This is a genomic window from Thioclava sp. F28-4 (genome assembly GCF_002020045.1).
GTDB classification, from domain to species: Bacteria; Pseudomonadota; Alphaproteobacteria; order Rhodobacterales; family Rhodobacteraceae; genus Thioclava; species Thioclava sediminum.
In genome coordinates this window covers 1-56,337 of record NZ_MPZQ01000008.1, presented here as the reverse complement: position 1 = coordinate 56,337, position 56,337 = coordinate 1, and the positions used below count along the sequence as shown (strand labels likewise).

The 56,337-nt window shown below is 62.2% G+C and carries 56 protein-coding genes and 2 tRNA genes (1 of these 58 only partly in view); 35 read left to right on the top strand and 23 right to left on the bottom strand.

The features are described from left to right. A protein-coding gene (locus BMI87_RS16385; protein ID WP_078522692.1) for a flagellar basal body P-ring protein FlgI crosses the window boundary here: on the top strand, positions 1-857 show its 3' portion. It extends 241 nt beyond the left edge of the window; 857 of the gene's 1,098 nt are visible here — the last part of the coding sequence; its start codon lies off the left edge, out of view; its stop codon occupies positions 855-857. 82 nt (positions 858-939) lie between these two features. Here BMI87_RS16385 and BMI87_RS16380 read toward each other — a convergent pair. From BMI87_RS16380 to BMI87_RS16370, 3 genes are all read right to left on the bottom strand, one after another. Further along, positions 940-1,015, bottom strand: a tRNA-Thr gene (locus BMI87_RS16380). Positions 1,016-1,067: 52 nt separating this feature from the next. After that, positions 1,068-2,585, bottom strand: coding sequence for a heme biosynthesis protein HemY (locus BMI87_RS16375; RefSeq protein ID WP_078522691.1), 1,518 nt, complete (start codon positions 2,583-2,585; stop codon positions 1,068-1,070). Positions 2,586-2,595: 10 nt separating this feature from the next. Continuing rightward, positions 2,596-3,483: a COG4223 family protein gene (locus BMI87_RS16370; RefSeq protein ID WP_146681644.1), complete on the bottom strand. Its 888-nt coding sequence runs from the start codon at positions 3,481-3,483 to the stop codon at positions 2,596-2,598. On the opposite strand from BMI87_RS16370, the gene BMI87_RS22210 reads away from it, so the two are divergent. Continuing rightward, on the top strand, positions 3,446-4,102 hold the full coding sequence (locus BMI87_RS22210) for a hypothetical protein (RefSeq protein WP_146681643.1): 657 nt from the start codon (positions 3,446-3,448) through the stop codon (positions 4,100-4,102). The two genes, BMI87_RS16370 and BMI87_RS22210, sit on opposite strands and share 38 nt — an antisense overlap. 61 nt (positions 4,103-4,163) lie before the next feature. Here BMI87_RS22210 and BMI87_RS16360 read toward each other — a convergent pair whose 3' ends face one another. Further along, a complete protein-coding gene (locus BMI87_RS16360) occupies positions 4,164-4,889 on the bottom strand; it encodes a uroporphyrinogen-III synthase (RefSeq protein WP_078522688.1) in 726 nt (241 codons plus the stop codon). A 73-nt stretch (positions 4,890-4,962) separates the two neighbouring features. Here BMI87_RS16360 and tsaD point away from each other — a divergent pair, with 73 nt between their 5' ends. The 11 genes from tsaD to phoB all read left to right on the top strand — a co-directional run bounded on the left by tsaD (position 4,963) and on the right by phoB (position 14,944). Further along, positions 4,963-6,057: a tRNA (adenosine(37)-N6)-threonylcarbamoyltransferase complex transferase subunit TsaD gene (gene tsaD / locus BMI87_RS16355; protein WP_078522687.1), complete on the top strand. Its 1,095-nt coding sequence runs from the start codon at positions 4,963-4,965 to the stop codon at positions 6,055-6,057. After that, positions 6,054-7,010 carry an NAD(P)H-dependent glycerol-3-phosphate dehydrogenase gene (locus BMI87_RS16350; RefSeq protein ID WP_078522686.1) on the top strand — a complete coding sequence of 319 codons (957 nt, stop codon included), beginning with the start codon at positions 6,054-6,056 and terminating at the stop codon, positions 7,008-7,010. Before tsaD ends, BMI87_RS16350 begins: the two co-directional genes overlap by 4 nt. Position 7,011: 1 nt before the next feature. Next, a complete protein-coding gene (locus BMI87_RS16345; protein ID WP_078522685.1) occupies positions 7,012-7,281 on the top strand; it encodes a YciI family protein in 270 nt (89 codons plus the stop codon). Further along, a complete protein-coding gene (locus tag BMI87_RS16340) occupies positions 7,281-7,703 on the top strand; it encodes an EVE domain-containing protein (RefSeq protein WP_078522684.1) in 423 nt (140 codons plus the stop codon). The genes BMI87_RS16345 and BMI87_RS16340 overlap by 1 nt, the downstream gene beginning before the upstream one ends. 321 nt (positions 7,704-8,024) lie before the next feature. Beyond that, positions 8,025-8,636, top strand: a complete 612-nt coding sequence (locus BMI87_RS16335; RefSeq protein ID WP_168175227.1) for a CbiX/SirB N-terminal domain-containing protein — start codon at positions 8,025-8,027, stop codon at positions 8,634-8,636. A 131-nt stretch (positions 8,637-8,767) separates the two neighbouring features. Then, positions 8,768-9,808 carry a PstS family phosphate ABC transporter substrate-binding protein gene (locus BMI87_RS16330; protein ID WP_078522682.1) on the top strand — a complete coding sequence of 347 codons (1,041 nt, stop codon included), beginning with the start codon at positions 8,768-8,770 and terminating at the stop codon, positions 9,806-9,808. Positions 9,809-9,889: 81 nt separating this feature from the next. Continuing rightward, positions 9,890-11,371 carry a phosphate ABC transporter permease subunit PstC gene (pstC, locus tag BMI87_RS16325; RefSeq protein ID WP_078522681.1) on the top strand — a complete coding sequence of 494 codons (1,482 nt, stop codon included), beginning with the start codon at positions 9,890-9,892 and terminating at the stop codon, positions 11,369-11,371. Further along, the gene (gene pstA, locus BMI87_RS16320) at positions 11,368-12,720 is read left to right on the top strand and encodes a phosphate ABC transporter permease PstA (protein ID WP_078522680.1); all 1,353 of its coding nucleotides are present in this window, start codon (positions 11,368-11,370) and stop codon (positions 12,718-12,720) included. Before pstC ends, pstA begins: the two co-directional genes overlap by 4 nt. Positions 12,721-12,735: 15 nt before the next feature. Next, complete coding sequence (pstB, locus tag BMI87_RS16315) at positions 12,736-13,533, top strand: phosphate ABC transporter ATP-binding protein PstB (RefSeq protein ID WP_078522679.1); 798 nt, start codon at positions 12,736-12,738, stop codon at positions 13,531-13,533. Between the two features lie 14 nt (positions 13,534-13,547). Further along, entirely contained in the window at positions 13,548-14,237 is a 690-nt protein-coding gene (phoU, locus tag BMI87_RS16310) for a phosphate signaling complex protein PhoU (RefSeq protein ID WP_210402485.1), read from the top strand. Positions 14,238-14,251: 14 nt separating this feature from the next. Then, on the top strand, positions 14,252-14,944 hold the full coding sequence (gene phoB / locus BMI87_RS16305) for a phosphate regulon transcriptional regulator PhoB (protein ID WP_078522678.1): 693 nt from the start codon (positions 14,252-14,254) through the stop codon (positions 14,942-14,944). 39 nt (positions 14,945-14,983) lie between these two features. Here the strand turns inward: phoB and BMI87_RS16300 are convergent, their stop codons facing one another. Beyond that, positions 14,984-17,251, bottom strand: a complete 2,268-nt coding sequence (locus tag BMI87_RS16300) for an NADP-dependent malic enzyme (RefSeq protein WP_078522677.1) — start codon at positions 17,249-17,251, stop codon at positions 14,984-14,986. 119 nt (positions 17,252-17,370) lie between these two features. Between BMI87_RS16300 and mutS the strand changes: the two genes are divergently transcribed. Then, a complete protein-coding gene (gene mutS / locus BMI87_RS16295) occupies positions 17,371-20,016 on the top strand; it encodes a DNA mismatch repair protein MutS (protein WP_078522676.1) in 2,646 nt (881 codons plus the stop codon). Positions 20,017-20,074: 58 nt separating this feature from the next. Here the strand turns inward: mutS and BMI87_RS16290 are convergent, their stop codons facing one another. Beyond that, positions 20,075-20,623: a nucleotide exchange factor GrpE gene (locus tag BMI87_RS16290; RefSeq protein ID WP_078522675.1), complete on the bottom strand. Its 549-nt coding sequence runs from the start codon at positions 20,621-20,623 to the stop codon at positions 20,075-20,077. A 5-nt stretch (positions 20,624-20,628) separates the two neighbouring features. Beyond that, entirely contained in the window at positions 20,629-21,690 is a 1,062-nt protein-coding gene (hrcA, locus tag BMI87_RS16285) for a heat-inducible transcriptional repressor HrcA (protein ID WP_078522674.1), read from the bottom strand. 118 nt (positions 21,691-21,808) lie between these two features. Between hrcA and rph the strand changes: the two genes are divergently transcribed. The 4 genes from rph to BMI87_RS16265 are packed head-to-tail and all read left to right on the top strand — an operon-like array spanning position 21,809 to position 24,637. Beyond that, positions 21,809-22,522: a ribonuclease PH gene (gene rph, locus BMI87_RS16280; protein WP_078522673.1), complete on the top strand. Its 714-nt coding sequence runs from the start codon at positions 21,809-21,811 to the stop codon at positions 22,520-22,522. Next, positions 22,519-23,130 (top strand): RdgB/HAM1 family non-canonical purine NTP pyrophosphatase, encoded by a 612-nt coding sequence (gene rdgB / locus BMI87_RS16275; RefSeq protein WP_078522672.1) that lies wholly within the window; start codon positions 22,519-22,521, stop codon positions 23,128-23,130. Before rph ends, rdgB begins: the two co-directional genes overlap by 4 nt. Beyond that, positions 23,127-24,284, top strand: coding sequence for a radical SAM family heme chaperone HemW (hemW, locus tag BMI87_RS16270; RefSeq protein ID WP_078522671.1), 1,158 nt, complete (start codon positions 23,127-23,129; stop codon positions 24,282-24,284). The genes rdgB and hemW overlap by 4 nt, the downstream gene beginning before the upstream one ends. Continuing rightward, positions 24,284-24,637: a YbaN family protein gene (locus BMI87_RS16265; RefSeq protein ID WP_078522670.1), complete on the top strand. Its 354-nt coding sequence runs from the start codon at positions 24,284-24,286 to the stop codon at positions 24,635-24,637. Before hemW ends, BMI87_RS16265 begins: the two co-directional genes overlap by 1 nt. Here BMI87_RS16265 and BMI87_RS16260 read toward each other — a convergent pair whose 3' ends face one another. The 7 genes from BMI87_RS16260 to BMI87_RS16230 form a co-directional block, all read right to left on the bottom strand. Further along, positions 24,638-25,519 carry a ParB/RepB/Spo0J family partition protein gene (locus tag BMI87_RS16260; protein WP_078522669.1) on the bottom strand — a complete coding sequence of 294 codons (882 nt, stop codon included), beginning with the start codon at positions 25,517-25,519 and terminating at the stop codon, positions 24,638-24,640. A 2-nt stretch (positions 25,520-25,521) separates the two neighbouring features. After that, the gene (locus BMI87_RS16255; protein WP_078522668.1) at positions 25,522-26,334 is read right to left on the bottom strand and encodes a ParA family protein; all 813 of its coding nucleotides are present in this window, start codon (positions 26,332-26,334) and stop codon (positions 25,522-25,524) included. After that, positions 26,327-26,956, bottom strand: a complete 630-nt coding sequence (gene rsmG, locus BMI87_RS16250; protein WP_078522667.1) for a 16S rRNA (guanine(527)-N(7))-methyltransferase RsmG — start codon at positions 26,954-26,956, stop codon at positions 26,327-26,329. The genes BMI87_RS16255 and rsmG overlap by 8 nt, the downstream gene beginning before the upstream one ends. After that, the gene (mnmG, locus tag BMI87_RS16245; protein WP_078522784.1) at positions 26,953-28,815 is read right to left on the bottom strand and encodes a tRNA uridine-5-carboxymethylaminomethyl(34) synthesis enzyme MnmG; all 1,863 of its coding nucleotides are present in this window, start codon (positions 28,813-28,815) and stop codon (positions 26,953-26,955) included. The genes rsmG and mnmG overlap by 4 nt, the downstream gene beginning before the upstream one ends. 12 nt (positions 28,816-28,827) lie before the next feature. Beyond that, positions 28,828-30,111 (bottom strand): tRNA uridine-5-carboxymethylaminomethyl(34) synthesis GTPase MnmE, encoded by a 1,284-nt coding sequence (gene mnmE, locus BMI87_RS16240; RefSeq protein ID WP_078522666.1) that lies wholly within the window; start codon positions 30,109-30,111, stop codon positions 28,828-28,830. 34 nt (positions 30,112-30,145) lie between these two features. Continuing rightward, the gene (gene rho / locus BMI87_RS16235) at positions 30,146-31,417 is read right to left on the bottom strand and encodes a transcription termination factor Rho (RefSeq protein WP_078522665.1); all 1,272 of its coding nucleotides are present in this window, start codon (positions 31,415-31,417) and stop codon (positions 30,146-30,148) included. Positions 31,418-31,551: 134 nt separating this feature from the next. Then, positions 31,552-32,016, bottom strand: coding sequence for a CopD family protein (locus BMI87_RS16230; RefSeq protein ID WP_078522664.1), 465 nt, complete (start codon positions 32,014-32,016; stop codon positions 31,552-31,554). A 356-nt stretch (positions 32,017-32,372) separates the two neighbouring features. On the opposite strand from BMI87_RS16230, the gene BMI87_RS16225 reads away from it, so the two are divergent. From BMI87_RS16225 to nadC, 7 genes are all read left to right on the top strand, one after another. Then, complete coding sequence (locus BMI87_RS16225) at positions 32,373-33,014, top strand: nucleoside triphosphate pyrophosphatase (protein ID WP_246832724.1); 642 nt, start codon at positions 32,373-32,375, stop codon at positions 33,012-33,014. Further along, a complete protein-coding gene (locus BMI87_RS16220; RefSeq protein WP_078522662.1) occupies positions 33,011-33,850 on the top strand; it encodes a shikimate dehydrogenase in 840 nt (279 codons plus the stop codon). The genes BMI87_RS16225 and BMI87_RS16220 overlap by 4 nt, the downstream gene beginning before the upstream one ends. Continuing rightward, on the top strand, positions 33,847-34,446 hold the full coding sequence (coaE, locus tag BMI87_RS16215) for a dephospho-CoA kinase (protein WP_078522661.1): 600 nt from the start codon (positions 33,847-33,849) through the stop codon (positions 34,444-34,446). The genes BMI87_RS16220 and coaE overlap by 4 nt, the downstream gene beginning before the upstream one ends. Next, complete coding sequence (gene dnaQ / locus BMI87_RS16210; RefSeq protein ID WP_078522660.1) at positions 34,439-35,137, top strand: DNA polymerase III subunit epsilon; 699 nt, start codon at positions 34,439-34,441, stop codon at positions 35,135-35,137. Before coaE ends, dnaQ begins: the two co-directional genes overlap by 8 nt. A gap of 102 nt (positions 35,138-35,239) precedes the next feature. Next, positions 35,240-36,292, top strand: a complete 1,053-nt coding sequence (gene nadA / locus BMI87_RS16205) for a quinolinate synthase NadA (protein ID WP_078522659.1) — start codon at positions 35,240-35,242, stop codon at positions 36,290-36,292. Continuing rightward, a complete protein-coding gene (locus tag BMI87_RS16200; RefSeq protein ID WP_078522658.1) occupies positions 36,289-37,839 on the top strand; it encodes an L-aspartate oxidase in 1,551 nt (516 codons plus the stop codon). Before nadA ends, BMI87_RS16200 begins: the two co-directional genes overlap by 4 nt. 1 nt (position 37,840) lies before the next feature. Continuing rightward, complete coding sequence (gene nadC / locus BMI87_RS16195; RefSeq protein WP_078522657.1) at positions 37,841-38,677, top strand: carboxylating nicotinate-nucleotide diphosphorylase; 837 nt, start codon at positions 37,841-37,843, stop codon at positions 38,675-38,677. A 4-nt stretch (positions 38,678-38,681) separates the two neighbouring features. Here nadC and BMI87_RS16190 read toward each other — a convergent pair whose 3' ends face one another. The 8 genes from BMI87_RS16190 to BMI87_RS16155 form a co-directional block, all read right to left on the bottom strand. Beyond that, positions 38,682-39,167 (bottom strand): RNA pyrophosphohydrolase, encoded by a 486-nt coding sequence (locus tag BMI87_RS16190; RefSeq protein WP_078522656.1) that lies wholly within the window; start codon positions 39,165-39,167, stop codon positions 38,682-38,684. A gap of 29 nt (positions 39,168-39,196) precedes the next feature. Next, on the bottom strand, positions 39,197-40,609 hold the full coding sequence (locus BMI87_RS16185) for a S41 family peptidase (protein ID WP_078522655.1): 1,413 nt from the start codon (positions 40,607-40,609) through the stop codon (positions 39,197-39,199). 2 nt (positions 40,610-40,611) lie between these two features. Next, positions 40,612-41,757 carry a murein hydrolase activator EnvC gene (locus BMI87_RS16180; RefSeq protein WP_078522654.1) on the bottom strand — a complete coding sequence of 382 codons (1,146 nt, stop codon included), beginning with the start codon at positions 41,755-41,757 and terminating at the stop codon, positions 40,612-40,614. Further along, positions 41,754-43,277: a 2,3-bisphosphoglycerate-independent phosphoglycerate mutase gene (gene gpmI / locus BMI87_RS16175; RefSeq protein ID WP_078522653.1), complete on the bottom strand. Its 1,524-nt coding sequence runs from the start codon at positions 43,275-43,277 to the stop codon at positions 41,754-41,756. Before gpmI ends, BMI87_RS16180 begins: the two co-directional genes overlap by 4 nt. Positions 43,278-43,347: 70 nt before the next feature. Beyond that, the gene (locus tag BMI87_RS16170) at positions 43,348-44,067 is read right to left on the bottom strand and encodes a class I SAM-dependent methyltransferase (protein WP_078522652.1); all 720 of its coding nucleotides are present in this window, start codon (positions 44,065-44,067) and stop codon (positions 43,348-43,350) included. Positions 44,068-44,164: 97 nt separating this feature from the next. Beyond that, positions 44,165-44,632 carry a 23S rRNA (pseudouridine(1915)-N(3))-methyltransferase RlmH gene (gene rlmH, locus BMI87_RS16165; protein ID WP_078522651.1) on the bottom strand — a complete coding sequence of 156 codons (468 nt, stop codon included), beginning with the start codon at positions 44,630-44,632 and terminating at the stop codon, positions 44,165-44,167. A gap of 10 nt (positions 44,633-44,642) precedes the next feature. Then, complete coding sequence (rsfS, locus tag BMI87_RS16160) at positions 44,643-45,005, bottom strand: ribosome silencing factor (protein WP_075776745.1); 363 nt, start codon at positions 45,003-45,005, stop codon at positions 44,643-44,645. A 132-nt stretch (positions 45,006-45,137) separates the two neighbouring features. Then, positions 45,138-46,493 carry a mechanosensitive ion channel family protein gene (locus tag BMI87_RS16155; protein WP_078522650.1) on the bottom strand — a complete coding sequence of 452 codons (1,356 nt, stop codon included), beginning with the start codon at positions 46,491-46,493 and terminating at the stop codon, positions 45,138-45,140. A 266-nt stretch (positions 46,494-46,759) separates the two neighbouring features. On the opposite strand from BMI87_RS16155, the gene leuC reads away from it, so the two are divergent. The 5 genes from leuC (at position 46,760) to BMI87_RS16130 (ending at position 51,571) form a co-directional block, all read left to right on the top strand. Further along, positions 46,760-48,181, top strand: a complete 1,422-nt coding sequence (leuC, locus tag BMI87_RS16150) for a 3-isopropylmalate dehydratase large subunit (RefSeq protein WP_078522649.1) — start codon at positions 46,760-46,762, stop codon at positions 48,179-48,181. A gap of 12 nt (positions 48,182-48,193) precedes the next feature. After that, entirely contained in the window at positions 48,194-48,799 is a 606-nt protein-coding gene (gene leuD / locus BMI87_RS16145; RefSeq protein ID WP_078522648.1) for a 3-isopropylmalate dehydratase small subunit, read from the top strand. Between the two features lie 125 nt (positions 48,800-48,924). Beyond that, positions 48,925-49,437, top strand: coding sequence for an HdeD family acid-resistance protein (locus tag BMI87_RS16140; protein ID WP_078522647.1), 513 nt, complete (start codon positions 48,925-48,927; stop codon positions 49,435-49,437). Between the two features lie 272 nt (positions 49,438-49,709). Then, complete coding sequence (locus BMI87_RS16135; protein ID WP_133052000.1) at positions 49,710-50,537, top strand: hypothetical protein; 828 nt, start codon at positions 49,710-49,712, stop codon at positions 50,535-50,537. Between the two features lie 11 nt (positions 50,538-50,548). Continuing rightward, a complete protein-coding gene (locus tag BMI87_RS16130) occupies positions 50,549-51,571 on the top strand; it encodes an endonuclease/exonuclease/phosphatase family protein (RefSeq protein ID WP_246832723.1) in 1,023 nt (340 codons plus the stop codon). Here BMI87_RS16130 and BMI87_RS16125 read toward each other — a convergent pair. Then, entirely contained in the window at positions 51,535-52,344 is an 810-nt protein-coding gene (locus BMI87_RS16125; RefSeq protein ID WP_246832722.1) for an epimerase, read from the bottom strand. The genes BMI87_RS16130 and BMI87_RS16125 overlap by 37 nt on opposite strands. A 327-nt stretch (positions 52,345-52,671) precedes the next feature. Between BMI87_RS16125 and leuB the strand changes: the two genes are divergently transcribed. The 5 genes from leuB to BMI87_RS16100 all read left to right on the top strand — a co-directional run. Next, entirely contained in the window at positions 52,672-53,775 is a 1,104-nt protein-coding gene (gene leuB, locus BMI87_RS16120) for a 3-isopropylmalate dehydrogenase (protein ID WP_078522644.1), read from the top strand. Between the two features lie 116 nt (positions 53,776-53,891). Continuing rightward, the gene (locus BMI87_RS16115; protein ID WP_078522643.1) at positions 53,892-54,869 is read left to right on the top strand and encodes a DMT family transporter; all 978 of its coding nucleotides are present in this window, start codon (positions 53,892-53,894) and stop codon (positions 54,867-54,869) included. A gap of 52 nt (positions 54,870-54,921) precedes the next feature. Next, positions 54,922-54,998: transfer RNA gene (locus BMI87_RS16110), tRNA-Pro, on the top strand. A 99-nt stretch (positions 54,999-55,097) separates the two neighbouring features. Beyond that, a complete protein-coding gene (gene rfbC, locus BMI87_RS16105) occupies positions 55,098-55,670 on the top strand; it encodes a dTDP-4-dehydrorhamnose 3,5-epimerase (protein WP_078522642.1) in 573 nt (190 codons plus the stop codon). After that, a partial coding sequence (locus BMI87_RS16100; protein ID WP_146681642.1) for a dTDP-glucose 4,6-dehydratase occupies positions 55,667-56,337 on the top strand: 671 nt, incomplete at its 3' end. The genes rfbC and BMI87_RS16100, both read left to right, overlap by 4 nt.

The window sequence follows — 56,337 nt, the reverse complement described above, 5'->3', positions numbered from 1 at the left end:
CGAAGAACGTCGCCGCCGTGATGATCACGGCGAGCCTGCCACCCTTCGCGCGCGCCGGAAGCCAAATCGACATCACCGTCTCCGCGATTGGTGACGCCAAGAGCCTTCTTGGCGGCACCCTCGTGATGACCCCTTTGAAAGCGGCAGATGGCGAAATCTATGCGGTCGCGCAAGGAGCGATCATTGCCGGCGGCGCTGTGGCACAAGGTAACGCCGCTTCGGTGACTCAAGGCGTACCAACCTCAGGAAACATTCCATCCGGCGCGCGCGTCGAGCGCGAAATCGCCTTCGAGATTAACGACCTCAATACGGTGCGCCTCGCGCTGCGCACGCCCGACTTCACCACTGCAAGCCGAATTGAAACCGCCATTAACCGCGAATACGGTCGGCGCGTCGCGGAAATGCTCGACGGCGGTACAGTTGCTTTGAACATTCGTGAGACCCGCGCGCGCTCGGTCGCGCATGCGATCGGCCGGGTAGAGAATCTCAGTGTCGAACCAGAACAGCGCGCCCGGGTCGTGGTCGACCAGCGTTCGGGTACGATCGTCATGGGGGAAGACGTGCGGATTTCACGCGTTGCCGTCAGTCAGGGAAATCTGACCCTCAAAGTGGAGGAAAGTCCCCTTGTGGTGCAACCTAACCCGTTTTCGCAAGGAGATACGGTCGTCGTCCCCAGATCGCAGGCGACTCTCACAGAAGAGCCAGGCATTCGCATGGCCGAAGTCCCACAGGGCAGCTCGCTATCGGAATTGGTCGCGGGGCTCAACGCGCTCGGCGTTAGCCCGCGCGATATGATCGACATCCTCAAGAGCATCAATGCCGCGGGCGCATTGCATGCCGAATTTGTCGTGAATTGACCTGAAGCCTCGAGAACGACTGCCCTGAAACAAGCGAAGCGGAACCTTGCGGTTCCGCCTCTGCGCCTGAACTTTCAGGAAGTGGTGCCGGTGATAGGACTCGAACCTACGACCCCATCATTACGAATGACGTGCTCTACCAGCTGAGCTACACCGGCACTGTGGCGGGCGATTACCATGCTCTTTCGGGGATGTGTAGCCCCAAAATGATCAAGCTGTCGCAGTTCCGCTTTGCGTCTCCTTCGATGCGCTTGCAGCCTCGCCTTCGTCCTTCGGTGGATCGACGATTTCCGCGTCCTGAATGGGGGCGTCTTCGGCTTCATCCTCTTTCTTGGGCGAGGGTTCGGCACTCGGCTTGCCCACAATCAAGGGCAGCATCTCAGCGCCATGCGGCAGCGGCGACTGCGCCTGTTGCGGCTCGCGCCAGCTGAGCGTGTCGAAGCCACCGCAATTGTCGCAGATCGGCGTCCATTCGGACTGAATGTTTTGACATTTGTCGCAGCACCATTGCGGACCGCGGGGCGCAGTCAGGGCTCGGGCCAACCACCCGCGCACGACGACATCCTCCGCCCCTTCGCCACGCTCGACCGCCGCCATGATCGTCAGCGACCGGGCCGTCGGATGGGTTTCGACGAGATCGCCCAGCGCCCGGCGCGCCGCCGGGAAGTCTTCGGCCGCGATGTTCAGTTCCGCTTTCAGAAGGCGGGTTTCCTCATGATCGGGACGGCTCGAAAGCAGCTTCGAGAATCGCTTCAGCCGTGCTTCCGGCGTCTCATCCGGGGTAATCTCCGCGAAAGCGGTCGCAAGATCCGGATGCGGCCGCACTTCCCAAGCCTTGCGCAGGATGCGTTCCGCCGCGCCTTTCTTGCCCTTGTCGATATAGGCGCGCGCCGCCATCACGACGGCAGGCACCAGATCGGGCGACGCTTTGGCAGCCGAAATCGCGGCTTCGCGCGCCTCGACGCTCGCGCCTTCCTGCCAGACGCCCTTGGCCTCTTGCAGCGCGAGGACCGCATCGCGGCGCTTATGGACGTCGCGCGGCAATTCGCCCTGCCGCATCTTCGCCTGCAAAATCTCCCGCGCGCCTTTCCAGTCGCCCGTTTCGGTCTGCAGACCCAGAAGGGTATCCTGAACTTCGCGGTGACGCGGCTTGATCGCGTAGGCTTTCTGCGCGAGCTTCAGCGCCGTTTCGGTATCGCCCTCTTCGAGCTTCTGGCGCAGCAGCCCGCGAATCCCCACGAACCGCGTGCGGTCATCGGCGAGGAGCCGTTTGTATACTTCGGTCGCTTTCTTCGAGTCGCCCGAGGCTTCCGCCGCCTGCGCGGTGAGAAGGTTGGTCAGCTCCGGACGTTGCAGATAGCGCTCGGCCTTCGCCGCTTTCGACATGGCGAGCTTGCCCTCGCCGGACGCCGCCGCGAGCAGCCCTTCGGACAGAGCCTGATAGCCTTTGCGTTCGCGATGCCGGTCGAAATAGCGGGTTATCGCGGTTTCGTCGCCGGCGAGGAAGCGCAGGAAGGCGACCACCAGACCGACGACCCGGATCACGATCCAGATCGCGATAAAGAGGATGATCGCCGCGATCACCGCCTGCAGCGGGCCCAAGGTGAATTCCATGCCGAGCGTCGTGATCCGCAGACCGCCCGTCATCTCGGCGAGATGCGCGAGGCCCAGGGTCGCCGCGGCGACGACAATCAGAAACAGCGCGATTTTGATGAATGACCAGATCATGTCTGTCTCCTTATTGCGTCGCGCCAAGCTGGTTGGCCGCGTCGAGCGCAGCCACCCGTGCTTTCGCCTGGTTCACCCAGTCGGACATCGCCTCCTGCGCGGGGTCGGGCAGTTTCGCGATCTCGTCGAGCGCCTCGGACAAGGCCCCCCGGTCGACATCGGCCTGCGCCCGCGACAGGACCGCATCTGCACTATCGCCCTCTTTCGGCGCGACCGAGCGCGCCCCGGTCTGGGCCAGAAGGAAAGCGCCAACGCGATCGCCGATCGAGCTGCCCGTCTCGGTACGGCGCGCCGCCTGAAGCGCGGCCCGCGCGGCATCCGGGAAGCTCGATTGCAGCGACTGAAGGCTCGGAATGTCGCCACTGAGCGCCGCCGGGATTTCGACACCCGCGTCACGCAGATCGGCCAGCGGTGCATCGAGCGAGGTGCCCGCATCCAGCGCCGCTTTCACGCGCGCCGCCGCAGCCTGCGTCATCGCCGCCTTGGCGGCCGCTTCGCTTTGCGACTTCAGGCTCTGCGCCTGCGCTTCGGCTTCTTTGATCCGGGCTTCGGCGGCTTTCGCGGCCGCTTCGATCTCGGCTTGCGCCGCGCTGCCGCCAGTGTCGGTTTGCAGTGACGCGACCTGAGATTTCAGATCCTCCAGCGCGGATTTGTTCGCCCGGATATCCGCGTTAACCTGATCGAGCGCGCCTTGAACGCCCGACAGATCCGGCGCGGGCGGCTGCGACGATTTCAGGGTCGCAATCTCTTCGGAGAGTTGGCCGATTTGCTTCGATTGGTCATCGAGCTTGGCTTGAATGGCCGCCTCGTCCACCGGGGCCGGTGCGGTCGGCAGCCATCCGGAAAGTTGCGGCGGCAGATTGGGGATCGCCCAGATCGCGACGCCCGCCCCGATCACAGCCGCAATCACACCGCCCAGGAAAGCGGACCCGAACCCGCCGCGCTTCTCGATCACCGGCTGGGGCGAGGTGCTCGCCTTTGCCGTATCGCTTTTCGGCGGGGTCTTGTCGGTGGTCGTGGTGCTGCTGGTCGTCGCCGCGCTCGCAGGCTTCGCGGCATGCGCTTTATCTTCCGAGGCGCCGCTAGCGGCCGTTTTCTTCGGCTCAGCCTCCGGTTTGGCACTGGTCGTGGCCGGGGTCGAGGTCGTCTCAGCCTTCGCAGTCGCAGAACCGGACTTCGTCTCCACCGCCGATTTCGCAGGCGTCTCCGCTTTGGTTGCCGGCGTGGAGGTCGGCTTGGAGGTTCCGCTCGTGCTCTTGGACGTATCCGCCTTGGTCGCAGGCGTAGACGTAGAGGACGATTTCGCAGGCGTGCTCGATTTCGATGCCGTAGCGGGCTTGCTGGTCGCAGCCGCGCTCGACTTATCCGTCGCCTCGGGAGTCGTGGCGGCCTTGCTATCCTTCGGGGTTTGCGAAGAGGTTGCGTCAGATTTGGTCTCGGACTCGGTCGTCGATTTCGCGTCTTCCGGCTTGCTCGTATCGGAAGATTTCCCGGTTGTCCGTTTCGCCATCGTCTAAGCCCTCCACTGCCGCACCAAATTGCGCGTTCACATCAACTTAGAAGTCAGTCCGCGACTGCTCAACCCGCCTTTTGCCTTTGCAGCAAGACGGCAAGCGCATCGAGCATCCCTTGCGCATCGGGATGCGGGGCAACTTCCAGATGGCACAAGCTAGCGCTTTTGAGGCGAGACGCCACTGCCTCGCTCATGGCTGCGACAAAGAGCGGCGGCTTAGGCGCGTCGGGCATAGATTTTAGGAAGCGATCCACCGCGTTTGGCGAGAAAATCGGCACCAATACAGGGCGCGATGCGCGCAGTGCCGCCTGCGCCTCACCGCTCAACGGGCGGGAGACCTGGCGGTAAATGATCGCAGATTCAGTCTCTATTCCGGCGGAATTCAGCCGATTTTCGAGATCGAAGGCGACCTGCTCTCCCCGAAGGAAGAGCAGTTTTCCGCCGAGCTCACGCTGCGCGATCATTTCGCTCAACGCCTCCGCATCGCCCGGCCCGGCGATCGCATCGAACCCGGCCTCGCGTGCCGCCTGCGCCGTACGCTGCCCCACGCAATAGGCCCGGCGGCCCTGTCCCTGAGCCAGTCGCCGGAACGCGGCCACGGCATTTTGCGAGGTGAAGATTGCGGTCTGAAACTCGGGTATCGGCGTGTCTAAAGGCTCGATCTCCGTGAGCGGAGAGACGATGACAGGCCAATCATGCCCAAACCTGTTGCGGAATGCCTCTTCGAATCCCCCTGCCGCGACGGCGGGTCGCGTGACGAGGAGAATCGGTCTCTCAGGCTGGCTGTCCATCCACCGCCCCGGGATTGTGCGAACGCTTCCCCGGTGTTACCTGCGTTGGATAACCCACGCAACAGGCGCCCCGATGACCGATACGCTGACCTTTCTCGGGCTGGAATCGAGCTGCGACGATACGGCAGCGGCGATCGTGCGCCTGACGGATGGCCAGCCGGAGATCCTCTCGAGCGTCGTCGCCGGGCAGACCGATCTGCATGCGGCCTTCGGCGGCGTGGTCCCCGAAATCGCCGCGCGCGCTCATGCCGAGAAGCTCGATCTCTGCGTCGAAGAGGCGCTGGAAGAGGCCGGGCTTGGGCTCGACGCGCTGGATGGCATCGCGGTGACGGCGGGTCCGGGGCTGATCGGCGGGGTGATGTCGGGCGTGATGTGCGCCAAGGGTCTCGCCGCCGGGGCGGGTCTGCCGCTGGTTGGCGTGAACCACTTGGCGGGCCATGCGCTGACCCCGCGCCTGACCGATGGGCTCGCTTTTCCCTATCTAATGCTGCTGGTCTCCGGCGGGCATTGTCAGTTCCTGATCGCGAAAGGGCCGGAAGAGTTCTCGCGGCTCGGCGGCACGATCGACGACGCGCCGGGCGAGGCCTTCGACAAGGCGGCGAAGCTGATGGCTCTGCCCCAACCCGGCGGACCCTCCGTCGAGGCCGAGGCGCGCAAGGGCAATCCCAAGGCATTCGCCTTTCCGCGGCCGCTTCTGGATCGGCCGGGCTGCGATATGTCCTTTTCTGGGCTGAAGACCGCGCTGCTGCGCGCCCGCGATCAGGTGGTGGCGGAGCATGGCGGCCTGCCGCGCCAGATCCGTGCCGATCTTTGCGCGGGTTTCCAGCAGGCGATTGCCGATGTGCTTGTCGAGAAATCACGGCGCGCCTTGGCGGAATACCTCAAACTCGCCCCCGCCAACCCCGGCTTCGCGGTCGCAGGCGGTGTCGCGGCAAATCAGGCCATTCGAGCTGGATTAGAGACTGTTTCACGTGAAATGGGCGCCGAATTCGTAGCCCCGCCCTTGAAGCTTTGCACCGATAACGCCGCGATGATCGCATGGGCCGGGATCGAGCGGTTCCGCAGCGGCGCGCAAGACGGGATGGACCTGACCGCCCGCCCCCGCTGGCCACTGGATCGTAGCGCCGCACCGCTTCTTGGGTCGGGAAAGAAGGGGGCCAAGGCATGAGTATTTCGGTCCTGGGCGCGGGCGCTTTCGGCACGGCGATGGCGGTGACGCTGTCGCAAAACGGGCCGGTGACCCTTTGGGCGCGCGATACCGAGCATGTGCAGGCCATGCGCGAGAGCGGTGAAAACGCGCGCCGCCTTCCGGGTGTCAAACTACCCGAAAACGTCACTGTTTCAGCGGAAATCGCGGATGCGCTGCAAGCCGAGACGCTGCTTCTCGCTATGCCGATGCAAAAGATGGCCGGGTTTCTCGACACCCATTCCGACACGCTTGCGGGCAAGACCCTCGTCTCCTGCTCCAAGGGGATCGACCTGTCCACCGGCCAGGGGCCGACGGCCCTGATCCGCGCGAAAGTGCCGGGCGCGCGGGCTGCCGTGCTGACCGGGCCGAGCTTTGCCGGAGATATCGCGCGCGGCCTTCCCACCGCGCTAACGCTTGCCTGCACCGATCATTCCGAGGAGCTGCAGGCCGAGCTGTCGACGCCGACGCTGCGGCTGTATCGCACGACCGACACGACCGGGGCGGAACTCGGCGGCGCGCTGAAGAATGTCTACGCAATCGCTGCGGGCACCGTGATTGGCGCGGGGCTTGGCGATTCCGCGCGCGCCGCGCTGATGACCCGCGGTTTCGCCGAAATGTTGCGGATTGCAACGGAGCTGGGAGCCCGGCCCGAGACGCTGTCGGGCCTGTCGGGCTTCGGCGATCTGGTTCTCACCTGCACCTCGACGCAATCGCGCAATTTCCGGTTCGGCTGCGCGATCGGCTCGGGCGAAGTCTTCGATCCTTCGATTACCGTCGAGGGGGCCGCGACCGCGCAGGCCCTGAACAAGCTGGCCCATGCGCGCGGTCTGGAAATTCCGGTGGCCGCGATGGTTATGGCGCTTACCGAACAGTCAATCAGCGTGGATGAGGCGATGCAGGCTCTGCTCGCCCGCCCCTTGAAGGAGGAATGAGATGTATTTTGCCGTGATCTGCCGCGACAAACCCGGCGCTCTGCAAACCCGGATGGACAACCGCGAGAAGCACCTCGCCTATATCGAAGAGACTGGCGTGGTCTTCATGGCGGGCCCGTTTATCGAGAATGACCAGATGGTCGGCTCGCTCGTGATCTTGGAGGTCGACAGCCTCGAGGCGGCACAGGACTGGGCGGCGAACGATCCCTATGCCAAGGCGGGGCTGTTCGAGGATGTGCAGGTCAAGGCGTGGAAAAAGGTGATCGGCTGATGCGGTACTGGCTGTTCAAATCGGAACCCAACAAGTTTTCCTGGGACGATCTGGTCGCCAAGGGCGACGCGGGCGAGGAATGGGACGGCATTCGCAACTATCTCGCGCGAAACAACATGCGCGAGATGAAGATCGGCGATCGCGGCCTGTTCTACCATTCGAATATCGGCAAGGAGGTCGTCGGGATCTGCGAAGTCGTGGCCGAGAGCCATCCGGATTCCACGACCGACGATCCGCGCTGGGATTGCGTGGACCTCAAGGCGGTGCGGCCCTTCACCAAGCCGGTCACACTGGCCGATGTGAAAGGCGAGCCGCGTCTGTCGGAGATGTCGCTTGTGACCTCGATGCGGCTGTCGGTTCAGCCTGTCACCGAAGAGGAATGGAAGATCGTCTGCGAGATGGGCGAGACCGATCCGACCTGAACCGGATAAAACAGGAGGGTTCCGGCACCCCAGCCAGAACCCTCCTTCACCCACGTGCACCCCTACGCACCACACGTGAAACTAAATCTCGGGTCTGGCCATCCTGGCCTCTGCATTATGCGTATATGCAAAGATGCGGTCGCGCAAATGGCTTCTACGGACAATATTATTAAAATTCAGAGCGTTAACCGAAAACTTACGCCGAAAACGCGTGATTGCCATAGGGCGCTGCCGCGCTAATCTAGGGGCATGCAGCCGGTCATTCTCGTCGCCCATGGATCCCCGTCAGAGCCTGAAATTCAGGAGAAAGCTCTGTTTTCCTTGGCCAATAAGGTCTCGGAGGAGATGCCGGGCCGCAAGATAGACGCCGCGACCCTTGCGAAACCGGGGTCGTTGGAGGCTGCCTTGGCGCGGCACGAAGATCCGTTGATCTATCCCTATTTCATGGCGCAGGGCTGGTTCACCAAGACCGAACTTCCGCGGCGGCTGGAGGCGGCGGGCTCGCACGCGCGCCAGTTGGAGCCGTTTGGCGTCGACCCTGCGCTGCCCGATCTGCTGACCAGAGTGATCTTCGAGGCGCGCGCCTCGGAGGACATCCCAGCCGACTCGCCCCTGATTCTCGTGGCGCACGGGTCGAAAATATCGCGAAAATCGCGCAATTCGGTTTACGACATGGCCGAGACCTTGGGCCGCAATCCCGCGATGCCGGAGATTCATGTGGCCCTGATCGAAGAGCCCCCGTTCCTCGAAGACGTGGCCCGCGCGCACCCGGATGGCGTGTGTCTGCCCTTCTTCGCGCTGCGGGCAGGACATGTGACAGGCGATATTCCTGAGGCCTTGCAAGCAGCTAGCTATCGAGGGCGCCTTTTGCCCGAGATTGGGGCCCATCGTGAGGTTCCCGTCCTGATTGCACAGGCGATTTCGCGGGCCTGATCACGAACCTTCACGGACTCGTAGATTGTCACATAGCTGTTACATAATGTTTGCATAAGCGTCATCGAAGACCCCTAGGACCGCGCTGAGGCCACTCGACGGCCCAAATTTGAGAACACTGGGAGTGATCTATGAAATCGTTCAATCTCGCCGCTTCCGCGATCGCGATCGTCGCCGCTTCGGGCACCGCCGCTTTCGCGCGTGACAACATCCAGGACGCCGGTTCCTCGACCGTGCTGCCCTACGCCTCCATCGTCGCCGAAGCTTTCGGTGAAAACTTCGATTACCCGACCCCGGTCGTGGAATCGGGCGGCTCCTCGGCTGGCCTGAAGCGCTTCTGCGAAGGCGTTGGCGAAAACACGATCGACGTCGCGAACGCTTCGCGCAAGATCAAGGACAAAGAAGTCGCGACCTGCGCCGACAACGGCGTCACCGACATCATGGAAGTCCGCATCGGCTATGACGGCATCGTCTTCGCGTCGCAAAAAGACGGCCCGGCCTTCAACGCTTTCACCCCCTCAGACATCTTCAACGCGCTCGGCGCGAAGGTCCTGAAGGACGGCGAAATCGTCGACAACGGCTACGCCAAGTGGAACGAGTTCAACTCCGACCTGCCGGATGCCGACATCATCGCCTTCATCCCGGGCACCAAGCACGGCACCCGTGAAGTCTTCGAAGAGAAGGTTCTGGAAGCTGGCTGTGAAGCGACCGGCGCGAAAGAAGCCTTCATCGCTTCGGGCATGGACGAAAAAGCAGCCGGCAAGGCCTGCATGGAAGTCCGCACCGACGGCAAGGCTGTCGACATCGACGGCGACTACACCGAAACCCTCGCCCGCATCGGCTCGAACCCGAACGGCATCGGCGTCTTCGGTCTGGCGTTCTACGAGAACAACACTGACAAGCTGAAAGTCGCGACCATGTCGGGTGTTGAGCCCTCGACCGAGACCATCGCTTCGGGCGAGTACCCGGTGTCGCGTCCGCTCTACTTCTACGTCAAGAAAGCGCATATCGGCGTGATCCCCGGCCTGAAGGAATACGCTGAGTTCTTCGTCTCCGACGAGATCGCTGGCCCCGACGGCCCGCTCGCTCAGTACGGCCTCGTTGCTGACCCGGAACTGGCCAAGACCCAGGATGCCGTGGCGAACGAAGTGACCATGGGTTCGGGCTCGTAATCGAGACCGCTATCTTCAGGGGGCGGCTTATTTCGCTGCCCCCTTTTTCCTTTTTGGTTATTTTCAACTGGTGGGGCTGAAATGCCTGTTTTGTGGATCGTTGTGATCGTGGTCGTGCTGGCAGTCGTCGGCTTCGTGATGGGCCGAATGCGTGCGCTGCATTCGGCAGGCGAAGACCGACGGTCTCTGCACAGCCTGCCGAATTACTACGGCTTCAACGTCGCGATGTTCACCGCTGTGCCGGCGCTCCTGCTGCTGCTGGTCTGGATGGTGGCGCAGCCGCTGATCGTGAATGCCCGCGTCTCCGCCGAGATTCCCGATGCGCTGCTGGACGGCTCGAACATGAGCCTCGTGATGTCGGATGTCCGGCGCGTCGCGGATGGTCTCGAAACCGCAATTGCCCAAGGCGCACTGAGCGCACGGCAAGCCGCGAATATCGATCTGCAAACCACGGACCTGCGCGAAATTCTCGGCTCGGTCGGGGTCGCGCTCGGCTCCAGTGTCGATCCGGCGACGCTGAACGCGGCGCAAACCTATCGTGACATGACCTCGGTGGGCGATCTGGCGATGACGGTACTGGTTCTGCTGGCAGCCATCGCGGGCTTTGCCTTCGCCTACCTGCGCACGAACAAGGATTTCCGCGCGCGCAACACGGTCGAAAAGGGCGTGCGCGTTCTGCTGATCGCCGCGGCCTCCATCGCGATCCTGACGACGATCGGCATCGTTTTGTCGCTGGTTTTCAACACGATCGAGTTCTTCCGCCTCTATCCGATCACCGACTTCTTCTTCGGCACGACCTGGTCGCCGAGCTTCGGCGGCGGATCGGAGCTGGGCATCCTGCCGCTTCTCTGGGGCACGCTCTACATCTCGCTGGTGGCGCTTCTGGTCGCGGTGCCGATCGGGCTGTTCGCCGCCGTCTACCTGTCGGAATACGCGACAAAATCGGTGCGCGGCGTCGTGAAACCGCTGCTCGAAGTGCTCGCCGGTATCCCGACCATCGTTTACGGCCTTTTCGCCCTGCTGACCGTCGGCCCCTTCCTGCTGTCGATCTTCGGCGCGAATGGCCCGACCGCTGCGATGGCCGATGGCGGCTGGATGCATGCGGGCACGGCGGTGATGACCGCGGGTCTGGTGATGGGCATCATGCTGATCCCCTTCGTCTCCTCGCTGTCCGACGACATCATCAACGCGGTGCCGCAAAGCTTGCGCGACGGCTCCTACGGCCTCGGCGCGACGAAATCCGAAACGATCAAGCAGGTGATCCTGCCCGCAGCTCTGCCCGGCATCGTCGGCGCCGTGCTTCTGGCGACCTCGCGCGCCATTGGCGAGACGATGATTGTGGTGCTGGGCGCAGGCGCCGCCGCGCGGCTCAGCATGAACCCGTTCGACGCGATGACCACCGTCACCGCCAAGATCGTCTCGCAGCTGACCGGTGATGCCGATTTCGCCTCGCCTGAGGCGCTGGTCGCCTTCGCGCTCGGCATGACGCTGTTCGTCCTGACGCTCGGGCTCAACATCTTCGCGCTCTACATCGTGCGCAAATACCGGGAGCAATACGAATGAGTGATGCGACCCAACACGGCGCAGGCCAACCCGCGACGCGTTCGCTGCATCATGTCGATGCCCGCACGAAACGCCGCAACGCCTCCGAGAAACGCTTCAAGGCGCTCGGCATTGGGGCGATCGGGATCGGCCTCGCTTTCCTCGTGATCCTGCTGGTGACGATCGTCTCCAACGGCGCGACCGCGTTTCAGCAGACCTTTGTCGAGGTGCCGGTCTATCTGGACGCCGCGAAGCTCGACAAGAAGGGCAACCGCGATCCGGAGGATCTGAAGAAGGCGACGACCTTCACCTACAAGCCGCTGATCGAGAAAGGCTTGCTCGACGCGGTGGAGAAATCCGGCGCGACGACCGATCTCGCCAAGGCGAAGGACATGAAGAACCTGATCTCGGCCTCGGCTGCGAGCCAGGTGCGCGACGCGGTCCTCGCCGACCCGTCGATCATCGGCACGACGGTGGATTTCAAGATTCTCGCCTCGTCGCGGGTGGACAGCTACCTCAAGGGCCGGGTGCATCGCGACGAGATCGCCAAGGACAAGAACATCACCGTGGCGCAGCTTGACCTTGTCGATCAGCTGCGCGACGCGGGCATCATCCACAAAGGTTTCAATTGGGCCTTCATCTTCGGCGCCGACGCGTCCGACAGCCGCGCCGAACAGGCCGGGATCGGGATCTCGATGCTGGGTTCGTTCTACATGATGCTGGTGGTGCTGGTGCTGGCCCTGCCGATCGGGGTCGCTGCCTCGATCTATCTGGAAGAATTCGCGCCGAAGAACCGCATCACCGACCTGATCGAAGTGAACATCTCGAACCTCGCCGCGGTGCCGTCGATCGTCTTCGGTATCCTCGGCCTCGCGGTCTTCATCCAGTTCGCGCATCTGCCGCAATCGGCCCCGCTGGTCGGTGGGCTCGTGCTGACGCTGATGACCCTGCCGACGATCATCATCTCGACCCGCGCCGCGCTGAAAGCCGTGCCGCCCTCGATCCGCGACGCCGCCCTCGGTGTTGGCGCATCGAAAATGCAATCGGTCTTCCACCACGTTCTGCCGCTGGCGATGCCCGGCATCCTGACCGGGACGATCATTGGTCTGGCGCAGGCTCTGGGCGAGACCGCACCGCTCCTGCTGATCGGGATGGTGGGCTATATCGCGACCAACTCGCCGGACGGGTTCCTCGACGGCTTCGTCTCGCCCAACTCGGCCATGCCCGCGCAGATCTACGAATGGGCCAAGCGCGCCGACCCGGCATTTTACGAACGCGCCTGGGGAGGTATCATCATTCTGCTGATCTTCCTTCTGGGCATGAACATCATCGCCATCATCCTGCGCCGCAAATTCGAGCGTCGCTGGTAAGGGAGCGCGAGACAAATGGAAGACATGAGCCTGACGGAGAGAGCCGTGACCACTGACGACATCAAGATCACCGCACGCAACGTGCAGGTCCATTACGGCGACACCCACGCGATCAAGGACGTCGATGTCGACATTCTCGACAAGACCGTCACCGCGTTCATCGGCCCGTCGGGCTGCGGGAAGTCGACCTTCCTGCGCTGCCTGAACCGGATGAACGACACGATCGATATCTGCCGCGTCGAGGGCGATATCAAACTCGACGGCGAAGACATCTACGACAAGCGCGTCGACCCGGTGCAGCTGCGCGCCAAGGTCGGCATGGTGTTCCAGAAACCGAACCCGTTCCCGAAGTCGATCTACGACAACGTGGCCTACGGCCCGAAAATCCACGGCCTCACGAAGAACAAGGCCGAGCTGGATCAGGTGGTCGAGGACTCGCTGCGCAAGGCCGCGCTGTGGAACGAGGTGAAAGATCGCCTGCACGCACCCGGCACCGGGCTTTCGGGCGGTCAGCAACAGCGCCTGTGCATCGCGCGCGCCGTGGCGACCTCGCCGGAAGTGCTGCTGATGGACGAGCCCTGCTCGGCGCTCGACCCGATCGCGACCGCGCAGGTCGAGGAACTGATCGACGAGCTTCGCGCGAATTTCTCGGTGGTGATCGTGACGCACTCGATGCAGCAGGCCGCGCGCGTCAGTCAGAAGACCGCGTTCTTCCACCTCGGGAACCTCGTCGAATACGACGACACGGACAAGATTTTCACCAACCCGTCCGACAGCCGGACGGAAAGCTACATTACCGGCCGTATCGGCTGAGGAGGCAAATAATCATGAGCGAGCACATTCTTTCCGCCTTCGACCGCGATCTCGAAGCGGTGCAGGCATTGGTCGTCAAAATGGGCGGCCTCGTCGAGGAGCAGATCCTTGAAAGCGCCCGCGCGCTCGAAGTGCGCGATCTCGAACTGGCCGAGGAAATCCGCGGCCGCGACCGCGCCGTCGACGAGCTGGAAGAGAAGATCAACGAAGAGGCCGCGCGCCTGATCGCCCTGCGCGCCCCCGCCGCGCGCGACCTGCGCATGGCGCTCTCGGTCATCAAGATCTCGGCGAGCCTCGAGCGGGTCGGCGATTACGCGAAGAACATCGCCAAGCGCACGCAGGTCCTGTCCGACGGGCCGCAGATCAGCGGCACCGCAACCGCGATCCGCCGCATGGCGGGCACGACGGAAGCGATGCTGAAAGACGCGCTCGACGCCTATATCCAGCGCGACCCGAAATTGGCCGCCGATGTGCGCGAGCGCGATCTTGAAGTTGACCAGATGTATAACGCGCTGTTCCGCGAATTCCTGACCTACATGATGGAAGACCCGCGCAACATCACGCCCTGCATGCACCTGCATTTCATCGCCAAGAATATCGAACGGATGGGCGACCATGCGACGACGATCGCCGAGCAGGTGATCTACCTCGTGACCGGCGAAATGCCGGAAGACGCGCGCCCGAAAAGCTCGAGCGTAATGTGACGGAGACCTGAGAAATGTCGCCAGCCCAACAACCCTGTGTCCTTGTGGTTGAAGACGAAAACGCCCAGCGCGAAGTTCTCAGCTACAACCTCGAAGCCGAAGGGTTTCGCGTCGTGATGGCGGAGAACGGAGACGAGGGCCTCTTGTTCCTGAAGGAAGAGAAGCCCGATCTGATCGTGCTGGATTGGATGCTGCCCAATGTCTCCGGCATCGAGATTTGTCGCCGCGTGAAGGCGAATTCTGAGACCCGCAACATTCCTGTCATCATGCTCTCGGCACGCTCCGAAGAGGTGGACCGGGTGCGGGGCCTCGAGACCGGCGCGGACGACTACGTCGTGAAACCGTACTCAGTCGTCGAGCTGATGGCGCGCGTGCGCACCCAGCTGCGCCGCACGCGGCCCGCGACGATGGGCGAGCGGCTGAGCTTCGAGGACATCATCCTCGATGCCGAGGAACACCGCGTTTTCCGCAACGGCCAACCGCTGAAACTCGGCCCGACCGAGTTCCGGCTGCTCTCGACGATGATGGAAAAACCGGGCCGCGTCTGGACCCGCGATCAACTGCTCGACCGGGTCTGGGGGCGCGACATCTATGTCGACACCCGCACCATCGACGTCCATGTCGGGCGGCTGCGCAAGGCGCTGATGGCCAATGGCGGGGATGATCCGGTGCGCACGGTGCGCGGCACGGGCTACGCGCTGGGATAAAGCGAAACAGGCGCGCGGATCACCGCGCGCCTTTTCAATTCAGTCCTTCAGGCACAGCTTGCACGAGGCAAGCGCCGCCATGTTCAGGATGTCGTTCACCGTCGACGTGGTCGAACACAGCTGCACCGCATGGCTCGTCCCGGTCAGGATCGGGCCGATCACAGTGGCGCCCGCCATCTCCTGCATCAGCTTCACAGAGATCGACGCCGAATGGCGTGCCGGCACGACGAGGATATTGGCGGGGCCGGTCAGACGACAGAACGGGTAGTTCTTCATCTGATCCATGTTGAGCGCCACATCGACGGTCATCTCGCCATCATACTCGAAATCCGCCCCGCGTGCGTCGAGCACCTTCGGCGCGACATGCATCTTCGTGGCCCGTTCCGAGACCGGATAGCCGAAAGTCGAGAAGGAACAGAAAGCCACGCGCGGCTCAAGGCCCAGACCGCGGGCGACATGCGCGCCCGCCGTCGCGATATCGGCCAGATCGTTCTCGTCGGGCCATTCATGCACCAGCGTATCGCCGATCAGCACCACGCGACCCTTGTTCAACAGGGCAGTGATCCCGACCGCCCCATCCGAGGGCTTCGCGTCGATGACCTTGTTGATCAGTTCCAGAACATGCGCCGATTTTCGGGTCGCGCCCGTGACCAACGCATCGCCATGCCCATGCACCAGCATCAGCGCCGCGAAGACATGCCGGTCGCGCGTCGCCAGCTTATGCGCATCCTCGCGATCCACACCCTGTCGCTGCAGACGCTCATACAGGAAGTCCTTGTAGGTCTCGGTATTCTTGGAATTGGCCGCATTCACCACGCGCAGCTCGCGATAGGCATCGCCCAAGCCAGCCGCTTCAAGCTTTTCCTTCACATCCTGCTCGCGGCCCACGACCAGCGCCTCGCCCATGCCGGAGCGCTGATAGGCCACGGCGGCGCGCAGCACGCGCTCGTCATCGCCCTCTGCAAAGATCATCTTCGCCTGCGCCTGACGCGCACGGCTCTGGATGCCCTGCAGGATCGACGCGGTCGGGTCCATCCGGGCTTTCAGACTTTGCGCATAGCCCTCCATGTCGATGATCGGACGGCGCGCAACGCCGGTATCCATCCCGGCTTTTGCGACCGCCGGCGGGATCACGTGGATCAGCCGCGGATCGAAGGGCGTCGGAATGATGTAATCGCGCCCGAAGCTGAGCTTGCGCCCATAGGCCATCGCGACCTCGTCGGGCACATCCTCGCGCGCCAGTTCCGCCAAGGCGTTGGCGCAGGCGATCTTCATCTCGTCATTGATCGCGCGGGCGTGGATGTCGAGCGCACCGCGGAACAGGTAGGGGAAGCCGAGAACGTTGTTCACCTGGTTCGGATAGTCCGACCGCCCCGTCGCCACGATCGCATCGGGGCGCACCGATTGCGCCTCTTCCGGCGTGATCTCCGGATCTGGGTTCGCCATCGCGAAGATCACCGGATTGTCGGCCATTGACTGCACCATCTCGGGCGTCACCGCACCCTTGGCCGAGACGCCAAGGAACACATCCGCGCCTTCCATCGCCTCTTCGAGCGAGCGCGCCTCGGTCACCGCGGCATGGGCCGATTTCCACTGGTTCATGCCCTCGGTACGACCTTGATAGATCACACCCTTGGTGTCGCACATGATGCAATTGTCGTGCTTCGCGCCCATCGCCTTCACGAGCTCCAGACAGGCGATGCCCGCAGCGCCCGCGCCGTTCAGCACGATCTTGCAGTCCTCGATCTTCTTGCCCGACAGCTCCAGCGCGTTGATCAGCCCCGCCGCACAGATCACCGCCGTGCCGTGCTGATCGTCGTGGAACACCGGGATGTCCATCAGCTCCTTGAGCCGCTGCTCGATGATGAAACATTCCGGCGCCTTGATATCCTCGAGGTTGATCCCCCCGAAAGTCGGCCCCATCAGCTTCACCGCGTTGATGATCTCGTCGGCATCCTCGGTATCGAGCTCGATATCGATCGCGTTCACATCGGCGAACCGCTTGAAGAGGACCGCCTTTCCCTCCATCACCGGTTTCGAGGCCAGCGCCCCGAGATTGCCGAGCCCTAGAATGGCCGAGCCGTTCGAGATCACGGCGACCATGTTCCCCTTCACGGTGTAATCGTAGGCCAGCTCCGGGTTCTCGGCGATCGCCTCCACCGGAACCGCGACGCCGGGGCTGTAGGCCAGCGAAAGGTCGCGCTGCGATGTCATCGGCTTCGACGCCGTGATGTCGTATTTCCCCGGATGCGGGTCGAGGTGATAGGCCAACGCCTCTTCGGGCGTGATACGGTTCTTGCTGGGCATTGGGACGGTGCTCCTCCTGCAGGTCCGAACCCGTTTAACGTCCCGTGATCCGTCACTCAACGGAATTGCGCCCGAATCCGGGGTTTTGTAGGGTCGCGCGACCAGCAAATGGGGGGCACATGGCCAAGCCGACCGTCACACCGATGATGGAACAGTATCTGGGGATCAAGGAGGCCAATCCGGGCGCGCTCCTGTTCTATCGGATGGGTGATTTCTACGAGATGTTCTTTCAGGACGCGGTGGATGCCGCATCCGCGCTCGATATCGCGCTGACCAAGCGCGGTCAGCACATGGGCGAGGACATCGCGATGTGCGGCGTTCCCGTGCACGCGGCCGAGGGCTATTTGCTCACGCTGATCCGAAAAGGCTTCCGTGTGGCGATTGCCGAGCAGATGGAGGACCCGGCCGAGGCGAAGAAGCGCGGCTCGAAATCCGTCGTGAAACGCGATGTGGTGCGGTTGGTCACGCCCGGCACGCTGACCGAGGAAAGCCTGCTGGAGGCGCGTCGCCACAACTTCCTCGCCGCTTGGGCGGAAGTTCGCGACGAGGCCGCGATTGCCTGGGTCGATATCTCCACCGGCGAGTTCCGCGTGACGCCCTGCCCGTTGTCGCGGCTGGGCCCCGAGCTTGCCCGGCTTGCGCCTCGTGAAGTGCTGGTCAGCGAGGCCAAAGAAGCCGATTGCGCCGAAATAGTCTCTGATATGCGAGCCGCGATGACGCCGCTTTCTCGCGCAAGCTTCGACAGTCAGGCCGCCGAGACGCGGCTTCTGTCGCTCTATTCGATCGGCTCTCTCGATGCGTTCGGCAGCTTCACCCGCGCCGAGATGGCCGCGATGGGCGCCATCGTCGACTACCTCGAGATCACGCAGAAAGGGAAACTGCCCCTGCTGCGACGTCCCGTGCATGAAGACAGCGGCGCAGCGATGCAGATCGACGCCGCCACGCGGCGTAATCTGGAATTGACGCAAGCTCTGTCGGGCGGACGCGAGGGCTCGCTCCTCAACGCCATCGACCGCACGGTGACGGCAGGTGGCGCGCGGCTTCTGGAGCGCCGGATCTCCGCCCCGTCCCGGAACCTGACCGAGATCCACGCGCGGCACGATTCTGTCCGTTTTCTGCTGGAACAGGGTCGATTTGCCGAAGATATCCGCGCCGATCTGAAGCGTTGCCCCGATATGGATCGCGCGCTGTCTCGCCTCGCCCTCGACCGCGGTGGCCCGCGCGACATGGCCGCGATCCGCAACGGGTTGGAGCAGGCCGAGCGGATCGCCGAAGCCGTGGCCGCCGTCGAGGCCCCGCCGCTTCTCGCCGAGGCTGCGAAAGCCCTCACGGGCCACGACGATCTCACCGCCCTTCTGGATGCGGCGCTCATCGCGGAGCCGCCGCTTCTCGCGCGCGATGGCGGCTTCATCGCGACGGGCTACGACGAAGATCTCGACCAGACGCGCCAACTGCGCGACGAAGGCCGCGGCGTGATCGCCAAGATGCAGGCGGAATATATCGAGGCCACCGGAATAAATTCGCTGAAGATCAAGCACAACAACGTGCTGGGCTATTTCATCGAAACCACGGCCACCCATGCCGAGAGGATGCTCGCCCCGCCGCTGTCGGAACGCTTCATCCACCGTCAGACCACCGCGAACCAGGTGCGTTTCACGACCGTCGAGCTCAGCGAGATCGAAACCCGGATTCTCAATGCCGGAAACCATGCGCTTGAGATCGAAAAAAGGCTCTATTCCAGCCTAAGACAGGCCATTCTCGACCGCGCGGGCCCGATCAACGAGGCCTCGCGCGCGCTTGCCGAAATCGACCTCGCCAGCGCTTTCGCGACGCTGGCCCGCAACGAAGACTGGGCAGAACCCACCGTCGACGACAGCCACGCGTTCGAGATCGAAGGCGGGCGGCATCCGGTGGTCGAAGCTTCGCTGAAGAAATCCGGCGAGCCTTTCATCGCGAATGACTGCGAACTGACCGAGGGCGCGACCCCCGCGATCTGGCTGCTCACCGGTCCGAACATGGCCGGTAAATCGACCTTCCTGCGCCAGAACGCCCTGATCGCGCTTCTGGCCCAGGCGGGCAGCTTCGTTCCGGCGAAATCCGCCCATATCGGCCTTGTGTCTCAGCTCTTCAGCCGTGTCGGTGCGGCGGACGATCTGGCGCGGGGCCGGTCGACCTTCATGGTCGAGATGGTCGAAACTGCCGCGATCCTCAATCAGGCCGACGACCGCGCTCTGGTGATCCTCGACGAGATCGGCCGCGGCACCGCGACCTATGACGGGCTCTCGATCGCTTGGGCGGTCATGGAACATCTTCACGCGTCAAACCGCTGCCGGGCCCTCTTCGCGACCCATTACCACGAGATGACCGCGCTGTCGGCCAAGCTGGACGGCGTCGAGAATGCGACCGTCGCGGTGAAGGAGTGGGAAGGCGAGGTGATCTTCCTGCACGAAGTTCGCAAAGGCGCCGCCGACCGCTCCTACGGGGTTCAGGTCGCGCGCCTCGCCGGGCTTCCGCATTCCGTCGTGGAACGCGCCCGGATCGTGCTCGATGCGCTGGAGAAGGGCGAACGCGAAGGTGGCGGCAAGAAACAGGCGGTGATCGACGATCTGCCGCTGTTTTCAGTGTCTAACACACCGCAACCGGCCGCCGTGCCAGCAGGTCCGTCAGAATTGGAAGAGCGGCTGAAAGCCCTCATTCCAGACGACATGACACCGAAAGACGCGCTCGACGCCCTTTACGAGCTTCGCGCGCTTCTCACGGAGTGATCTTCGTTTTGGGGAAAATATCCCGGGGGTCTGGGGGCAGCGCCCCCAGCCTGTCCGATCAGGATTTCGGAGTGGAGCTGACGCCCACTTTCGCCGGCCGCAGAAGCCGGTCGTGGATCATGAAGCCGTTCTCCATGACCTGAATGATGTCGCCGGCCTTGGTGCCGGGCGCGGGCGCTTCGAACATCGCCTCATGCATCTGCGGGTCGAATTTCTCGCCGACCTCGGGCGCCACCGTGGTGATGCCGTGACGGGCGAACACGTTGAGCAATTCGCGCTGGGTCAGTTCGACCCCTTCGAGGAACGGCCCGGCCTGCGAACGCACGTCCTCATTCGCGGCTTCGAGCGCACGCGAGAGCGCGTCGAACACGGGCAGCATGTCGCGCGCCAGACGCGTCCCACCGTAATTCGAGGCTTCCTGACGCTCTTTGTCGGCACGTTTGCGCGCATTCTCGGCATCTGCCAGCGCGCGCATGAATCGGTCGCGATAATCGTCGCGCTCCGCACGCAATGCCTCGAGCTCGTCTTCCTCATGGGACAGCACATCCTCGAAGCTCTCGTCGATATGCGCCTGATCCTCGGCAATCTCGTCTTTTTTCTCGCTCATGCCATTCATCCTTTGCCCTGGCCGGAGATCATCCGCCCGACCAGTTGCGCTGTGTAGTCCACGATCGGCACGATGCGCCCGTAGTTGAGCCGGGTCGGCCCAATCACGCCCACCGCACCAATGATCTTTCGGTCAGCGTTCATATATGGAGAGACGACCAAAGAGGAACCCGAAAGAGAGAAAAGTTTGTTCTCTGAGCCAATAAAAATACGTACGCCTTCGCCATCCTCGGCCAGATCGAGGAATTCGGCGATGTCACGTTTCCGTTCGAGATCGTCGAAGAGCGAGCGGATCCGGTCGAGGTCGTCTTCGGAGCCCAAAAGATTGGCACGACCGCGCACGATCAGCCGCTCGTAGCGCTCGCCTTTATTTTCCCAGGCTGCCAGTCCGCTGTCGATCAGTTCGGTCGCGAGCGAATCGATTTCGGTGCGGTGATTTGCGATTTCGCGGGCGATGTGACCGCGCAGTTCCGACAGGGTCTTCCCCTCCGCCATTGCGTTTAGGAAATTCGCGGCTTCGCGCATCGAAGACGGCGTCTGGCCCAGCGGTGGCGTGAAGACGCGGTTTTCCACCTGACCGTCCGCGAAGACGAGCACCACGAGCGCCCTGTCGGGCGAGAGCGAGACGAATTCGATATGCCGGATCGGGGCTTCGTGTTTTGGCGTCAGAACGAGGCTCGCGCCCTGTGTCATCCCCGAAAGCGCGCTCGAAACCCGATCCAACAAAGACCCTACATCGCCTGAATTCGCCCCCATCGTGGCATCCAGCGCAGCGCGGTCCTCTTCGCCGAGATGGTTCACCTCCATCACCCCATCGACGAACAGCCGCAGCCCCGTTTGGGTCGGAACGCGTCCGGCAGAGACATGGGGGCTGTCCAGAAGCCCGAGATATTCGAGGTCCTGCATCACGTTGCGGATCGTCGCCGCGGAGAGCTTCTCGTTCATCTCTCGGGTCAGGCTCCGCGAGCCCACGGGACCGCCGGTCGTAAGATAGCCTTCAACCACCCGGCGAAACACTTCGCGGGAGCGGTCGTTCAGTTCGGAAAGAATATCGTTCTGGTCACTCATCGCGCTTCATCCCTGCTGACTTAAAGCCGCGCGAAGCCGAAGGTCAATCACGGCACGGGGGTTGCATCGCTGCGCATGGGCGATCAAATGGGGTGAATTCATTAGAAAGGACCCCACGATGCGCCCATCCGGCAGAGAGTTAAGTGAACTTCGCCCGATTTCAATCGAGACCGGGGTTACGAAACACGCCGAAGGGTCTTGCCTGATCAAAATGGGCGACACCCATGTGCTGTGCACCGCCACGATCGAAGACCGCGCGCCGTCTTTCCTCAAAGGCTCCGGCCTTGGCTGGGTGACGGCAGAATACGGCATGCTGCCGCGCGCGACCAACACGCGTAACCGTCGCGAGGCCGCTGCGGGCAAGCAAGGCGGAAGAACCGTTGAAATTCAACGGCTTATTGGTCGCGCCCTGCGCGCTGGCGTCGATCGTTCGGCGCTTGGTGAGCGTCAGATCGTCGTCGATTGCGATGTGATCCAAGCCGATGGCGGCACACGCTGCGCCTCGATCACCGGCGGTTGGGTCGCGCTGCGTCTCGCCACGAACAAGCTGCTGAAATCGGGCGCCTGCACTTCCGATCCGCTGCTCGATCATGTCGCAGCCCTGTCCTGCGGGATTTACGCGGGCCAGCCGGTCGCCGATCTCGACTATGCCGAGGATAGCGAAGCGGGCACTGACGGGAATTTCATCATGACCGGGCGCGGCAAGTTGATCGAAGTGCAGATGTCGGCCGAAGGCGCGACATTCTCGCGCGAACAGATGGATCGGCTTCTCGATCTGGCCGAGGAAGGCGCGGCGAAGCTTGTCGAAATGCAGAAAGCCGCGATCGAATGAGGAGCTTCACCGAAAAGAAGCTGCTGGTTGCGACCCATAACGCCGGAAAGCTCGAGGAGATCAAAGCGATCCTCGCGCCTTTCGGCGTCGAGGTCGTCGGCGCGAAGGAGATGAACCTCCCCGAGCCGGAAGAGACCGAGAGCACTTTCGTCGGCAATGCGCGGATCAAGGCCCATGCCGCGGCGAAAGCGACCAGCCTGCCCGCCTTGGCGGACGATTCCGGCATCGAAGTCGATTGTCTCGACGGAGCGCCGGGCGTTTACACGGCCGATTGGGCGACCACGCCGAACGGGCGCGACTTCACCATGGCGATGGAAAAAACCTGGAAAGCCTGCGACGAGATCGAAGCGGAGGTGCCGCGGACCGCGCGCTTCCGCTCTACCCTGGTTCTCGCCTGGCCCGACGGGCATGACGAGGTGTTCGACGGCCGTGTCGAAGGTCAGCTGGTTTGGCCGATGCGCGGCGCTCTCGGGCATGGGTATGACCCGATGTTCCAGCCCGATGGCTATGATCAGACCTTCGCGGAGATGGATGCCGCGCAAAAGAACGAGATTTCGCACCGTGCGGATGCTTTCCGCAAGTTCGTGACGATTTTCGACGCGCAATGACCGAGGATTGGCGGCACGGAGGGTTCGGCCTCTACCTTCACTGGCCGTTTTGTGCCGCCAAATGCCCCTATTGCGACTTCAATTCCCATGTCGCGATCGCCATCGACCAGAAGCGATGGCTCTCTGCCTATCTCAGCGAACTCGACCGCTATGCGGCGCAGACGGAAGGCCGGATTCTGAACACGGTTTTCTTCGGCGGCGGAACACCCTCGCTGATGGATCCCGAGATCGTCGCCGCAATCATCGAACGCGTCCGCAGAAACTGGCAAACCAGCAACGATTTCGAGATTACCCTCGAAGCGAACCCCACAAGTGTCGAATCCGGGCGGTTTAGAGCCTTTTCCGAGGCTGGCGTGAACCGCGTCTCGATGGGGATGCAGGCGCTGAACGACGAAGATCTCCGTCGTTTGGGTCGGATGCACTCGGTCGCGGAAGGCCAGAAAGCCTTCGACATCGCGCGCAAGCAGTTCGAGCGTGTGAGCTTCGATCTGATCTACGCGCGCCAGCACCAGACGATCGAAGATTGGAAAGCAGAGCTGGACGAGGCGCTGAAAATGGCGGTCGACCATCTATCGCTCTATCAGCTGACCATCGAACCCGGCACGGTATTCGGCGCGCGACACGACGCGGGCAAGCTGCGCGGCATTCCGGACGACGATATCTCCGCCGAAATGTATTTCGCGACGCAGGAAATCTGCGAGAAGCACGGCCTGCCCGCCTACGAGATCTCGAACCACGCGCGCCCGGGCGCCGAGAGCCGCCACAACCTGATTTATTGGCGTTATGGCGACTATATCGGTATCGGCCCAGGCGCACATGGACGCCTGACCGAAAACAGTGTCCGCCACGCCACCGATACGCTCAAACAGCCCGGCGCCTGGCTTGCGCAGGTGGAAAAAACCGGTGCTGGAGTGAACGAACGCGCCGCCCTGCCCCGCGAAGAGCAGGCAATCGAATATCTTCTCTTCGCGCTGCGCCTGTCCGAAGGGCTCGAGATGGAACGGTTCAACACGATCTCGCGTTCACCGCTCGATGAGGCGACGATGCGCCATCTTGAGGATATCGGCATGGTTGAGAGAGAGAACGGCTTTCTGCGCGCGACGGATCGAGGCCGCCCGGTCTTGAACGCCATCATTCGCGATCTCATCCCCTGATGCGCATCCTCTGGCTCACGCTTGGCATCATCTCGGCCGGGATCGGGATCATCGGGCTATTTCTGCCGCTCGTCCCGACCGTTCCGCTGATGCTTCTGGCGACGTTTTGCTTCGCGCGATCCTCTGATCGTCTGCACAACTGGATCATCACCCATCCGCGCTTCGGACCGCAGATCATTGACTGGCAAGAACGCCGCGCTATCGCGAAACGCGCAAAAATCGCGGCAACAGTGTCTGTTTTCGCGGCTTTCGGCCTGTCTTTGGCCTTCCGGTTACCGTTAGAAATCCTGGCGATTCAGGGGATCACCCTGCTCGGCGTCCTGATTTTCATCTGGACGCGCCCGAATAGCTGATCAGCCGTTGCTGAGCATCTGGCAAAGCTTGTCGAGCTCCTCCAGATCGTCGTAAGCAATCGTAATCTTGCCGCCGCCGCTGCTGGTATGATCGATCGCGACCTTCATCCCGATCGTCGCGGACAGATCGCCCTCGAGCGCCCGCGTGTCAGCGTCTTTCTGGGGCTTCGGACGCGCTTTGCGCTCCTCCCCGCCCTGCTGCTTCTTCGCAAGTTTCTCGACATCGCGCACCGAAAGCGTCTTCGCAACGGCCTGTTTCGCCAGGCTGACCGGATCTTCGGCGGTGATCATCGCCCGCGCATGACCGGCAGACAACTTCCCCTCGCGCAGATAAACCTGCACTTCTTCGGGCAGTTGCAGCAGACGCATCAGATTCGCGATGTGGCTACGGCTTTTCGACAGCGCCTCGGCCAGTTTTTCCTGCGTATGCCCGAAGCGGCTCATCAACTGCTTATACGCAAGCGCCTCTTCGAGCGCATTGAGGTCGGCGCGCTGAATATTCTCGATGATCGCGACTTCCAGAACTTCCGTGTCATTGAATTCGCGAATGATGACCGGAAGCTGGTGCAGCTTGGCCATCTGCGACGCGCGCCACCGGCGTTCACCGGCCACAATCTCGTAATGATCGGGCTTCGTCGGATGTTTGCGCACGATAAGCGGCTGAATCACACCCTTCTCGCGGATCGAAGACGCCAGTTCTTCCAAAGCGGCCGGCTCGAAATCGCGACGCGGCTGATCGGGGTTCGGCTCGATCTTCTCGACCGGGACATATTGCTCTGGGCGACGCGGAGACGTCGTCGTCTCGGCCGGATTCAAATCAACATCCGCCATCAAAGCCGACAAACCACGCCCCAATCCACGCTTTTCGCGTTCCTTAGCCATTCTCACACCGCCTTTGCCAGTTCATGCCGCGACATCAATTCGCTGGCGAGATTCCGATAGGCCAATGCCCCGCGCGAGCTGCTATCGTAGCTGAGCACCGGCATGGCGTAGGACGGCGCCTCGGAGACCCGCACATTTCTCGGGATCATCGTTCGGAACACCAGCTCGCCCAAAGTCGCACGCGCATCCGCCTCCACCTGCTGCGAGAGATTGTTCCGCACGTCATACATCGTGAGAACGACTCCTTCGATTCGCAGGTTACGATTCGCGCTCAGGCGGATCTCCCGGATCGTCAGCATCAGCTGCGAAAGCCCTTCGAGCGCGAAGAATTCCGCCTGAAGCGGCACCAGGACCGAATGCGACGCAACCATCGCGTTGATCGTCAGAAGACTCAACGACGGCGGGCAATCGATCAAGATATAGTCGAAGCCATAGCTATCAACATCTGGATGTCGTAGTGCGTCATGCAGAAGGAAGCTGCGCTTTTCGGTCGAGACAAGCTCCATATCCGCCGAAGACAGGTCCGTCGTCGCCGGGCAGAGGTAAAGACCGTCGATTTCGGTCTTGTGCAAAACCGAAGAAACCGGCGCGTCTTCGATCAGCAGATCGTAGGTCGTCAGCTCGCGATCATCGGGCTCGATACCCAAGCCCGTCGACGCATTCCCCTGCGGATCGAGATCGATCAAAAGAACCTTACGCCCGGCTTCCACCAGCCCTGCAGCGAGGTTGATCGCCGTCGTCGTCTTCCCCACGCCGCCTTTTTGGTTCGCAATCGCAATGATTTTCGGTTCATTTGCGCGAATTGGATCAGACACGCTCGGCTCCGTGGATTTTCAGGACAACACTGTTTGGATCGCTGAGGCTTTCGATCGCCTCGTAGTCAAAGGACCAGCTTTCCTGCGCCTGCGCAAGTTCTTCCTGCCAGCGCGCGCCTTTCGGGAAGATAGCGATGCCGGAGGGTTTCAGATGCCGCGCAGTGAATTCCAGCAATTTCGGCAGATTTGCGAGGGCTCGGGCCGAGACGACATCGGCCTTCAGCGGCGCAATCTCTTCGATTCGTTGCGCAAGAACGCGGATATTGAGCGACAGCTCCCGAGTCACCGTCGAAAGAAAGGCCGATTTTCGCAGATCCGACTCGACCAGAATGATCTGGCGTTCTGGCGCCTTTTCCGCCGACAGAATCGCAATCACCAAACCCGGAAAGCCGCCCCCTGCCCCGAAATCCGCCCAAATCCGCGCATTTTCTGGTGCCATCGCGAATATCTGGGCCGAATCAAGGAAGTGGCGCGACCACATATCCTCCAACGTCGACTTCGCGACGAGGTTAATCGCTGGATTCCACTTCTTGAGCAGCGCCTCATAGGCAAACAGCTTATCGAATGTTTCACGTGAAACATCGAATCGCGCGGCGAAATCCTCAGCCTCAGGCGCCGTCATGCCGAGCGTGCCCGCTTTGATTGCCGAAGGCGCGCCAAGATCAAAGTCAGCGCCGCCGGAGTCACGCCGTCGACACGCCCCGCCTGCCCCAAAGTTTTCGGCATCGCGCGCTTAAGCTTGCCCTTCAGCTCGTTCGAGAGCCCCTGCAGGGAATCGAAATCGAAATCTTCGGGAATTTCCCAGCCCTCATCGCGCTTAAGAGAAGCCGCGTCGACCTCCTGACGCGCAACGTAATTCGCATAGAGCGCATCGATCGACAGCTGCCGCGCCGTCTCATCGGAGAGATCCTGCAATTCCGGCAGCGCCTCTTGCAGCGCGGGCATCGTGATATCGGGGAAAGACAAAAGATCGAAAGCAGTTCGCCGCGTCCCGTCCTCGTTCACCTTAAAGCCCTTCACCTTGGCTTCCTTGGGCGTCAGCGAGATCGACTGCAGCAACTCCCGACCTGCCGTCAGATCGGCGGATTTCTCTTCAAACAGAACCCGGCGCGCCTCGCCAACGCAGCCGATCTCGATCCCCATCCCCGTCAGGCGCTGGTCGGCATTATCGGCCCGCAGAGACAGACGGAACTCGGCCCGCGAGGTAAACATGCGGTAAGGCTCCGTTACCCCGCGCGACGTCAGATCGTCGATCATCACACCGATATAGCTCGACGTTCGGCTGAAATGCACCGGCGCGCCCGCCTTCGCAGAGGATGCCGCATTCAAACCAGCGACGAGACCCTGAGCTGCGGCCTCCTCATATCCTGTGGTCCCGTTGATCTGACCCGCAAGATATAGGCCAGGGACGGCACGCAACTGCAGCGTCGCGTCCAGCGCACGCGGATCGACATAGTCATATTCGATCGCGTAACCGGGCTGCAGGATCTTCGCCTCTTCCAACCCGAAAATCGAATGGACGTAATCTTCCTGAACATCCACCGGCAGCGAGGTGGAAATCCCGTTCGGATAGACCATGTCGTCGTCCAGGCCTTCTGGCTCAAGGAAAATCTGATGCGAGTCCTTATCCGCGAAGCGCACGACCTTGTCTTCGATCGACGGGCAATAGCGGGGCCCCACCCCCGAAATATGACCGCCATACATCGCGGAGCGGTCAAGGTTGCCCCGGATGATGTCATGCGTTCGCGCGTTCGTGTGGGTAATCCCGCAGGAAATCTGCCGGACCTCGGGGCTCCGATTCAGGAAGGAAAACATCACCGGATCATCATCACCGGGCTGACTCTCCAGTTTGTCCCAGGCAATCGTCTTCCCATCCAGCCGCGGCGGCGTGCCCGTTTTCAGGCGCCCCATCGGCAACTCCATCGCGTAAAGCCGTTCTGCCAACGCCCGCGAAGGCCGATCCCCGATGCGGCCACCCGGACGCTGCTGGTCCCCGATATGGATCACGCCATTCAGGAAAGTCCCAGACGTCAGGATCGCCGACTGACAGCTCAGCGTCACACCGTCGGCCAGCACCACGCCGGTGACCCGCCCGCCTTCGACGCGCAGATCGGTCACCTCCCCCTCGATCACCTCGAGGTTCGGCTGCGCCGCGGTCATACGCTGGGCGGCCTCGCGGTAGATTTTACGATCCGCTTGAGCGCGCGGGCCTTGCACGGCGGGGCCTTTACGTCGGTTAAGAAGGCGGAACTGGATACCGGCCGCGTCGGCAAGACGGCTCATCACACCGTCCAGCGCGTCGATCTCACGGACCAGATGGCCTTTACCAAGCCCACCGATCGCCGGATTGCACGACATCACCCCGATCGCATCGGCGCGAAGCGTAACCAAAGCCACCTGCGCACCCATCCGGGCCGCCGCGTGAGCCGCCTCGGTTCCGGCGTGCCCGCCTCCGATCACGATGACGTCGTAATGTTTCACGTGAAACACTCCTTACTTTCCGATGCAGAAGCTCGAGAAAATTTCGTCCAACAGGTTCTCGACATCCACCCGACCGAGTAACGCTTCGAGCGCCCAAGCCGCCTGGCGCAGTGATTCCGCTGCCAGCTCGCTTCGGTCGGACCCGCGCAATACCTCATCTCGCGCCGATTCCAAAGCCCCGAATGCGCACTGCATCGCAACCCTGTGCCGTTCGCGCGTCATTACGCCGGCGCCTTCGCCAAGTCCGGACAGACGTTCTTCGATCGCAGCGAGCAGTTCGCCAAGCCCCTCACCCGTTTTGCCGGAGACGTTCAGCCCATCATGCGCAACGATATCGGCTTTGCCATGCACCACAAGATCGCCCGGCTCCGGCGCGATCAGCGGGACTTCCTCGCCGTCGAGCAGGAAAACACGCAGATCGGATTGACGCGCGCGGTCGAGCGCCCGTTCTACCCCGATCGCTTCCACGACATCGTCGGTTTCGCGAAGCCCGGCGGTATCGAGCAAGGTCACCGCCTGCCCGCCAATCTCCATCCGCACCTCGATGACGTCGCGCGTCGTGCCTGCGAATTCGGAGGTGATCGCCGCTTCGCGCCCCGCCAGCGCGTTAAGCAAGGTTGATTTCCCGGCATTCGGCCGCCCGACAATCGCGACCTCGAACCCCTCGCGAATACGCTCCGCCGCACCAAGACGTCGTAATTCATCGCGAATTCCGGCGCTGACCGCGTCGATCAGCTCCAGTACCTCGGGCGAAACATCTACCGGAACTTCCTCATCCGCGAAATCGATCGTGGCTTCGATCAACGCCCCTGCCCGGATCAGCTTTGCGCGCCAATCCTCGACCAGAGCCCCAACTGCGCCTGACAAAACCTTCAATGCCTGCTTACGCTGCGCCTCGGTTTCCGCCTCGATCAGATCGGAGAGCCCTTCGACCTGCGCCAGATCGAGCCGTTCGTTTTCCAACGCCCGCCGGGTGAATTCACCAGGTTCTGCAAGCCGCAACCCGTCGATCTGCCCAAGGGCGCGCAACACGGCGGAAACCGTCGCAATCGCGCCGTGGATATGCAGTTCCGCGACCTCTTCGCCGGTGAAGCTGGCGCCGCGCTCGAAACACAATACCACGGCCTCGTCGAGTTCCTCACCCGCGAGCCGCAACCGCCGCAGCCCTGCGACGCGCGGCTCCGGCAGGGTCCCTGCCAAGTTCCGCGCCGCCTGCCACGCCAGCGGTCCTGAAATACGAATGACGGCCACGCCCGCTTTTCCGCGGGCCGTGGCCAGAGCATAGATCGTGTCCATAGCAATCCTCTTCCCTGCGGAAGATAGGACGGCCTCAGCCGTTCATCGAGTCGAAGAATTCCGAGTTCGTCTTGGTCTGCTTGAGCTTCGAAATCAGGAACTCGATCGCATCAGTCGTACCCATCGGGTTCAGGATACGGCGCAGAAGGTAGGTTTTCTGCAGATCCTTCTGATCAACGAGCAGTTCCTCTTTCCGGGTACCGGATTTGAGGATGTCCATCGCCGGGAAGACGCGCTTGTCCGCGACCTTGCGGTCCAGCACGATTTCCGAGTTACCGGTGCCCTTGAATTCTTCGAAGATGACTTCGTCCATCCGCGAGCCGGTATCGATCAGCGCAGTCGCGATGATGGTCAGCGAGCCGCCCTCTTCGATGTTCCGTGCAGCCCCGAAGAAACGCTTCGGACGCTGCAGCGCGTTTGCGTCGACACCACCGGTCAGCACCTTGCCCGAGCTCGGAACGACGGTGTTGAAGGCGCGGCCCAGACGGGTGATCGAGTCCAGCAAAATAACCACATCGCGCTTATGCTCGACCAGACGTTTCGCCTTCTCGATCACCATATCGGAGACCGCGACGTGACGCGTTGCCGGTTCGTCGAAAGTCGAGGACACGACCTCCCCCTTCACCGAGCGCTGCATGTCGGTCACTTCTTCCGGGCGTTCGTCGATCAGCAGCACGATCAGGTAACATTCCGGATGGTTCTGCTCGATCGAGGTCGCGATGTTCTGCAGCAGCACCGTCTTACCGGTCCGCGGCGGCGCCACGATCAGCGAACGCTGACCCTTACCGATCGGCGCCACGAGGTCGATGATCCGGGCCGAGCGATCCTTGATCGTCGGATCCTCGATTTCCATCTTCAGACGCTCATCGGGGTAAAGCGGCGTGAGGTTGTCGAAAGCGACCTTGTGGCGCGCTTTCTCCGGCTCCTCGAAGTTGATCCGCTCAACCTTCGTCAGCGCGAAATACCGCTCGTTCTCGCCCGGGGCGCGGATCACGCCTTCGACGGTATCACCGGTCCGCAGGCTGTGCTGGCGGATCATGTCGGGCGAGACGTAGATATCGTCGGGACCCGGCAGATAGTTCGCCTCGGTCGAGCGCAGGAAGCCGAAGCCGTCCTGCAGCACTTCGAGCACGCCATCGCCGCCGATGACCCAGTCATCCTCGGCATGTTCCTTCAGGATCGAGAACATCATCTCGCCCTTGCGCATGGTCGAGGCGTTTTCGATCTCCCATTCTTCGGCCAGCGCCAGAAGTTCCTTCGGGCTCTTGGCTTTCAAATCGGAGAGATTGAGGCGTTCATCGCTCATCGGATCACCTGCAGCTGGCGCCTCACCGGAGCGGTGGGCGCGAAAATTCGACGTGTCTCAGAAAAACCGGTCGACCAGGACGGCCGTGGCTTGATCCCGCAGATAAGCGCAAAGCGTCGCTGAGTCAACGAAAGTCAGAATTTCACGATCACCGAGGCGACGATAACGATCATGAAGATCGTCGGGATCTCGTTCATCATCCGGTAGTAGCGCCCGCTGCGGTTCGCCCTGCCCTCTGCGAGCGCCTTGCGTTCCTTCGCGCACCACATGTGGAACCAGGTCATGCCGAGAACGGCTGCGGCTTTGGTCCACGGCCAGATGCTCGACCAATCGACGATCCCCGGCGTGAAGACGAGCATCAGGCCAAAGAGCCAGCTCGCGATCATCCCCGGGTTCATGATCGCCTTGAGAAGAAGCCGTTCCTGATGCCGGAAGAGAAGCTCCTGATCGCTATCGCGCTCCATGCCCGCCTTGTTCAGCCCCTCGACGTGGTAAACGTAAAGTCGGGGCAAATAGAACAGGGCTGCCATCCAGGTGATGATCGACATCACATGCAGTGCTTTGATCCACAAATACCAAGTGCTCAGGAAATCGGTCATCTCGCCTCCGGCTGACAGCTGCCATCATCTTCAAAAAAGATTCTTTAAAGAAAAAGATGATGATGATGTAGGGCCTGTTGATGATGTGGATTAACACTTTATCAAGACTTTCTCCACAGGCGGAAAACATCAGGCGAGCACTAATCTTTTACTCGGATCACGTTTCGTAAAATCTTGATATAGCGTGATTCTTTTTCAGAGAGTCACAACGTCACCTTGTGGATAACTCTTGGGAGAAAATTGTGAAACCGCCGGCATGTCCCCAACGGCGCGATTCCGAATTCCACAGGTGGACAAGTTTCGTAAATCTGCCATGAAACGTGCCGATCCGGTGGAGTAATCCGCCGATCCGCGTTATGCCCAATTCGACCCCGAGACTTCTGCGCCCGCTTATCCACAAGTTCATGAACATCCTCCTCGCCTCCGCCTCAGAAATCCGCGCGCAGCTTTTGCGCAACGCCGGCCTGTCCGTGACCGTGCAGCCCGCGCGTATCGATGAAGACATGATCCGCCGGAGTTTGGAGGCCGAAGAGGCGAAGCCGCGCGACGTGGCGGACCTCCTCGCCGAGATGAAGGCGGCGAAGCTCTCGGCGCGCCGTCCCGGGGAGTTGGTGATTGGCGCGGATCAGGTTCTCGAACTCAAAGGCGCGGTTTTGTCGAAGCCGGAGACGCCGGAAGATGCGAAATCACAGTTGCGCGCCCTCTCCGGCCAGACCCACAAACTTCTTTCCGCGATGGTCGCGATCCGGGATGGCGAGCCACTTTGGCGGCATGTCGGCGAAGTGCGACTCACGATGCACACGCTGTCGGAGCCGTTCATCGACGATTACGTCGCCCGCAACTGGGACAGCATCCGCTGGTCGGTCGGCAGCTACAAACTCGAGGAGGAAGGCGTGCGTCTTTTCTCCCGCGTCCAAGGCGATTATTTTGCCGTCCTGGGCCTTCCCCTGATCGAATTCCTGAACTGGCTTCACGCCCGAGGAGACTTCACGACATGACGGATCATCCGCGCATTCCCCTCGCTGGCGTCATCGGATCGCCGGTCGCGCATTCGCGTTCGCCGCTCCTGTTTCGGACCTGGCTTGCCGAATATGGGATCGACGGGTTCTACATTCCGATGGATGTCGCTCGAGATGATCTGGAAACCGTGCTGCGGAGCCTGCCCAAAGCGGGGTTTGTCGGCACCAATGTCACGATCCCACACAAAATCCGCGCGCTTGAGATCGCAGATGTCATTTCCGATCGCGCGGCACTGATCGGGGCCGCGAACACTTTGGTCTTCCGTCCAGACGGAAAGATTTACGCTGATAATACAGACGGTTACGGGTTTATCGCCAATCTTCGGCAGAATGCGCCGAACTGGGATCCCAAGTCCGGACCGGCCGCAGTTCTGGGCGCTGGCGGCGCTGCGCGGGCCATCGTCGCCTCGCTTCTTGAAAGTGGCGCGCCGGAAATCCGTATCTCAAACCGCACCCGGGCCCGCGCAGACGCGCTGCGTCAGGAATTCGGCGCGCGTCTTGTCGTTTACGATTGGGTGCAGGCGGGCAATATGCTCGAAGATGCCGCGACTGTCGTGAACACGACCTCGCTCGGCATGGTCGGCAAATCGGAATTCCGCGTTCCGCTCGATGCGTTGCGTCCCAGCGCGACCTGCTGCGATCTCGTCTACACACCTCTTAAGACGAAATTCCTCGCCGAGGCTGAAGATGTGGGATGCACCGTGGTCGACGGGCTCGGAATGCTTCTGCATCAAGCCGTCCCCGGGTTTGAGCGCTGGTTCGGCCAGCGCCCGGAAGTGACCGAAACAGTCCGCAACGCGGTGCTCGGGGCATGAGCAATCCTTTCTTGCTCGGGCTGACCGGCTCCATCGGGATGGGAAAATCCACGACGGCTGCGATGTTCGCCGAGGCGGGAATTCCCGTGTGGGATGCCGATCGGACGGTGCACGATCTCTACGCGAAGGGTGGTGCGGCCGTTGTGCCGATTGCCGCGGACTTCCCGTCTGCGGTCAAGGATGGCACGGTGGACCGGGCCGAGCTGAAAAAGCTGCTCTCCAAGAATAAAAAGGCTCTAACCCGCCTTGAATCGATCGTTCATCCGCTCACCACGGCCTCGCGAAGTGACTTCATCGCCGCGCATCCGGAGGCGGATCTGATCCTTCTCGATATTCCGCTTTTGTTTGAGACCGGGGCCGATGCTGCCTGCGATGCAACGCTCGTCGTCACCGCCCCGGCAGAGGTTCAGCGTGCGCGTGTTCTCGAGCGGTCCGGCATGACCGAGGCGCAGCTCGATTTCATTCTGTCGCGCCAGATGCCGGATGCGGAGAAACGACGTCGCGCAACCTTCGTCATCGAAACCCTCGATCTTGAGCAGACCCGCCAAGATGTGCGAAACCTGATTGCGAAGATCAGGGGTGAGCAAGATGCGTGAAATCGTTCTCGATACCGAAACCACAGGCTTCGAGCCGGGAGAAGGCGACCGGATCGTCGAGATCGGTGCGGTTGAGCTCTTCAACCACATGCCGACCGGTAAGACCTATCACCAGTACATTAACCCTGAGCGGTCGATGCCCCAGGAAGCTTTTCAGGTGCACGGGCTGGGCGATGAATTCCTGTCGGACAAACCCAAATTCGCCCAGATTGGCCTCGATTTTCTGAATTTCATCGGCACGGACTCGGTCCTCGTGATCCACAATGCCAAGTTCGACATGAAATTCCTGAATGCCGAGCTTGGCTGGGCCGGATTGCCGCTGATCCCGGATGATCGCGCGCTCGATACGCTGGCAATGGCGCGGCGGAGATTCCCGGGCTCGCCCGCGACGCTCGATGCACTGTGCCGCCGCTTCAGCATCGACAACTCATCGCGGACGCTGCATGGCGCGTTGCTCGATAGTGAAATTCTGGCCGAGGTTTATCTCGAGCTGATCGGTGGTCGGCAGCCGGGCTTCGGGCTGCAACCCGTTGAAACGGGACAGAAACGTCAGGCCGGAGCCAATCAAGACTGGCGTCCTAAGCCTCGCCCCGAGCCCCTGCCCCCGCGCTTGACTGCCGAGGAGGCCGAGGCGCATGCTGCTTTCGTAGCCCAGCTTGGCGAAGCCGCGATCTGGAACCGCTACGACTGAAAACGTCGAGTTTTCTGACATAATAAGCAAGTTTTCCATTTAACCGAGCGTCAACCTCCCTTAAATCGGGGGCTTCTTAGGGAGAGAGCGGGAGGACCGTCCATGCTGGACCTGACCGAAATGCGCGCCACGCTGGCCGAGACTTATGATCTCGCGCCATCCATTGAGTTGGCAGAGGAAATGCGGGACATCCATGCGAAGATGGATCGCGTTATCCCTCTGCCAGATTTCGCGCGCTATGCGCCCTATATCCGCGCGATCAATCGTCTGAAAAAAGAGAAAAACGCGGTAATTCTCGCGCATAACTACATGACGCCGGAAATCTATCACGGCGTGGCAGATGTTGTGGGTGACAGTCTGCAGCTCGCCATCGAGGCCACGAAGGTTAAGGCCGGGACGATCGTCCAATGCGGCGTGCATTTCATGGCCGAGACGTCGAAGATCCTGAACCCCGCCAAGACTGTCCTGATCCCTGACATGAAAGCCGGTTGTTCGCTGGCGGAGTCGATCACCGCCGACGGTATCGCGGAGATGCGCGCCAAATATCCCGGTGCGCCCGTGGTAAGCTACGTTAACACGACTGCCGAGGTGAAAGCGGCGTCCGATATCTGCTGCACCTCGTCCAACGCTGCGCAGATCGTGCGCGCGATGGAGAGCGACACGGTCATCATGACCCCGGACCAGTATCTTGCGCAGAACGTGGCGAATGAGGTCCCCGAGAAGAATGTCGTCTGGTGGGAGGGCTCGTGCATCGTCCACGAGCAGTATACTGCCAAGGATATCAATGACTTCCGATCGATGCATCCGAATACACGGATCATCGCGCACCCTGAATGCCCGCCCGACGTCGTCGCAGCGTCGGATTTCTCGGGTTCGACCTCGGGGATCATCAACTACGTCGAAACCAACAAGCCGAAAGAGGCGATGTTGGTAACCGAATGCTCGATGGCGTCGAACATCGCCGATGCGTTGCCGGAAGTAGATTTTGTGGGTCCGTGCAATATGTGCCCCTACATGAAGAAGATCACGCTCGAGAAAATCCTGTGGTCGCTGCATACCGGGACCGAGGAAGTGATCGTCGATCCGCAGGTCGCCGAAAAGGCGCGGGTCGCGGTCGAGCGGATGATCGAGCTGTCCCGGACCCTCGCGAAGTGATCGAAACGCGACGGATCATTATCGTCGGCGCCGGTTTGGGGGCGCTTTATGCGCCGCTGAGCCTCGCGCCCCGCCCCGTTCTCATCATCTCGCCGGAAACTTTAGGCGAAGGCGCCTCCTCGGCCTGGGCGCAGGGCGGCGTCGCGGCCGCGATGTCGGTTGGCGATACGCCCGCCTCTCATGCGCGCGACACGATGATCGCCGGCGCAGGCACTGTTTCACCGCAAATCGCGCATTTGGTGACCGAAGAAGCGCGTCAGCACATCCTTGCATTAACCGAACTCGGCACGCCTTTCGATCGCGATCCGGAGGGTGATTACGTGATGTCGCGCGAGGCGGCGCATAGCCACGCGCGCGTCGTTCGGGTGAAGGGCGATCAGGCCGGACGCGAGATCATGCAGACGCTCGTGGCCGCGGTCCGGCAGACCCCTTCGGTTCAGGTTCTCGAAGGCGTTTTGGCGACGCATTTGGAGACGGAGGACGGGAGCGTCACCGGCGTGTGGATCGAGCGTGCGTTTGAGCCCTCGGGACCGGTGCTGATCAAAAGCCCGGCGATCCTGCTGGCGGGCGGCGGGTCGGGCGGGCTGTTTGCCGTCACGACGAACCCGCCGCGCATTCGTGGGCAGGTGATCGGGATGGCGGCGCGCGCCGGGGCGCGGATCGCCGATCCGGAATTCGTGCAGTTCCATCCGACCGCGATCGCGAGTGGCGAAGACCCTGCCCCGCTTGCGACCGAGGCGCTGCGCGGTGAAGGCGCAACACTCGTTAACGCGGACGGCGAACGCTTCATGCTTTCGATTCATCCCGATGCCGAGCTTGCGCCGCGCGATATCGTGGCCCGGGCTGTGTATCTGGAACGCAAAGCCGGGCGCGAGCCCGCTCTGGATACGCGCGAAGCCCTTGGAGCCGAGGTTCTGACGCGTTTCCCGGCTGTCGCCGAAGCTTGTGAACGGGCTGGAATAGACCCTGTTTCCGGCGTGATCCCCGTCGCGCCCGCCGCGCATTACCACATGGGCGGGATCGATACCGATACCGAAGGGCGCAGTTCGCTCGATCGGCTTTGGGTCTGTGGCGAGGCCTCGTCGACGGGGCTTCACGGGGCGAACCGTCTGGCTTCGAACGGATTGCTGGAGGCCTTGGTCTTCGCGCGAATTTGCGCTGTCGGGATCGCCGCAGAGCTTGGGGAGATTCCCGACGTCGAAACGGTTAATCCCGATTTTCCGCAAGGCGATGTCCCGGTGAATGAGCCAGCCGTTCAGGTGCTGCGAAAAGCTATGACCGACGGCGTCGGTGTCGTGCGCGATGCGGAGGGTTTGAAAGCTGCGCTTCGGGTCATTGCGAAGATCGAGGCGGAGGCTCGCACGGAAACGATGCGGAACATGACCGCCACGGCCACGTTGATTGCTGCGGCCGCCCTTGCGCGCGAAGAGAGCCGCGGGGGGCATTTCCGCTCGGATTTCCCGGAGATGAACCCGAAACTGGCGGAGAGAACGAAAATCACGCTGGAGGAGGCGCTGAAAATCCGCGCCGCTGCCTTGGAGGACTGACATGCTGCCCGATTTGCTGATCGAACCGATTGTCCGCGCCGCGCTGGTCGAAGACCTCTCGCCGATGGGCGACGCGACGACCAATGCGGTGATCCCGACGGGCAAAACCTATTCGGCGCGGCTGAAAGCGCGCGAAGAGGGCGTGGTTTCGGGAATGCAGGTCGCGGCGATGGCGTTCCGACTGGTCGATCCCACGCTGCGCGTGTCGATCCTGATCGCCGATGGCAAACCGTGCCAGGCTGGGGAGACCTTGCTGACGGTTGACGGATCGGCGGCTTCGATCCTGATGGCGGAGCGTGTGGCGCTGAATTTCGCAGGCCGCCTCAGCGGAATTGCCACGAAAACCGCAGGCTTTGTCGCGAAAACCGAAGGCACCAAGGCGCGCATCACCTGTACGCGGAAAACGACGCCGGGGCTGCGCGTTCTGGAGAAGGCCGCAGTGACCCATGGCGGCGGTTTTAACCATCGTTACGGACTGTCGGACGCGATCCTGATCAAGGATAACCATATCGCGGCGGCTGGTGGCGTGCGCGCGGTGTTGGAGGCGGCGAAAGCGGCGCGCAGCCACATGATGCGGATCGAGCTGGAAGTCGATACGCTGCGCCAGATGGAAGAAGCGCTGAAGATCGGCGGGGCCGATGTCATCCTGCTCGACAATATGGACAGCGCGGAACTTCGCGCGGCCGTGGCGCTGAATGCGGGCCGCGTGGTTCTGGAAGCTTCGGGCAACATGACGCTCGAGCGGATTGCCGAAGTGGCGGCGACCGGTGTGGATTACATCTCCTCCGGCGCGCTCACCCATTCGGCCCGGACGCTCGATCTGGGTCTCGATTTCTGAGAACTCAGCCGAGATAGTCTCTGAATTCGGCGCGCACGGCCTCATAGACCGAGCGTTTGAAGGGCACGATATTCTCGACCAGCTCGTCGAAGGGCATCCATTGCCAGACCGAAAATTCGGGATGGTCGGTCTCGATCTGCACCTGATCGTCGGAGCCGAGGAAGCGCATCAGGAACCATTTCTGCTCCTGCCCGCGCCAGCGGCCGTTCCAGATCTTCGGCACAAGATCATGCGGCAGGTCGTAGCGCACCCAATCTGAAGTTTTCGCGACGATTTCGACGAGATCGGGGTTCACCCCGGTCTCTTCTCCCAGCTCGCGTAGGGCTGCTTCTTTCGGCTTCTCGCCTTTGTCGATCCCGCCTTGCGGCATCTGCCAGGCCGGGCCGGGATTGTCGATGCGCTGGCCTGCGAACACGAGGCCAGCGGGGTTCATCAGCACGACGCCGACATTGCGGCGGTAAGGAAGTTTAACGATCTCTTCGGGGGTCATATGAAAAAGGGGCCCGAAGGCCCCTTCCCTCAATTCTGCTGCGTGTCGGATTTGCTATCGTCGCTGGGCGCTTCGGCCTTTTGCGTCGATGCGGTGTCAGCCTGCGTCTCGGGGGCGATGGCCGAGAGGCCTTTGATCAGGTCGATCGCGTAGGACATCTGGAAATCTTCCATCCGGCGCTTCGCGGCCTCTTCGGCTTTCGCGCGCTCGTCCTCGGCCTGCTGCTTCTCGTCCTCGGTCATCGAGTCGTTGGTGATCGCACCCTTCAGATCGGCCTCGGAGGTCATCTTGCGGGCGTTATCGCCGTCGGCAGCCTTATCCTCGGATTTCGGCTGATCGGGCTGCGGCACGACCACATCGGGGGCGATACCCAGCGACTGGATCGAACGGCCCGACGGCGTGTAGTAGCGCGCGGTGGTCAGACGCATCGCGCCCTCGCCCTGGATCGGCATGACCGTCTGGACCGAGCCCTTACCGAAGCTCTTGGTGCCGACGACGATCGCGCGGTGATGATCCTGCAGCGCACCGGTGACGATTTCCGACGCCGAGGCCGAACCACCGTTGATCAGCACGACGATCGGCTTGCCGTCGGCCATGTCGCCGGCGGTCGCGTTGAAGCGCTCGCTATCCTGCGGGTTCCGACCGCGGGTGGAGACGATCTCGCCCTTGTCGAGGAACGCATCCGCCGTCTTGATCGCCTGCGTCAGAAGACCGCCGGGGTTGTTGCGCAGATCGACGATGAAGCCATCGACCTTGTCCATACCGCCAACTTCTTTGACCTGCTCTTTGATCGAGGATTCGAGGTTCGGGAAGGTCTGGTCGTTGAACGTGGTGATGCGCAGGATGACGGTATCGCCGTCATGGCGGCCCTTCACGGCGGTCAGCTTGATCGTGTCGCGGGTCAGCGTGACGTCGAACGGATCCTGTTCGCCTTCGCGCACGATGGTCACGGTGATGTCCGAACCGACCGGCCCGCGCATCTTGTCCACCGCCTGATCGAGCGGGATCCCCATCAGGGACTCGCCATCGACCGCGGTGATGAAATCGCCGGACTTGATGCCGGCTTCAGCTGCGGGCGTGCCGTCCATCGGCGAAACCACCTTCACGAAACCGTCTTCCTGCGTGACCTCGATGCCGAGGCCGCCGAAGGAGCCGCGCGTCTGCACGCGCATGTCGCTGTAATCGGAGGGCGGCAGGTAGCTGGAATGCGGATCGAGCGAGCTGAGCATGCCGTTGATCGCGGCTTCAATCAGCTTCTTGCTGTCGACCGGCTCAACGTAGTCCTGGCGGATTTTCTCGAAAATGTCGCCGAACAGGTCCAGCTGCTGGTAGACGGTCTCGTTGCGTTTCGTTTCTTCGGCCATCAGCGGCGCCGCGACTTGCGTGGACAAAAGCGCCCCCGCGAGCGTGCCGCCTACCGCTGCCATCATGAACTTTTTCATACTCAACCCTTGTCGTCTTTTGTCTGGATGAACCACGGCGTCGGGTCCACGGGCTTACCGCCCTCTCTCAGTTCCAAATAAAGCGTCTCGCTGCGATCTGCACCAGCGCCATCTGTCGCCGCCTGCACGAATTCCTTGCCGAATTCCTTCGCTCCCGGCTGAATTCCGCCCATCAAACCGATGGGCGTGCCCTTTGGCAGCACGTCTCCGACCTCACCATAGACGGTTCCGAGCCCCGCAAGAACCAGAAGATATCCATCTGCGGGTTCGAGAACCATCACATTTCCGTAGTCGAGCAACGGACCACGGTAGCGAATTGTCGCAGCCCAGGGCGTTGTGACCAAGGAGCCCGGCTCACTAGCGATCACGAGGCCGGGACGTTTGATCCCTGCTGCATCGGGCTCGTTGAAACCCCGTAGCACGGAGCCGATCACAGGCAGGTTCAGACTGCCTTTCGCGCCCGCGAAATCGCCGCGCGGCGGGCCGATATCGTTTTCCATATCGCTCAGGCCCGTCGCGAAGCCTTCGAGCGTATCGGCGCTCTGCACCAGCGCGGTCAGCTCCTCGGGTTCTTCGAGATAGCGTTGCGGGAGTTTCTCGCGGCGCTCGGAGATCGCCTCGGACAGCGCGGTGCGCGCCTTGGTCACCGAAACCATCCCCGCTTCCAGCGTCTCGCGCGCGTTTTCCTGCAACTTGCGCAGGGTCGCGATCTCCTCGAGGTGGACGCTCAGTTTCTGCGCCTCTTCCTGCAAGGCCGGCGCGACCGAAGACAGCACCATCCCCGAGCGGGCCGAGCCTTCGGGGCCCGAGGGATGCAGCAGCAAGAGCGGCCCGTCGGATTGCTGCATCGTCGACATCACGGCCAGCAGCCCGCCAAGCTCCTCGCGCTTCGCGTCGAACCCCTGCTTGATCTCACGCTCGCGGATCGCGGCCCGGCGCAAGCCGTCGCGTAGCGCGCTCAGCCCCTGTTCATAGGCGTGGATCGTTTTCGTCAGCGCCGCGATGCGGTCGGATTTCGACTGCGCCGCATCGAGCGCAGTGATCGCCTTGCGCAGATCGGCCGAGGCCTTGAGTGCGGCGTCGCCCGATCCTTCCGCCCAAAGCGGCCCGGCCGAGATCAGAAGAGCTGCGAGTGCGGCGCGGATCACGATACGATCAGGCTCTTTCCGGTCATTTCCTCGGGCTGCTCGATCTGCATCAGCTCCAGCAGCGTCGGCGCGAGATCCGCAAGCCGGCCTTCGCGCAGCTTAGCGCCCTCCGGCCCGCCGACCAGAGAGACCGGAACGAGGTTCGTCGTATGCGCAGTATGCGGTCCGCCGGTTTCCGGATCGATCATGGTTTCGCAATTGCCGTGATCGGCGGTGATGATCATCGCGCCGCCCGCAGCCTCCAGCGCCTCGACGACGCGGCCGATATCGTGGTCGATCTCTTCCACCGCTGCGATCGCGGCTTGCAGCGAGCCTGTATGGCCGACCATATCGGGGTTGGCGTAGTTCACGATGATCAGGTCGTACCCGGTCTCGATCGCCTCGACGAATTTATCGGTGACTTCCGGCGCACTCATCTCGGGCTGCAGGTCATAGGTCGCGACCTTGGGCGATTTCGGCATGTAGCGGTCTTCGCCCTCCCACGGCTCTTCCTTGCCGCCGTTGAGGAAGAAGGTCACATGCGGATATTTCTCAGTCTCGGCCAAGTGGAACTGGCTAAGCCCTTGTTTCGAAATCCATTCGCCGAGCGTGTTGACGATCTCGCGCTTCGGATAGGCGGTCTTCATATAGGCGTTATGCTTGTCGGAATACTCGACCATCCCCAGCAGCGCCGCCCATTTCGGACGGGTCCCGGTTTCGAATTCCGAGAAGTCCGGCTCGCCGATCGCCCGCAGGATTTCACGGGCTCGGTCGGCGCGGAAATTGAGACAGAAGAAGCCGTCGCCATCCTTTGCGCCCTCGTAATCTCCGATCACGGTCGGCTTGATGAACTCGTCCATTTCTTTCTTGTCGTAGCTGGCTTCTACGGCCGCGACAGGGGTGTCGGCCCCCTGCCCTTTGCCGTTGATCATCGCGTCATAGGCAAGGCCCACGCGCTCCCAGCGGTTGTCGCGGTCCATCGCGTAATAGCGGCCATCTACCGTGACGACCGTGCAGCCTTCGGGCAGCCGGTCGCAAAGATCGGAGACGAAGGACTTCGCGCTATCGGGTGCCACATCGCGCCCGTCGGTGATCGCGTGGATCAGCACCGGCACTCCCGCCTCCGAGACCATTTTCGCCGCGGCGAGCGTATGTTCGATATGACCATGCACACCACCGTCCGAGATGACGCCCATCAGATGCGCGCGCCCGCCGCTGTCTTTCATCGTGTCGATGAAAGACAGGATCGCCTCGTTCTTGAAGAAAGACCCGTCCTCGATCGCCAGATCGATCTGGCCCAAATCCATCGCCACCACCCGGCCTGCGCCGATATTGGTGTGGCCGACCTCGGAATTGCCCATCTGACCGCTCGGCAGCCCGACATCGGGGCCGAAGGTTACCAGCGTCGATTTCGCCGGGTTGTTCCACAGAACGCGGTCGAGGTTCGGGGTATCGGCCAGCAGGGGCGCGTTGCCTTCGCGCTCCTTTCGCTCGCCAAAGCCATCGAGAATGCACAGGACGACGGGTTTCGGGCGGGTCATGGCGGCCTCCTAATCTGTTGCCCCCTCATACGCCTCGCAAGCCTTGGCGGCAACCGGGGGCGTGTGCGGCTCAGGCCTGGAACATGATCCGCCGGGCTTTCTTTTCGTAGCTGAGGATTTCGGTCTGTCGCGTGGCCGCGATCAGCGACGAAAGCGCCGCGTCGGGCTTTTGTATGTAGCGCCGACGCAGGTCCAGCACGACCGCGCCGCCATCCCGGATCACCCGCATCATAAGGTCGAGATAGTCGCCGATCGGGTAATGGAAACCGCAGGAAATCAGGCTGGTGACGAGATCGCCCGTGACCCCCTCCAGAGCATCAGGCTGCTTGACCGGGTTGAGCGTCTCGACCGCAGGGGCGCCATTGTCGCGCAGAAACGACGCCGCGGCGTCGAGCGAGGCATAGCCCGCACCGGTATCGCTCCAGAAATGGTATTGCTCCGGGGTTTCCTCGATATCGATCAGGGTCACGGCGCAATCGTAATCCTTGATCAGCAACGCGTCGTTGAGGCCCTGACCGCAGCCGATGTCGATCACATGGGTCGGTCGGCGACCGGTTTCCTCAAGCGCCTTTCGCAGAGGGAGATACTCGGTGAAGACCTCGGCGAGCGCCCCGCGGAAAATCTCTTCGTTCCGGGCCTCGACTTCTTCCAGCGCGGGCCCCCTGTCGCCGGCTTCCCAGGCCTTGCGCGCGGTGCCGGAAATCTGGCGCGTTCGCTGGAAGCCCATCAGCATCATCGCCTCGCGCGAAATGGACGCGCCGGAAATATTCATGTCGCGAAGTGTATTCATGGAGCCTGACCTGCTGGGCATTGTTTTCGGACGCAGCGTAACGTCGCGGAGACGCGGCGCAAGCTATTGAAAGCTGCACAATCTAAAGATGTGCTGATCAGACGCGGTGATAGGGGGTGCCGGCGATGATCTGGCCGGCGCGGTAGATCTGTTCGGTCAGCATGACGCGGGCCAGCATATGCGGCCAGACCATCTTGCCGAAGGAGATCGAGAACTCGGCGCGGCTTCGCAGGGACGGGTCGATCCCGTCCGCGCCGCCGATCACGAAAGCCACATCGCGCGCCTGATCGCGCCAGCCTTGCAGCTTGGTGGCAAATTCGGGCGAGGAAATCAGGCTGCCGCGTTCGTCGAGCGTGACGATCACCGATCCGTCGGGAATGGCGCGGCTCAGCAGGTCAGCCTCCGCGCCCTGCCCCAAGCCCTTCTTGTCTTCGACTTCAACGACGGAAGCCGGGCCGAGCCCGAAGGCGCGCCCGGATTTCTCGAAGCGTTTCAGGTAGTCGTCGATCAGCTCGCGTTCGGGCCCCTTGCGCAAGCGGCCCACCGCGCAGATCGTGATCTTCATGCAGCCGAACTCAGACGGGGGCGCCCGCAGGCATCCACATCTTTTCCAGCTGATAGAACTCGCGCACTTCCGGGCGGAAGACGTGAACGATGACGTCGGAGCTGTCGATCAGCACCCAGTCGCCCTGATCCTTGCCCTCAACTTTGCAAGCCCGGTCGAATTCGTGCTTCAGCCGCTCGGTCAGGTTCTCGGCGATGGCGCTGACCTGACGCGTGCTGCGCCCGGAACAGACAACCATGTAGTCACCGATCGAGGACCGACCGCGCAGGTCGATGGTCACGATGTCTTCGGCCTTGTCGTCTTCGAGGGAAGAGATGACGCGCGCGAGGATTTCTTCGCTCGTCGCTTCGGCATTGACGGCCCGTGTATTCATGGCCGCTGCCTTTGTGCCGGCATCACTCGGCACGATGGAAAGATGAGACAGGACATGGTCCTCCAGATGTTACGCACCGAAATGGCCCCGGCGCTGGACGTCCTCCGAAAATAGCATCCCGAAGGTTCAATTTCAATTTTCATGCGGCGAATTTTCGCTATGCGTTTCCGGCCCGGGTTGCAAGTCAAGCTGTGACCCTTCGAGCACGCGCACTTCGCGCTGCGGGAACGGGATCGAAATGCCGTTCGCCTTGAACGTATCCCACAATGCGAGGAACACCTGTCCGCGCACGTTCGTCAGCCCTTCGACGGGGTCGGTGATCCAGAACCGCAGGATGTAATCGACCGAACTGTCGCCGAAGCCGGTGATGTGACAGACGGTCGGCCGGGTCTTCAAGACGCGGTTCACCGATTGCGCGGCCTCGATCGCCAGCTTGCGCACCAGATGCGGATCGTCGTGATAGGAGATGCCGAAATTCAGGTCGATCCGGACGAATTCGTTGGAATGCGACCAGTTGACCACCTGCCCCGTGATCAGGTCCTCGTTCGGGATCAAGTACTCCTTGCCGTCGCGCGTAACGACCGAGACGTAGCGCGCGCCCAGCGAATTGATCCAGCCGAAGGTCTCGCCAAGGCTGATCACGTCGCCGGGCTTGATCGACTTATCCAGCAGGATGATCACGCCCGAGACGAGGTTCGACACGACTTTCTGCAGACCGAAGCCGAGGCCCACGCCGATCGCACCGGACAGAACGGCAAGCCCGGTCAGGTCGAAGCCCACCGCTTTGATCCCGATGAACAGCGCCGCGCCATAGAGCACGACCTGCATCACCTTGATGACCAGCTCCGACATTGAGGGGCTGATATCCTCGTTGGTGCGCAGCCGCACCGAGGTCTGCCCCGAGATGATCCGCGCGACCGACAGCAGGATCGTCGTCAGCACCAGCGCTTTGAGAACGCCGTAGGCCGTAATCCGGAAATCCCCGAATTCGACCGCCGTCCCGTTCAGAAGCCGCACGGTCTCGTCCCACAGCCCGAGGTAATAAAGCGTCACCCAGATCCACGCGCCCCAGCGCACGATGCGGCGCAGAAGCGCGTTGCGGATCAGTCGCGCGACGAGGCCCACGACCAGCCATGCCGTGACCAGCGTTGCCACCAGCACCACGAGGAAGCGCCAGGAATAAAAGCCTTTGGTCGCCTCGAGCACGAAGACCGACGCCCAGGCGAGAAGAACGAAGAGGAAGCCGCGCAAACGTTGCCGGAACAGGATCAGCAGCCGAAGCTGGCGGGTCGAAAGCTCGCGCCGACGTCCCCAGTCATCGACTTTCGGGGCAAGCCAGATCCGCCCGAGATGGGCCAGCGCGAAACATGCCGCGATGATCCCGAACTGCCAAAGCCGCGAGGGCAGCACGATCGAATTGAGGAAGATTTCGATCTGGGCCCAGATCGAAGCCAATATCTTGACGATGTCCCCATTCGCGAAATCCATGAAAATGACGTTAGCCCGGTTTTGCGATCAGTCCAAACACGGACTCTTCGATTGCCTCAGAGACGGATTCGCCGTATTTAGCGCCCCATGACACTCGTTTTCGACATGGATGACCGCGCCCGCCTTCGCGAGCGCTTCTACGGCGAAAGCCGCTCGGTGCTGGCACGACTTTGATGCTCCGCGCCTGCGGGCGCATATCTGCGCCTGCTGTCCCATGTCTGACAAACGGCCGTTTTTAGGCCAGCCATCCAAAGAAAGTGAGAGCCATGTCTGCTCCGAAGACCCTCTATGACAAGATCTGGGACGCGCATGTCGTGTCCGAAGACGAAGACGGCACCAGCCTGCTCTATATCGACCGTCACCTCGTCCACGAAGTGACCTCGCCGCAAGCCTTCGAAGGGCTGCGCATCGCGGGCCGCAAGGTGCGCGCGCCGGAGAAAACCATCGCCGTTCCGGATCACAACGTGCCGACCACGCTCGACCGCGCCAAGGGGATCGAGAACGAGGAAAGCCGGATTCAGGTCGACGCGCTCGACAAGAACGCCAAGGATTTCGGGGTGAACTATTACCCGGTCTCCGACGTGCGTCAGGGCATCGTCCACATCGTCGGCCCCGAACAGGGCTGGACCCTGCCGGGCATGACCGTCGTCTGCGGCGATAGCCACACCGCGACCCATGGCGCGTTCGGCGCGCTCGCCCACGGCATCGGCACTTCGGAAGTGGAGCACGTTCTGGCCACCCAGACGCTGATCCAGTCGAAGTCGAAGAACATGAAGGTCGAGATCACCGGCAAGCTGCGTCCGGGCGTCACCGCCAAGGACATCACGCTGTCGGTCATCGGCGCGACCGGCACCGCCGGCGGCACCGGCCATGTCATCGAATATTGCGGCGAAGCGATCCGCGATCTGTCGATGGAAGGCCGCATGACCGTCTGCAATATGGCGATCGAAGGCGGCGCGCGCGCAGGCCTGATCGCCCCGGACGAGAAGACGTTCGAGTATGTCAAAGGCCGGGCCCACGCTCCGAAAGGCGCGCAATGGGAAGCGGCTCTGCATTGGTGGAAGCAGCTCTACACCGATGAGGGCGCGCATTTCGACAAGGTCGTCACCATCAAGGCCGAAGAGATCGAACCGGTTGTGACCTGGGGCACCTCGCCCGAGGATGTGCTGCCGATCTCGGGCTCTGTCCCCGCGCCGGAGGACTTCAAAGGCGGCAAGGTCGAAGCGGCCAAGCGGGCGCTCGACTACATGGGCCTCGAAGCTGGCACCAAGCTGACCGACATCAAGATCGACGTTGTCTTCATCGGGTCCTGCACCAACGGCCGGATCGAGGATTTGCGCGCCGCCGCTGAAGTCGTCAAAGGCCGCAAGCTGGCCGATGGCGTCCGTGCGATGGTCGTGCCGGGCTCGGGTCTCGTGCGCGCGCAGGCGGAGGAAGAAGGTCTGGACAAGATCTTCCTCGATGCCGGTTTCGAATGGCGCATGGCGGGCTGCTCGATGTGTCTCGCGATGAACCCCGACCAGCTGGCCGAGGGCGAGCGCTGCGCGTCGACCTCGAACCGGAACTTCGAAGGGCGTCAGGGCTACAAGGGCCGCACCCATCTGATGAGCCCGCAAATGGCCGCCGCAGCTGCTGTCACCGGTCATCTGACCGATGTGCGCAAGCTGATGGAACTGGAAGACGCGTAAGGAGCGACGAGAATGGAAAAGTTCGAAAAAGTCACCGGGATCGCCGCTCCCATGCCGCTGGTCAATATCGACACCGATATGATCATCCCCAAGGGCTTCCTGAAGACGATCAAGCGCACCGGTCTCGGCGTGCATGCGTTCGACGAGATGCGTTACGACCGTCAGGGCAACGAGAACCCCGACTTCGTGCTCAACAAGCCGCAATATCGCGAAGCGCAGATCCTCGTGGTCGGCGACAACTTCGGCTGCGGCTCCTCGCGCGAGCACGCCCCGTGGGCGCTGGCCGATTTCGGCATCAAGGTGATCGTTTCGACCTCCTTCGCCGACATCTTCTACAACAACTCGTTCAAGAACGGGATGCTGCCGATCGTGCTTCCGCAGGAGCAGGTCGACATGCTGATGAAGGATGCCGAGAAGGGCTCGAACGCACGGATGACCGTCGATCTCGAGAACCAGGAGATCACGACCTCGGAAGGCGAGACGATCAAGTTCGACGTCGATGCGTTCAAGAAGCACTGCCTGCTCGAAGGTCTCGACGATATCGGTCTGACGCTGGAGAAGGCCGCGGCCATCGACACGTTCGAGACGCAGATGCATCAGGCGCGTCCCTGGGTGTAACCCAAGAAGCTATCGCTACATGGAAAGCCGCTCCGACCGGGGCGGCTTTTTACATGAGAGGGGGCGCGGGAACCCGGCGCCCGTGGTAGGGTTCATCATTTGACGTAGATCGAGAGGATGATGCGATGCGCGTTTCGACCCTGTTTCTGGTGACCGGCCTCGTGCTGATCGTTCTCGGCGTTGCGGCCATCACGAATCCCTTCGCGACCTCGCTGGCCCTGACCACCTTCGTCGGCATCCTGTTCCTGATCGCCGGGGTGGTGCAGGCGTGGCTCGCCTTTAACGACCGCGACGGGGCGCATCGGGCGTGGCATGCGCTGATCGCACTTCTCAACATCGTCGTCGGCGTCTGGCTGATGGCCGATCCGATGTCCGGCACGGTTTCGCTCGCGGCGGTGGTCGGCGTGCTCTTCCTGCTGATGGGCGCGCTGCGCTTGCTCATCGGTCTGCGCCTTGCCGGGCCGCGCCTGCGGTGGATGTTGGTCCTGTCGGGCGCGGTTTCGATCCTGATCGGCGTGCTGATCTTCTCTGCTTTCGATCAGATCGCGACGCAAATCCTTGGACTATTGCTTGGGATTCAGCTCTTGGCGGATGGTGTCGGGCTTGCCGCACTTGGCTTTGCCAATCGCGACTCCTGAGGGTTTTTGAGGCGCTAACCCCTTGATCCACAAAATATGGTTTCGCCTCCTAGGTTGCCACATTTTTGCACCTTTGTTGATGCAATGTCGCACCAGGTCTTCCAAGAAAATGCCTTAATGCGGCACAGAGTCTGAAAACACTATTTGCTTGGATCGGGAACTTGGGCAAAATCATGGCAAGTTTGAGGCAGCGCGCCACAGTTGGCGCGCGTCTTGCGGGTAAAAGGATCGGCAATGTACCGCATCCGACCGCAGGGAAGGGTAGGGTAACTGTGTTCTCACGTCTCTCAGGGGCGCTTGTTCGCGCGATCCTCGTCGCGGTGGTGATATGCACCCCCGCGCTCATTCTGCCTGATACAAGTAGTGACACCGCACAGATCGTGGCGCTTATGGCGCTGTTCGGTTTCGCGCTGACCCTTTTCGAATATGCTTCCGTTTATCCCGGTCTGATCGAGTTCCGCGATGCGCCGCCCTTCAACCGCATCCGCTTCATGTCGCTGTTCCTGACGGTGCTGCTGCTCTCGCTGGCGGTGCAGTCGCAATATCACGCCTCGACGCTCACCCGACTGATCGAGGTTCTCGGCACGACCGTCGCCAGCTCCATCGATGTGCCTTACAGCCCCGTTCGCCTGCTGCAACTCGCGCTGCCAGCGGATGCCTCGCTGCATCAGGTCGCGCTGGTGCGCACCGCTGCGGGCATGGCCTACCTGATCTCGCTGCTGACCCTTGGCTATTTCGTCATCGTCATGCGGATCATGGGCTGGCCGCAGGCGCATACGAAATTCAACGTCTGGGTCAATCTGCCGACTTTCGACCCGACCGCAGGCGGCGACGTGGTCGAGCGTCTGCGCCGCGATTCCTGGTTCAACATTGCGCTGGGCTTCCTCTTGCCCTTCCTTATTCCAGCGGTGCTCAAACTCGTCTCGGTCAGTTTCGTGATCGTGACGCTCGAAGTGCCCCACACGATGATCTGGATGGTGACGGCATGGGCCTTCCTTCCCGCAAGCCTGTTCATGCGCGGCATCGCGCTGGCGCGGGTGGCGCAAATGATCGAAAACAAGCGTCTCGCTTCCGGGGCGAGCGACTACTTGCCGGCCTGATCGCGACCTGCTTGGCACTGCCTGCCGCGGCAGAGAGCCTGCGCGTGGCGACATGGGATGCCGGGCTTTCGCGCCGGGGTCCGGGGCTTTTGCTGAAAGATATCCGCAACGACACAGCGCAGGTCGCGGCTGTGACCCGGATCGTCGATGCGATCGCACCGGATGTGCTTTTGCTGACCGGGATCGACTGGGACTATGACGGGCAGGCGCTGGCCGCGTTGAATGAGACTTTCGCGCAGCCCTATCCGTATCTCTTCGCGCCGCACCCCAATAGCGGCTGGCCGAGCGGGGTGGATCTAGACGGAAACGGCAAGCTTGGTGAAGCGCGCGATGCGCAGGGCTACGGGCGGTTTCCGGGGCAGGGCGGTCTGGCGCTTCTGTCGCGTTACCCGATCGAGGCCGACCGCGCGCGCGATTTCTCCAAGATGCTCTGGAAGGACCTGCCCGACGGGCAGAGCGCAGGGGCGGACCTGTCGCCGGAGGCGCTGGAGGTGCAGCGTCTCAGCTCCACCGCGCATTGGGATGTGCCGCTCCAACTGCCTTCGGGCGAGCCGCTGCATCTTCTGGCCTTCGCCGCGACGCCGCCTGTTTTCGACGGGCCGGAAGATCGCAACGGACGCCGTAATCGCGACGAGATCGCCTTCTGGCTCCGGTATCTGGATGGGGAACTCGACGCGCTGCCGCCCGAAGCGCCGGTGATCCTGCTAGGCGACGCCAGTCTCGATCCGATGGATGGGGAAGGACGGCGCGATGCGCTCGATCTGCTGCTGAACGGCCCGCATCTGCAAGACCCGCGGCCGCGCAGTGACGGCGCGAAGCTGGCTGCCGATCCCGCGCATGAAGGCGATCCGGGCCTCGATACCGCCGATTACGACGGGCCGGGCAATCTGCGGCTCGATTACGTTCTGCCGTCGACCGATCTGAAAGTGACAGGGGCGGGCGTCGTCTGGCCGAAGCCGGGCGCGCCCTTGGCGAAGGCGGCTGCAGCCGCCTCGCGTCACAAGATGGTGTGGCTCGACATCGCGTTGCCCTGATCGGGCACGACCTTGAGGCCCCGGATATAGAGATGCTCGAACACCACGCGCTGCAGCGTCTTCGGTGTGAATTCCGGGAAGCGCGCGTGGAAATCTGTGCCGTCGATCTCGTGGCTCATGTCGAACAGGTAGCGCATTTCGCGCAGCTCGCGTGCCAGCTCCCATGCGGGTGAGGCAAGCAGCAGCGCCGTCCACGGGAATTTCTTGATCGAGATGTCGCGCCCCATCTGACTCGAGAATTCCTCGGCCAGTTCGCGCGCAGAGAACCGCGTGCCGGGAAAACCGAGGTCGAGCAGACCGGGCGTGTGATCTTCGGTTTCGGCCAGTTGCACGGCGATCCGGGTCATATCCTCGAGATCGGCATAGACTCGCTGTGCATCGGGCTTGCCGAGCGACGTGATCTTGCCCTTGCGCAAATCCTTCAACATCACCCGGTTGAGCAGCGTGTCGGGCGCTTCGGCATTGATGAAATCGCCGCCGCGCAGGATCGCGACCGAACGGCCCTCTTCGGCATGGGCGCGGTAGCGCGCCTCCATCTCGGCGCGGATCTTGCCCTTTCGGGTGCAGGCGTGATGCGGGGTCGATGCGCTCCACGGAGACGGCTCGCGCCCGTAGACATAGACATTGCCCGGCACCATCACCGAGGCTCCGCTGTCGCGCGACGCGGCTAGAACCTGCTTGGTGATCTGGGGGATCTGGTTCGCCCAGTCGTGGTAGTTCGGCGGGTTCATCGCATTTACGATCCACCGCGCGCCGCGCGCTGCGATAGCCATGTCGGTGCCCCGGCGATAGCGATCGACGTCCCAGCCAGCGGCCCTGAAGGACCGTGCCGCAGCAGATCCGAACAAACCGCCCATTCCCAGGATCAATACCCTGCGATTCATTTCGCCCTCATGTGTCGTCTGCCTGCTCTAAACTCTAGCATGCGCTCATACGCGTGCGGGGGCCACTCGCCAACCACCTGATCCGCAAAAGCCCGCCGAAGCCTCGGCAACCGCTTGCCGATCGTCCAGACACGGTTTCGCGACCTGTGCCGCTTGACCAAGGGGCGGGCAGGGGATACGCCCTTCGAGACCCTGTTTTCTTGGGAGATTATCCTCATGTCCAACCCCTCCATCCTCATCCTGCCCGGCGACGGGATCGGCCCCGAAGTCATGGCCGAGGTTCGCAAAGTCATCGACTGGTACGGTGCCAAGCGCGATCTCGCCTTCGACGTCAGCGAAGACCTCGTCGGCGGTGCGGCCTATGACAAGCACGGCGTGCCGCTGGCCGATGAGACGATGGCGAGGGCGCAGGAAGTGGACGCGGTTCTGCTCGGTGCCGTGGGCGGTCCGAAATACGACGTGCTCGATTTCTCTGTGAAGCCCGAGCGCGGTCTGCTGCGCCTGCGCAAGGAGATGGACCTGTTTGCCAACCTGCGCCCCGCGCAATGCTTCGACGCGCTGGCCGATTTCTCGTCGCTGAAGAAGGACGTGGTGGCAGGCCTCGACATCATGATCGTGCGCGAACTGACCTCGGGCGTCTATTTCGGTGAGCCGCGCGGCATCTTCGAGGAAGGTAACGAGCGCGTCGGCATCAACACCCAGCGCTACACCGAGTCCGAGATCGAGCGCGCCGCCCGCGCCGCGTTCGAACTGGCGATGAAGCGCAACAAGAAGCTCTGCTCGATGGAGAAGGCCAACGTGATGGAGTCGGGCATCCTCTGGCGCGAGGTCGTGACCCGCGTCGGCGAGGAATATCCGGAAGTCGAACTGAGCCACATGTATGCGGATAACGGCGCGATGCAGCTCGTGCGCGCGCCCAAGCAGTTCGACGTGATCGTCACCGACAACCTGTTCGGCGACATCCTGTCCGACTGCGCCGCGATGCTGACCGGCTCGCTCGGGATGCTGCCCTCCGCGTCGCTCGGCGCGCCGATGGCGAATGGTCGCCCGAAAGCGATGTACGAGCCCGTGCATGGCTCGGCCCCCGACATTGCGGGGCAGGGCAAGGCCAACCCAATCGCCTGTATCCTCAGCTTCGCGATGGCGCTGCGCTACAGCTTCGATCAGGGCGACGAGGCGACTCGTCTGGAAACCGCGATCGAGAAAGTGCTGGCCGATGGCGTGCGCACTGCAGACCTGATGGGCCCCGAAGGTGGCACCCCGGTCTCGACCTCCGAAATGGGCGACAAGATCATCGAAGCGCTCGACGCCTCGCTCTGATCCACGAGACAAGTTTTGTGAAAGGCGCGGGCGCAAGCTCGCGCCTTTTTCATGCCGCGGCCTTGCAACTCCCGAACATCCGCTCAAGATGTGAGCGATAACACCGGGAGCCTCCCATGCCCGATTTCGGCGGAAAATCAAACGCGCGCGGTGCGTCGCTCGGCCTGACCTCGATGGCGATTTTCGCCACGCATGACGTCATCATCAAACATCTGGGCCAGACCTATTCGCCGGTTCAGATCGTGTTCTTCGCGGCGCTCCTGTCTTTTCCCCTGCTCTCGGTGATCCTGCTCAACGACAAACGCGGGGGAAGCCTGCGCCCGGTTCACCCCGGCTGGGTCGTCGGTCGGGTCTTTACCACCGTCGTCACCGGGCTTTGTGCGTTCTACGCCTTCTCGACCCTGCCGCTCGCGCAGGTCTATCCGCTCCTCTTCGCGATGCCGCTCTTGGTGACCGTCTTCTCGATCCCGATCCTGGGCGAGAAGGTCGGCATTCACCGCTGGGCCGCGGTTATCCTCGGCCTGATCGGCGTGGTGATCGTGGTGCGCCCCGGTCAGGCGGATCTCGCACCGGGCCACTTTGCGGCGATGACGGCGGCGGTCACGGGTTCTCTGGCCTCGGTGATCGTGCGCAAGATTGGCTCCGAGGAGCGTTCTGTCGTGCTGCTGCTCTCGCCGCTTCTGGGCAATGTGATCGTCATGGCGATCCTTCTGCCCTTCGTCTGGCAGCCGCTACAGATCGGTGATCTCGGTCTCATGGCGGTGATCGCGATCTTCGGCCTGACCGCCTCCTTCCTGCAAATCCTCGCTTATCGCGCGGGAGAGGCTGCCATCGTCGCGCCGATGCAATATTCGCAGATCCTCTGGGCGGTCTTCTACGGCTGGATCATCTTCCACGAAAGCGTGGACATCCCGACGCTTGTCGGCGCGGGCGTGGTGATCCTCTCGGGTATCTACATCGTCATCCGCGAGACCCGTGTCTCCGAGAACCAGCCGGTGCTGCGCACAAGGGGCCGGTCCGAAACCGTCACCGCCCCGCGATCGTCGCTTCTGGGTCGCGTTTTGGGCCTTCGTGCACGCAATTCAAGAAGCTGACTCAGACCCCCTTGCAAAACCCTGCACAAGCGGCTAATTCCCCGCCCACGGTCGGAGCGTAGCGCAGCCTGGTAGCGCACCTGCTTCGGGAGCAGGGGGTCGGAGGTTCGAATCCTCTCGCTCCGACCATTTTCCCGATTTCCCCTGATTTCTTTGCTTACAGCGATGTCGCTGGCCTTTCGGGCCGTGCTTTGGCACAACTTTCCCGAAGCAATGAAGGCAGGGCGAATGCAGGTCGAACCAACTCCTCTCAGCGGCGTTCTTGTGATCACCCCGAAGCGATTCGGCGATCACCGCGGATTTTTCTCCGAGAGCTATTCGGCGAAGCGATTTGCCGAGGCCGGGATCGAGAACGATTTCGTGCAGGACAATCATTCGGTCTCGGAGACCGTGGGCACGGTGCGCGGGTTGCATTTTCAGGCCCCGCCGCACGCGCAGGCGAAGCTCGTGCGCTGCGGGCGCGGGCGTCTCTGGGATGTCGCGGTGGATATCCGCAAGGGCAGCCCGACTTACGGCCATTGGTTCGGCACCGAGCTGAGTTTTGAGAACGGCAAGCAACTCTTGATCCCGGCGGGCTTTGCGCATGGGTTCGTCACGCTCGAGCCGGGGACCGAGATCGTCTACAAATGCTCGGATTACTACGCGCCCGAGTGTGAGGGCGCGATCCGCTGGGACGATCCCGATCTGGGCGTCGATTGGCCGTTTTCCGCAGGAACAGAGCCTGTTTTGTCCGGTAAGGATGCGGAAGCGCCGCTGTTTGCCGGGTTCGACAGCCCCTTCAAATGGGAGGGCGCAGCATGAAGATCCTCGTCACCGGGGGTGCCGGGTTCATCGGCTCCGCCGTCGTCCGTCTCGCCGTCTCGCGCGGCCATGAGGTGGTGAACCTCGACGCGCTGACCTATGCCGCTTGCCTCGAGAATGTCGCGCCCGTCGCCGATAGCCCGCTTTATGCGTTCGAACAGGCCGATATCCGCGACCCGGAGGCCTTGGCGGCGATCTTCACCCGCCACAAGCCCGACGCGGTGATGCATCTCGCAGCCGAAAGCCATGTCGACCGTTCGATCGACGGCCCCGGCGCCTTCATCGAAACCAACGTGATGGGCACCTACAACATGCTGCAGGCGGCGCGCAGCTTTTGGGAAGCCGAAGGCCGTCCCGAGAGCTTCCGCTTCCATCACATCTCGACCGACGAGGTCTATGGCACGCTCGGCCCCACCGGCCAGTTCACCGAAGAGACGCCCTACGCGCCGAACAGTCCCTATTCCGCCTCGAAAGCGGGCTCGGACCATCTCGTGCGCGCCTGGCACGAGACCTATGGCCTGCCAGTGGTGCTCACGAACTGCTCGAACAATTACGGCCCCTATCACTTCCCCGAAAAGCTGATCCCGGTCGTGATCCTGAACGCGCTCGCGGGCAAGCCGCTGCCGATCTATGGCGACGGCTCGAACGTGCGCGACTGGCTCTATGT

Excerpts from the sequence above, each read along its gene's own strand:
- BMI87_RS16375 (WP_078522691.1), bottom strand. The coding sequence starts at position 2,585 with ATGATCTGGTCATTCATCAAAATCGCGCTGTTTCTGATTGTCGTCGCC.
- BMI87_RS16360 (WP_078522688.1), bottom strand. The coding sequence starts at position 4,889 with ATGGACAGCCAGCCTGAGAGACCGATTCTCCTCGTCACGCGACCCGCC.
- tsaD (WP_078522687.1), top strand. The coding sequence starts at position 4,963 with ATGACCGATACGCTGACCTTTCTCGGGCTGGAATCGAGCTGCGACGAT.
- BMI87_RS16350 (WP_078522686.1), top strand. The coding sequence starts at position 6,054 with ATGAGTATTTCGGTCCTGGGCGCGGGCGCTTTCGGCACGGCGATGGCG.
- BMI87_RS16345 (WP_078522685.1), top strand. The coding sequence starts at position 7,012 with ATGTATTTTGCCGTGATCTGCCGCGACAAACCCGGCGCTCTGCAAACC.
- BMI87_RS16340 (WP_078522684.1), top strand. The coding sequence starts at position 7,281 with ATGCGGTACTGGCTGTTCAAATCGGAACCCAACAAGTTTTCCTGGGAC.
- BMI87_RS16330 (WP_078522682.1), top strand. The coding sequence starts at position 8,768 with ATGAAATCGTTCAATCTCGCCGCTTCCGCGATCGCGATCGTCGCCGCT.
- pstC (WP_078522681.1), top strand. The coding sequence starts at position 9,890 with ATGCCTGTTTTGTGGATCGTTGTGATCGTGGTCGTGCTGGCAGTCGTC.
- pstA (WP_078522680.1), top strand. The coding sequence starts at position 11,368 with ATGAGTGATGCGACCCAACACGGCGCAGGCCAACCCGCGACGCGTTCG.
- pstB (WP_078522679.1), top strand. The coding sequence starts at position 12,736 with ATGGAAGACATGAGCCTGACGGAGAGAGCCGTGACCACTGACGACATC.
- phoU (WP_210402485.1), top strand. The coding sequence starts at position 13,548 with ATGAGCGAGCACATTCTTTCCGCCTTCGACCGCGATCTCGAAGCGGTG.
- phoB (WP_078522678.1), top strand. The coding sequence starts at position 14,252 with ATGTCGCCAGCCCAACAACCCTGTGTCCTTGTGGTTGAAGACGAAAAC.
- BMI87_RS16300 (WP_078522677.1), bottom strand. The coding sequence starts at position 17,251 with ATGCCCAGCAAGAACCGTATCACGCCCGAAGAGGCGTTGGCCTATCAC.
- mutS (WP_078522676.1), top strand. The coding sequence starts at position 17,371 with ATGGCCAAGCCGACCGTCACACCGATGATGGAACAGTATCTGGGGATC.
- BMI87_RS16290 (WP_078522675.1), bottom strand. The coding sequence starts at position 20,623 with ATGAGCGAGAAAAAAGACGAGATTGCCGAGGATCAGGCGCATATCGAC.
- hrcA (WP_078522674.1), bottom strand. The coding sequence starts at position 21,690 with ATGAGTGACCAGAACGATATTCTTTCCGAACTGAACGACCGCTCCCGC.
- rph (WP_078522673.1), top strand. The coding sequence starts at position 21,809 with ATGCGCCCATCCGGCAGAGAGTTAAGTGAACTTCGCCCGATTTCAATC.
- rdgB (WP_078522672.1), top strand. The coding sequence starts at position 22,519 with ATGAGGAGCTTCACCGAAAAGAAGCTGCTGGTTGCGACCCATAACGCC.
- hemW (WP_078522671.1), top strand. The coding sequence starts at position 23,127 with ATGACCGAGGATTGGCGGCACGGAGGGTTCGGCCTCTACCTTCACTGG.
- BMI87_RS16265 (WP_078522670.1), top strand. The coding sequence starts at position 24,284 with ATGCGCATCCTCTGGCTCACGCTTGGCATCATCTCGGCCGGGATCGGG.
- BMI87_RS16260 (WP_078522669.1), bottom strand. The coding sequence starts at position 25,519 with ATGGCTAAGGAACGCGAAAAGCGTGGATTGGGGCGTGGTTTGTCGGCT.
- rsmG (WP_078522667.1), bottom strand. The coding sequence starts at position 26,956 with ATGACGGCGCCTGAGGCTGAGGATTTCGCCGCGCGATTCGATGTTTCA.
- mnmE (WP_078522666.1), bottom strand. The coding sequence starts at position 30,111 with ATGGACACGATCTATGCTCTGGCCACGGCCCGCGGAAAAGCGGGCGTG.
- rho (WP_078522665.1), bottom strand. The coding sequence starts at position 31,417 with ATGAGCGATGAACGCCTCAATCTCTCCGATTTGAAAGCCAAGAGCCCG.
- BMI87_RS16230 (WP_078522664.1), bottom strand. The coding sequence starts at position 32,016 with ATGACCGATTTCCTGAGCACTTGGTATTTGTGGATCAAAGCACTGCAT.
- BMI87_RS16225 (WP_246832724.1), top strand. The coding sequence starts at position 32,373 with ATGCCCAATTCGACCCCGAGACTTCTGCGCCCGCTTATCCACAAGTTC.
- BMI87_RS16220 (WP_078522662.1), top strand. The coding sequence starts at position 33,011 with ATGACGGATCATCCGCGCATTCCCCTCGCTGGCGTCATCGGATCGCCG.
- coaE (WP_078522661.1), top strand. The coding sequence starts at position 33,847 with ATGAGCAATCCTTTCTTGCTCGGGCTGACCGGCTCCATCGGGATGGGA.
- dnaQ (WP_078522660.1), top strand. The coding sequence starts at position 34,439 with ATGCGTGAAATCGTTCTCGATACCGAAACCACAGGCTTCGAGCCGGGA.
- nadA (WP_078522659.1), top strand. The coding sequence starts at position 35,240 with ATGCTGGACCTGACCGAAATGCGCGCCACGCTGGCCGAGACTTATGAT.
- nadC (WP_078522657.1), top strand. The coding sequence starts at position 37,841 with ATGCTGCCCGATTTGCTGATCGAACCGATTGTCCGCGCCGCGCTGGTC.
- BMI87_RS16190 (WP_078522656.1), bottom strand. The coding sequence starts at position 39,167 with ATGACCCCCGAAGAGATCGTTAAACTTCCTTACCGCCGCAATGTCGGC.
- BMI87_RS16185 (WP_078522655.1), bottom strand. The coding sequence starts at position 40,609 with ATGAAAAAGTTCATGATGGCAGCGGTAGGCGGCACGCTCGCGGGGGCG.
- gpmI (WP_078522653.1), bottom strand. The coding sequence starts at position 43,277 with ATGACCCGCCCGAAACCCGTCGTCCTGTGCATTCTCGATGGCTTTGGC.
- BMI87_RS16170 (WP_078522652.1), bottom strand. The coding sequence starts at position 44,067 with ATGAATACACTTCGCGACATGAATATTTCCGGCGCGTCCATTTCGCGC.
- rlmH (WP_078522651.1), bottom strand. The coding sequence starts at position 44,632 with ATGAAGATCACGATCTGCGCGGTGGGCCGCTTGCGCAAGGGGCCCGAA.
- rsfS (WP_075776745.1), bottom strand. The coding sequence starts at position 45,005 with ATGAATACACGGGCCGTCAATGCCGAAGCGACGAGCGAAGAAATCCTC.
- BMI87_RS16155 (WP_078522650.1), bottom strand. The coding sequence starts at position 46,493 with ATGGATTTCGCGAATGGGGACATCGTCAAGATATTGGCTTCGATCTGG.
- leuC (WP_078522649.1), top strand. The coding sequence starts at position 46,760 with ATGTCTGCTCCGAAGACCCTCTATGACAAGATCTGGGACGCGCATGTC.
- leuD (WP_078522648.1), top strand. The coding sequence starts at position 48,194 with ATGGAAAAGTTCGAAAAAGTCACCGGGATCGCCGCTCCCATGCCGCTG.
- BMI87_RS16140 (WP_078522647.1), top strand. The coding sequence starts at position 48,925 with ATGCGCGTTTCGACCCTGTTTCTGGTGACCGGCCTCGTGCTGATCGTT.
- BMI87_RS16125 (WP_246832722.1), bottom strand. The coding sequence starts at position 52,344 with ATGGCTATCGCAGCGCGCGGCGCGCGGTGGATCGTAAATGCGATGAAC.
- leuB (WP_078522644.1), top strand. The coding sequence starts at position 52,672 with ATGTCCAACCCCTCCATCCTCATCCTGCCCGGCGACGGGATCGGCCCC.
- BMI87_RS16115 (WP_078522643.1), top strand. The coding sequence starts at position 53,892 with ATGCCCGATTTCGGCGGAAAATCAAACGCGCGCGGTGCGTCGCTCGGC.
- rfbC (WP_078522642.1), top strand. The coding sequence starts at position 55,098 with ATGCAGGTCGAACCAACTCCTCTCAGCGGCGTTCTTGTGATCACCCCG.